This window comes from Streptomyces sp. NPDC006872 (assembly GCF_040635845.1).
GTDB lineage: Bacteria > Actinomycetota > Actinomycetes > Streptomycetales > Streptomycetaceae > Streptomyces.
Genome location: NZ_JBEYIL010000013.1, coordinates 238,335 through 289,267 on the forward strand (window position 1 = coordinate 238,335; position 50,933 = coordinate 289,267).

The 50,933-nt window shown below is 72.3% G+C and carries 46 protein-coding genes (1 of these 46 only partly in view); 31 read left to right on the top strand and 15 right to left on the bottom strand.

Going from position 1 to position 50,933, the window contains the following annotated elements:
* Positions 1-692: the 3' end of a DEAD/DEAH box helicase gene (locus ABZ725_RS34395; RefSeq protein WP_358806382.1), read on the top strand. The gene continues 2,161 nt to the left of window position 1, outside the view; 692 of the gene's 2,853 nt are visible here — the last part of the coding sequence; its start codon lies off the left edge, out of view; its stop codon occupies positions 690-692.
* A 6-nt stretch (positions 693-698) separates the two neighbouring features.
* Here the strand turns inward: ABZ725_RS34395 and atzF are convergent, their stop codons facing one another.
* From atzF to ABZ725_RS34415, 4 genes are read right to left on the bottom strand one after another with little or no spacing between them, the layout of a single operon-like run.
* Entirely contained in the window at positions 699-2,348 is a 1,650-nt protein-coding gene (gene atzF, locus ABZ725_RS34400; protein ID WP_358806383.1) for an allophanate hydrolase, read from the bottom strand.
* A 22-nt stretch (positions 2,349-2,370) separates the two neighbouring features.
* Positions 2,371-5,895: a 5-oxoprolinase/urea amidolyase family protein gene (locus ABZ725_RS34405; RefSeq protein ID WP_358806384.1), complete on the bottom strand. Its 3,525-nt coding sequence runs from the start codon at positions 5,893-5,895 to the stop codon at positions 2,371-2,373.
* Positions 5,892-6,506: an urea amidolyase associated protein UAAP2 gene (locus ABZ725_RS34410; protein WP_351908109.1), complete on the bottom strand. Its 615-nt coding sequence runs from the start codon at positions 6,504-6,506 to the stop codon at positions 5,892-5,894. Before ABZ725_RS34410 ends, ABZ725_RS34405 begins: the two co-directional genes overlap by 4 nt.
* Complete coding sequence (locus ABZ725_RS34415; protein WP_358806385.1) at positions 6,503-7,330, bottom strand: urea amidolyase associated protein UAAP1; 828 nt, start codon at positions 7,328-7,330, stop codon at positions 6,503-6,505. The genes ABZ725_RS34410 and ABZ725_RS34415 overlap by 4 nt, the downstream gene beginning before the upstream one ends.
* Positions 7,331-7,488: 158 nt before the next feature.
* On the opposite strand from ABZ725_RS34415, the gene ABZ725_RS34420 reads away from it, so the two are divergent.
* From ABZ725_RS34420 to ABZ725_RS34445, 6 genes are all read left to right on the top strand, one after another.
* A complete protein-coding gene (locus tag ABZ725_RS34420) occupies positions 7,489-8,115 on the top strand; it encodes a helix-turn-helix domain-containing protein (protein ID WP_358806386.1) in 627 nt (208 codons plus the stop codon).
* A 279-nt stretch (positions 8,116-8,394) separates the two neighbouring features.
* Positions 8,395-10,020, top strand: a complete 1,626-nt coding sequence (locus ABZ725_RS34425) for an ATP-binding protein (protein ID WP_358806387.1) — start codon at positions 8,395-8,397, stop codon at positions 10,018-10,020.
* On the top strand, positions 10,017-10,424 hold the full coding sequence (locus ABZ725_RS34430) for a roadblock/LC7 domain-containing protein (protein ID WP_351908101.1): 408 nt from the start codon (positions 10,017-10,019) through the stop codon (positions 10,422-10,424). The genes ABZ725_RS34425 and ABZ725_RS34430 overlap by 4 nt, the downstream gene beginning before the upstream one ends.
* On the top strand, positions 10,421-10,825 hold the full coding sequence (locus tag ABZ725_RS34435) for a DUF742 domain-containing protein (RefSeq protein ID WP_351908099.1): 405 nt from the start codon (positions 10,421-10,423) through the stop codon (positions 10,823-10,825). The genes ABZ725_RS34430 and ABZ725_RS34435 overlap by 4 nt, the downstream gene beginning before the upstream one ends.
* Positions 10,806-11,426 (top strand): ATP/GTP-binding protein, encoded by a 621-nt coding sequence (locus ABZ725_RS34440; protein ID WP_351908097.1) that lies wholly within the window; start codon positions 10,806-10,808, stop codon positions 11,424-11,426. Before ABZ725_RS34435 ends, ABZ725_RS34440 begins: the two co-directional genes overlap by 20 nt.
* Before the next feature lie 66 nt (positions 11,427-11,492).
* Positions 11,493-12,971, top strand: a complete 1,479-nt coding sequence (locus ABZ725_RS34445; RefSeq protein ID WP_358806388.1) for a cytochrome P450 — start codon at positions 11,493-11,495, stop codon at positions 12,969-12,971.
* Here the strand turns inward: ABZ725_RS34445 and ABZ725_RS34450 are convergent.
* Entirely contained in the window at positions 12,965-13,957 is a 993-nt protein-coding gene (locus ABZ725_RS34450; protein WP_358806389.1) for an RluA family pseudouridine synthase, read from the bottom strand. The two genes, ABZ725_RS34445 and ABZ725_RS34450, sit on opposite strands and share 7 nt — an antisense overlap.
* A gap of 152 nt (positions 13,958-14,109) precedes the next feature.
* On the opposite strand from ABZ725_RS34450, the gene ABZ725_RS34455 reads away from it, so the two are divergent.
* Complete coding sequence (locus tag ABZ725_RS34455; RefSeq protein ID WP_351908091.1) at positions 14,110-14,691, top strand: GNAT family N-acetyltransferase; 582 nt, start codon at positions 14,110-14,112, stop codon at positions 14,689-14,691.
* A gap of 99 nt (positions 14,692-14,790) precedes the next feature.
* Here the strand turns inward: ABZ725_RS34455 and ABZ725_RS34460 are convergent, their stop codons facing one another.
* The gene (locus ABZ725_RS34460; protein WP_358806390.1) at positions 14,791-16,323 is read right to left on the bottom strand and encodes an amino acid permease; all 1,533 of its coding nucleotides are present in this window, start codon (positions 16,321-16,323) and stop codon (positions 14,791-14,793) included.
* Positions 16,324-16,539: 216 nt separating this feature from the next.
* Between ABZ725_RS34460 and ABZ725_RS34465 the strand changes: the two genes are divergently transcribed.
* The 3 genes from ABZ725_RS34465 (at position 16,540) to ABZ725_RS34475 (ending at position 19,129) form a co-directional block, all read left to right on the top strand.
* Entirely contained in the window at positions 16,540-17,163 is a 624-nt protein-coding gene (locus tag ABZ725_RS34465; protein ID WP_358806391.1) for a PadR family transcriptional regulator, read from the top strand.
* Between the two features lie 170 nt (positions 17,164-17,333).
* Positions 17,334-18,356 carry an ATP-binding cassette domain-containing protein gene (locus ABZ725_RS34470; protein ID WP_358806392.1) on the top strand — a complete coding sequence of 341 codons (1,023 nt, stop codon included), beginning with the start codon at positions 17,334-17,336 and terminating at the stop codon, positions 18,354-18,356.
* On the top strand, positions 18,353-19,129 hold the full coding sequence (locus tag ABZ725_RS34475) for an ABC transporter permease (RefSeq protein ID WP_358806393.1): 777 nt from the start codon (positions 18,353-18,355) through the stop codon (positions 19,127-19,129). The genes ABZ725_RS34470 and ABZ725_RS34475 overlap by 4 nt, the downstream gene beginning before the upstream one ends.
* Positions 19,130-19,198: 69 nt before the next feature.
* Here ABZ725_RS34475 and ABZ725_RS34480 read toward each other — a convergent pair whose 3' ends face one another.
* On the bottom strand, positions 19,199-20,044 hold the full coding sequence (locus tag ABZ725_RS34480; protein ID WP_358806394.1) for a siderophore-interacting protein: 846 nt from the start codon (positions 20,042-20,044) through the stop codon (positions 19,199-19,201).
* Between the two features lie 148 nt (positions 20,045-20,192).
* The gene (locus tag ABZ725_RS34485) at positions 20,193-21,134 is read right to left on the bottom strand and encodes a 5'-3' exonuclease (protein ID WP_358806395.1); all 942 of its coding nucleotides are present in this window, start codon (positions 21,132-21,134) and stop codon (positions 20,193-20,195) included.
* Positions 21,135-21,354: 220 nt separating this feature from the next.
* Here ABZ725_RS34485 and ABZ725_RS34490 point away from each other — a divergent pair, with 220 nt between their 5' ends.
* The 4 genes from ABZ725_RS34490 (at position 21,355) to ABZ725_RS34505 (ending at position 26,032) form a co-directional block, all read left to right on the top strand.
* Entirely contained in the window at positions 21,355-22,443 is a 1,089-nt protein-coding gene (locus ABZ725_RS34490; RefSeq protein ID WP_358806396.1) for a betaine/proline/choline family ABC transporter ATP-binding protein, read from the top strand.
* Complete coding sequence (locus tag ABZ725_RS34495; RefSeq protein ID WP_358806397.1) at positions 22,436-24,253, top strand: ABC transporter permease/substrate binding protein; 1,818 nt, start codon at positions 22,436-22,438, stop codon at positions 24,251-24,253. The genes ABZ725_RS34490 and ABZ725_RS34495 overlap by 8 nt, the downstream gene beginning before the upstream one ends.
* A 439-nt stretch (positions 24,254-24,692) precedes the next feature.
* The gene (locus ABZ725_RS34500; protein ID WP_358806398.1) at positions 24,693-25,295 is read left to right on the top strand and encodes an XRE family transcriptional regulator; all 603 of its coding nucleotides are present in this window, start codon (positions 24,693-24,695) and stop codon (positions 25,293-25,295) included.
* A complete protein-coding gene (locus ABZ725_RS34505) occupies positions 25,295-26,032 on the top strand; it encodes a helical backbone metal receptor (RefSeq protein ID WP_351908071.1) in 738 nt (245 codons plus the stop codon). The genes ABZ725_RS34500 and ABZ725_RS34505 overlap by 1 nt, the downstream gene beginning before the upstream one ends.
* Here the strand turns inward: ABZ725_RS34505 and ABZ725_RS34510 are convergent.
* Positions 25,932-27,059, bottom strand: a complete 1,128-nt coding sequence (locus tag ABZ725_RS34510; protein WP_358806399.1) for a TDT family transporter — start codon at positions 27,057-27,059, stop codon at positions 25,932-25,934. The two genes, ABZ725_RS34505 and ABZ725_RS34510, sit on opposite strands and share 101 nt — an antisense overlap.
* Positions 27,060-27,129: 70 nt before the next feature.
* Here ABZ725_RS34510 and ABZ725_RS34515 point away from each other — a divergent pair, with 70 nt between their 5' ends.
* Complete coding sequence (locus ABZ725_RS34515) at positions 27,130-28,113, top strand: LysR family transcriptional regulator (protein WP_358806400.1); 984 nt, start codon at positions 27,130-27,132, stop codon at positions 28,111-28,113.
* A gap of 25 nt (positions 28,114-28,138) precedes the next feature.
* Here the strand turns inward: ABZ725_RS34515 and ABZ725_RS34520 are convergent, their stop codons facing one another.
* On the bottom strand, positions 28,139-28,897 hold the full coding sequence (locus tag ABZ725_RS34520; RefSeq protein WP_358806401.1) for a gamma-glutamyl-gamma-aminobutyrate hydrolase family protein: 759 nt from the start codon (positions 28,895-28,897) through the stop codon (positions 28,139-28,141).
* A gap of 84 nt (positions 28,898-28,981) precedes the next feature.
* Complete coding sequence (locus ABZ725_RS34525) at positions 28,982-29,728, bottom strand: FCD domain-containing protein (RefSeq protein ID WP_351908063.1); 747 nt, start codon at positions 29,726-29,728, stop codon at positions 28,982-28,984.
* Positions 29,729-29,822: 94 nt separating this feature from the next.
* Between ABZ725_RS34525 and ABZ725_RS34530 the strand changes: the two genes are divergently transcribed.
* From ABZ725_RS34530 to ABZ725_RS34540, 3 genes are read left to right on the top strand one after another with little or no spacing between them, the layout of a single operon-like run.
* On the top strand, positions 29,823-31,193 hold the full coding sequence (locus tag ABZ725_RS34530; RefSeq protein ID WP_358806402.1) for a glutamine synthetase family protein: 1,371 nt from the start codon (positions 29,823-29,825) through the stop codon (positions 31,191-31,193).
* An 11-nt stretch (positions 31,194-31,204) separates the two neighbouring features.
* Positions 31,205-32,578: an aldehyde dehydrogenase family protein gene (locus ABZ725_RS34535; RefSeq protein WP_358806403.1), complete on the top strand. Its 1,374-nt coding sequence runs from the start codon at positions 31,205-31,207 to the stop codon at positions 32,576-32,578.
* Positions 32,575-33,366, top strand: coding sequence for a 3-oxoacyl-ACP reductase (locus ABZ725_RS34540; RefSeq protein ID WP_351908058.1), 792 nt, complete (start codon positions 32,575-32,577; stop codon positions 33,364-33,366). The genes ABZ725_RS34535 and ABZ725_RS34540 overlap by 4 nt, the downstream gene beginning before the upstream one ends.
* A gap of 6 nt (positions 33,367-33,372) precedes the next feature.
* Here the strand turns inward: ABZ725_RS34540 and ABZ725_RS34545 are convergent, their stop codons facing one another.
* Positions 33,373-34,575, bottom strand: coding sequence for an amino acid deaminase/aldolase (locus tag ABZ725_RS34545; protein ID WP_358806404.1), 1,203 nt, complete (start codon positions 34,573-34,575; stop codon positions 33,373-33,375).
* Positions 34,576-35,688: 1,113 nt separating this feature from the next.
* Here ABZ725_RS34545 and ABZ725_RS34550 point away from each other — a divergent pair.
* Positions 35,689-36,888 carry a hypothetical protein gene (locus ABZ725_RS34550; RefSeq protein ID WP_358806405.1) on the top strand — a complete coding sequence of 400 codons (1,200 nt, stop codon included), beginning with the start codon at positions 35,689-35,691 and terminating at the stop codon, positions 36,886-36,888.
* Positions 36,885-38,087, top strand: a complete 1,203-nt coding sequence (mycP, locus tag ABZ725_RS34555) for a type VII secretion-associated serine protease mycosin (RefSeq protein WP_358806406.1) — start codon at positions 36,885-36,887, stop codon at positions 38,085-38,087. Before ABZ725_RS34550 ends, mycP begins: the two co-directional genes overlap by 4 nt.
* A 16-nt stretch (positions 38,088-38,103) precedes the next feature.
* Here the strand turns inward: mycP and ABZ725_RS34560 are convergent, their stop codons facing one another.
* Complete coding sequence (locus ABZ725_RS34560; RefSeq protein WP_358806407.1) at positions 38,104-39,099, bottom strand: serine hydrolase; 996 nt, start codon at positions 39,097-39,099, stop codon at positions 38,104-38,106.
* A 150-nt stretch (positions 39,100-39,249) separates the two neighbouring features.
* Here ABZ725_RS34560 and ABZ725_RS34565 point away from each other — a divergent pair, with 150 nt between their 5' ends.
* Entirely contained in the window at positions 39,250-39,981 is a 732-nt protein-coding gene (locus ABZ725_RS34565; protein WP_358806408.1) for an SseB family protein, read from the top strand.
* 11 nt (positions 39,982-39,992) lie between these two features.
* Here ABZ725_RS34565 and ABZ725_RS34570 read toward each other — a convergent pair whose 3' ends face one another.
* Positions 39,993-40,349 (bottom strand): DUF1844 domain-containing protein, encoded by a 357-nt coding sequence (locus ABZ725_RS34570; RefSeq protein ID WP_351908046.1) that lies wholly within the window; start codon positions 40,347-40,349, stop codon positions 39,993-39,995.
* 394 nt (positions 40,350-40,743) lie between these two features.
* On the opposite strand from ABZ725_RS34570, the gene infC reads away from it, so the two are divergent.
* The 9 genes from infC (at position 40,744) to ABZ725_RS34615 (ending at position 50,590) form a co-directional block, all read left to right on the top strand.
* Entirely contained in the window at positions 40,744-41,436 is a 693-nt protein-coding gene (gene infC / locus ABZ725_RS34575; protein WP_351908216.1) for a translation initiation factor IF-3, read from the top strand.
* A gap of 108 nt (positions 41,437-41,544) precedes the next feature.
* A complete protein-coding gene (rpmI, locus tag ABZ725_RS34580) occupies positions 41,545-41,739 on the top strand; it encodes a 50S ribosomal protein L35 (RefSeq protein WP_003977225.1) in 195 nt (64 codons plus the stop codon).
* 111 nt (positions 41,740-41,850) lie between these two features.
* The gene (gene rplT, locus ABZ725_RS34585) at positions 41,851-42,234 is read left to right on the top strand and encodes a 50S ribosomal protein L20 (RefSeq protein WP_020132316.1); all 384 of its coding nucleotides are present in this window, start codon (positions 41,851-41,853) and stop codon (positions 42,232-42,234) included.
* A 181-nt stretch (positions 42,235-42,415) separates the two neighbouring features.
* Positions 42,416-43,264, top strand: coding sequence for an RNA methyltransferase (locus tag ABZ725_RS34590; RefSeq protein ID WP_358806409.1), 849 nt, complete (start codon positions 42,416-42,418; stop codon positions 43,262-43,264).
* A 55-nt stretch (positions 43,265-43,319) separates the two neighbouring features.
* On the top strand, positions 43,320-44,435 hold the full coding sequence (locus ABZ725_RS34595; RefSeq protein ID WP_358806410.1) for an ATP-binding protein: 1,116 nt from the start codon (positions 43,320-43,322) through the stop codon (positions 44,433-44,435).
* Positions 44,436-44,574: 139 nt separating this feature from the next.
* Positions 44,575-45,696, top strand: a complete 1,122-nt coding sequence (gene pheS / locus ABZ725_RS34600; RefSeq protein WP_358806411.1) for a phenylalanine--tRNA ligase subunit alpha — start codon at positions 44,575-44,577, stop codon at positions 45,694-45,696.
* Positions 45,696-48,209: a phenylalanine--tRNA ligase subunit beta gene (gene pheT / locus ABZ725_RS34605; protein ID WP_358806412.1), complete on the top strand. Its 2,514-nt coding sequence runs from the start codon at positions 45,696-45,698 to the stop codon at positions 48,207-48,209. The genes pheS and pheT overlap by 1 nt, the downstream gene beginning before the upstream one ends.
* 446 nt (positions 48,210-48,655) lie before the next feature.
* Positions 48,656-49,996: a transcriptional regulator gene (locus ABZ725_RS34610; RefSeq protein WP_358806413.1), complete on the top strand. Its 1,341-nt coding sequence runs from the start codon at positions 48,656-48,658 to the stop codon at positions 49,994-49,996.
* Positions 49,997-50,059: 63 nt separating this feature from the next.
* The gene (locus ABZ725_RS34615; RefSeq protein WP_358806414.1) at positions 50,060-50,590 is read left to right on the top strand and encodes an NUDIX hydrolase; all 531 of its coding nucleotides are present in this window, start codon (positions 50,060-50,062) and stop codon (positions 50,588-50,590) included.
* Between the two features lie 154 nt (positions 50,591-50,744).
* Here the strand turns inward: ABZ725_RS34615 and ABZ725_RS34620 are convergent.
* Positions 50,745-50,933: 3-hydroxyacyl-CoA dehydrogenase family protein (locus tag ABZ725_RS34620; RefSeq protein WP_358806415.1), on the bottom strand; the 189-nt coding region annotated here is incomplete at its 5' end.

Below are 50,933 nucleotides of genomic sequence, written 5' to 3' on the forward strand. Positions count from 1 at the left end.
CCGACCGCGAGGACCACGCCCGCTGGGCCGAGCGCTACCACCGGCTGCTGCGCGACACCTCGCAGCTGGAGCGACGCATCGAGGGGCGGACGAACACGATCGCCCGTACCTTCGACCGGATCGTCGCGCTGCTGACCGAGCTGGACTATCTGCGCGGCAACGAGGTCACCGAGCACGGCAAACGGCTCGCCCGTCTCTACGGCGAGCTCGACCTGCTCGCGAGCGAATGCCTGCGCGCCGGCGTGTGGGAGGGGCTCGCGCCCGCCGAACTCGCCGCCTGCGTCTCGGCGTTGGTATACGAAGCGCGGGCCAGCGACGACGCGATGGCGCCGAAGCTGCCCTCCGGCAAGGCGAAGGCCGCGCTCGGCGAGATGGTCCGGATCTGGGGGCGCCTGGACGCCCTGGAGGAGGACTTCCGGATCAGCCAGACCGAGGGCGTGGGGCAGCGCGAGCCCGATCTCGGCTTCGCCTGGTCCGCGTACATGTGGGCCTCGGGGAAGGGGCTGGACGAGGTGCTCCGGGAGGCGGAGATGCCCGCGGGGGACTTCGTCCGGTGGTGCAAGCAGGTCATTGACGTGCTGGGGCAGATTTCTGCGGCTTCCGCCGCGGAGGGGTCGACTGTGGCCAAGGCTGCTCGCAAGGCTGTCGATCAGTTGCTGCGGGGGGTTGTCGCCTACTCGTCGGTGGGGTGAGTCCCCCTACGACCTGTCCAGGTATGAGCGCCAGCCTCCGTACCGGGTGATGTCCTCGGCGTCCGCCAGTGCGCCTGGTTCGCACAGGAAGCCGGGGACGGCGGTGCCGTCCTTCAGCTGGACGCTGCCCAGCGTCATCGGGCGGGGGAGCGCTGTCAGCAGACGGCCCAGGCCCTCGGCCGGGAGGCGCCAGATCTCCGTCTCGATTTCTGCGCCTCCTTCTCCCACGTGCACCAGGCCCGGCTTCGGCGGGGTCGTGCGCAGGGCGTGCAGACGGTAGACCGGGGCCGTTGTGGTCGTGCGGTCCAAGGTCGCGCCCAGGGACAGGAGCTGGGGGTTGAGGGGTCGGCCGGTCAGATGGGCGCCCACCACGGCCAGGCGGGCCTGCGGTTGCAGCAGCGGCGCGATCTTCGCCAGCCGTTCGTCGGTGTGGGCCGGGCCGATCAGCATCACGCCGAAGGGCAGGCCGTTCACCTCGCCGGCCGGGACGGCGACCGCCGCCAGGTCGAAGAGGTTCGTTGAGTTGGTGAAGCGGCCCAGGCGGGCGTTGGCGCCCAGCGGATCGGCGGCGACCTCGGCGAGGGTGGGATGACCGGGGGCGGTGGGCAGGAGCAGGGCGTCCGCGTCGGCCAGCTCGGACAGTGCGCGGGTGCGCAGGGCCGCCAGACGCTCGGTGTCCGTGTAGAGGCGGTGGGCCGGGAGGTCGCGGGCTCGGGTGATGATCCCGGCGACGGTCGGGTCCAGGCCTTCGCCGCCCTCCGCCAGCAACTTGTCGACAAAGCTCCCCACCGCCGTGTAGCGCTCGGCCACGAACGCGCCTTCGTAGAGCATCGACGCGGCCTCGGTGAAGGGCGTCAGATCGAGGGTGCGGATCTCGGCCCCTGCCGACGCCAGCTGCTGCACCGCCGCCTCGTACGCCTCGGGCCAGCCCTCGTCCAGCTCGCCGAGCTGGTCGAGGGGCGCGACGGCGATGCGCCACGGGCCGGGGGCCCGGCCGGGCACGGACGGCGCGGTCGTGCCGCTCGTCATATGGGCCATGGCCTGTTCCGCCTCGGGCAGGGTACGGGCGAAGACCGTCACACAGTCCAGCGACGCGCAGGCCGGGACGACTCCCTCGGTGGGGACCAGGCCGCGGGTGGGCTTGAGGCCGACGATGCCGTTGAAGGCGGCCGGGACCCGACCCGAGCCCGCCGTGTCCGTGCCGAGGGCGAGGTCGACGATACCCAGGGCCACCGCGACGGCCGAGCCGGAGCTGGAGCCGCCGCTGATCCGCGCCGGATCGTGGGCGCCCCGGACCGCGCCGTGCGGGGAGCGGGTGCCCACCAGGCCGGTCGCGAACTGGTCCAGGTTCGTCGTGCCCAGGAGCAGGGCGCCCGCCGCGCGCAGCCCGGCGACCACCGGGGCGTCGGTCTCGGGGTGGTAGGCGTATGCCGGGCAGCCCGCCGTGGTGGGCAGGCCCGCCACGTCGATGTTGCCCTTGGCGGCGAACAGCCGGCCGGCCAGGGGGAGGTACTCGCCCCGGGCGACGCGTGCGTCGAGCGACCGGGCCTCCGCCTCGACGTCGTCCCGCGGCCGCAGGTCGATCCAGATCTCCGGGCGGTCGACCGCTTCGATGCGGGCGTAGGCGGCGCGGACTCGGGAGAGAGTGCTGGACATCGCGTTGTTCCTCGTTCCTCGTTCAGACCGTGGCCGGGGCCAGGACGAGCAGGGCCGTCCCCGCCTCCACCTGGTCACCGGGGCGGGCCAGGACCTGCGCCACCACGCCGTCGACCGGCGCGTGCACCCTGGACTCCATCTTCATCGCCTCCAGCGCGAGCAGCGGCTGGCCCGCCGTCACCTCGTCGCCGGGGGACACGTTCAACTGCCATACGGACGCGGCGAACTCGGCCTCGACCAGACGGCCGCCGGCCGGTACGGCCACCTCGGCCGGGGGAGCCGAGGGAGCTGCCGTGTCCTGCGCCCGGGCGAACTCGCCCGCCGCCTCCCACGCGTCCCGCTCCGTCGCGAACGCGGCGCGCTGCCGGGACCTGAACTCCGCGATGGAGCCCGCGTGTTCGGCCAGGAAGGCCTGGTACTCGGCGAACGAGAAGGCGCCCTCCTCGATGCGCGGCACGAAGCGGCCCGAGGTGATGTCGGCCCGCAGCTCGAGGAGTTCGTCCGCGTCGACCGGATACCAGCGGATCCGGTCGAAGAACCGCAGCAGCCAGGGCGAGCCCGCCTCGAACGCGCCGCGCTGCTGCCACGGCGACCACACCTGGGTCGTACGGCCCACGAACTGGTAGCCGCCGGGGCCCTCCATGCCGTAGATGCAGAGGTAGGCGCCGCCGATGCCCACCGAGTTCTCGGCCGTCCAGGTGCGCGCGGGGTTGTACTTCGTCGTCACGAGGCGGTGGCGCGGGTCGAGGGGGGTGGCGACCGGGGCGCCCAGGTAGACGTCCCCGAGGCCCAGGACCAGGTACTCCGCGTCGAAGACCGTGTCGTAGACGTCCGCGACCGACTCCAGGCCGTTCACCCGGCGGATGAACTCGATGTTCCACGGGCACCAGGGGGCGTCGTCGCGGACGCCCGCCATATAGCGGGCGATGGCCTCCCGGGTCGCCGGATCGTCCCAGGAGAGCGGGAGGTGCACGGTGCGGGAGGGGACGACCAGCTGGTCCGTGGGCGGCAGGGACGCCGTCATCTCCCGCACGGCCGCGAGGAGTTCGCGTTGGGGGAGGCGGCCGGGATCGGTCTGGATCTGGAGCGAGCGGATGCCCGGGGTGAGGTCGGTGACGCCTGCCAGGTCCGCCGCGGTCACCGCCTCCATCAGGGCGTGGACGCGCATCCGCAGGGCGAGGTCCAGCTGCATCGGGCCGAACTCGACCAGCAGGTTGTCGTCGCCGCTGCGGCGGAACGTGATGTCACCGTCCCGGGCCAGCACACCCCCGTCGACGATCTCCGCGCGCGCCGCGCCGTCCACGTCCACGGGCCGGAAGCGGACCGTGTCGCCCGGGCGCAGTTGGCCCAGCTTCCAGCGTTCGGAGCTGAGCACCGTCGCCGGGCACACGAACCCGCCGAGCGAGGGCCCGTCCGGGCCGAGCAGCACCGGCATGTCGCCGGTGTAGTCGACGGCCCCGACGGAGTACGGGGTGTCGTGGATGTTGGACGGGTGCAGGCCCGCCTCGCCGCCGTCGGTGCGCGCCCAGCGCGGCTTGGGTCCGATCAGCCGCACCCCGGTGCGGGCCGAGTTGAAGTGGACCTTCCAGTCGGCGGCGTAGAAGTCGCGGATGTCGTCCTCGGTGAAGAACTCCGGTGCGGCGTGCGGGCCTTCGACGGCGCCGACGTGCCAGACGGAGGTGAAGGCCGGCCGCTCCGCGACGCCCGCGACCGTCGCGGGTGCGGAGCCCCCGGCGACCGTGCCGCCGTGCAGGACGTCCCCGGTCCGCAGCGTCCGGCCGCCGTGTCCGCCGAACCGGCCCAACGTGAACGTGCTCGCGCTGCCCAGGAACGCGGGGACGTCGAGGCCGCCCGCGAACAGGACGTAGGTGCGCAGGCCGTGCTCGCCGGGCGCGCCGACCTCCAGCACGCAGCCCGCGGGGACGGTCACCGGCTCCCACTGCGCGACCGCCGTGCCGTCCACGGTGACCGGTGCCGGCGCGCCCGTCACGCACACCGTCGTGGCGTGGGTGAACCGCAGGGTGGGGCCCTGGAGGGTGCACTCCAGGCCCGGCGTGCCCTCGGGGTTGCCGAGCGCGCGGTTGCCGAGGCGGAAGGAGCGGTCGTCCATGGGGCCGGACGGCGGGACGCCCACCTGCCAGTGGCCGGTGCGGCCGGGCCAGTCCTGCACGGTGGTGAGGGTGCCGCCGGAGACGACCTCGATGCGCGGGGTCGGATCGTGCACCTCGGCGAGGGTCGCCGTCGAGTGCGAGGCCGTCATGAAACGCGGGTCCGTCAGCGCGGCCCGGACCAGGCCCAGGTTCGTCTCGATGCCGTCGACGCGGGTGCGGGCCAGGGCCTCGTCGAGACGGCGCAGCGCATGCTCCCGGTCCGGGCCGTAGGCGATCACCTTCGCGAGCATCGGGTCGTACGACGTAGTGACCTCGGTGCCGGTCTCCACCCAGCCGTCGACGCGCACCCCGGCCGGGAACTCGACCCGCGTCAACAGGCCCGCGCTGGGCCGGTGTTCGCGGTTCGGGTCCTCCGCGTACAGGCGGGCCTCGACGGCATGCCCGCGGGGCGGGCCGGGAGCGACGACGACGTCCCGCTCGCCGCGCGCCAGGCGCAGCATCCAGGCGACCAGGTCGACGCCGTAGATCTCCTCGGTGACCGGGTGCTCCACCTGGAGCCGGGTGTTGACCTCCAGGAAGTAGGCCTCTTCACGGGCCGCGTCGTAGACGAACTCGACGGTGCCGGCGGAGCGGTAGCCGACCGAGGCGCACAAGTCCCGGGCGGAGGCGGTGAGTTGCCGCCGGACGTGGTCGGGGAGCCCCGGTGCCGGGGCCTCCTCCAGGACCTTCTGGTTGCGGCGCTGCAGGGAGCAGTCGCGGTCGCCGAAGGTGACGACCTTGCCCTCGCCGTCGCCGAAGACCTGCACCTCGACATGGCGGGCGTGCTCGACGAGCCGTTCCAGGAAGACGCCGGCGGAGGAGAAGGAGGCGGCGGCGACCCGCTGGACGCGCTCCCAGGCGTCGGCGAGTTCCTCGGGGGAGCGACAGGCGGACATGCCGATCCCGCCGCCGCCCCCGGTGGCCTTGAGCATGACCGGATAGCCGATGCCCCGGGCCTTCTCCTGTGCCTCGGCCAGGGACGCCAGCAGCCCCGTGCCCGGCGCCAGCGGCACCCCGGCCGCCTCCGCGGCCGCCCGGGCCGTGTGCTTGGCGCCGAACAGCTCCAGCTGGCCGGGCGTCGGTCCGACGAACACGATCCCGGCGTCGGCGCAGCGGCGCGCGAAGTCCGCGTCCTCCGAGAGGAAGCCGTAGCCCGGGTGGATCGCGCCCGCGCCGCTCTCCACCGCCGCCTTCAGGACCAGGTCGGCGTCGAGGTAGGACTCCTTCGCGGGCGCCGGGCCGAGCCGTACCGCCTCGTCGGCGAGCCGCACGTGGGGCGCCGAGCGGTCGGGGTCGGAGTACACCGCGACCGTGCGCAGACCGAGTTCGCGGGCGGTGCGGACGATGCGGACGGCTATCTCGCCCCGGTTGGCGATCAGCAGCTTGTCGAAGCTCATGCGGGGTCCTCGTCGCCGACGGGAGCGGTGATCGTCATCTCCACGGCCGTGGGCTCGAAGCCGTTGCACGGGTTGTTGATCTGGGGGCAGTTGGAGACCAGGACGAGGACGTCCCGCTCGGCGCGCAGGGTGAGCGAGAGGCCCGGTGCGGAGAGGCCGTCGACGATGCCGAGGGTGCCGTCCTTCTCGACGGGGACGTTCATGTACCAGTTGATGTTGGAGACGAGGTCCCGTTTGCCGAGGCCGTGCTTCGCGCCCTCGGCGAGGAAGTTGTCCACGCACGCGTGCTGGGCATAGGTGTGGTGGCCGTAGCGCAGCGTGTTGGACTCCTTGGAGCAGGCGCCGCCGACGGTGTCGTGGCGGCCCACGGCGTCGGCGGTCACCGTCATCAGCGGGGTGTGCTCGTTGGACATCAGCACACTGCCGGTGGTGAGGAAGACGCCGCCCTGGGCGTGGATCGTGTCGGGGGCGCTGTAGCGCACGGACGTGTCGTGGGCGTCGTACACGAGGAAGTCGACGGCCTGGTTGCCGTGCAGGTCGGTGATGGTCAGCGTCTCGCCGGTGCGCAGGACGGACGACCAGGACGCCCGGGCGGGAACGACGGTCTTCATGCGAGCCCCCTCGCGGTGAGGAATTCGGCGGTGTTGAGGAAGGCGCGGCGGCCCTCGGGGGTGGCGTCCCACAGGGGGTCGCCGGGCTGGGTCGGCGCGGCCCGCCAGGCGAGGACCTCCAGCGGAGTGCTGACGTAGTCCGGGCGGGGGTCGGCCGGGTGCGGCACGTTGGCGATCAGCACGGTCAGGTCCTGTTCGGCGCGCAGGGTGACACTGGCGCCGGGCCCCGCCGAGCCGGTGAAGTCGAGGGAGCCGTCCTCGCGGACCTCGACCCCCTGGAAGAAGGACAGGGAGGGCGGCAGGTCCCGGGGTTCCAGGCCGTTCTTGGCGGCGGCCAGCTTGAACAGCTCCCGGCCGGCCGGGGAGGGGGACTGCGGGGCGCCGTCGCCGTAGCGCTCGGTGTTGCGCACCAGGGTGGAGGTGCCGCACAGGGCGTCGTGCCGGCCGGCGGTGTCGGTGACGACCGAGGCGAGGACGCGGCCCTGATCGGACAGGAGCAGCACGCCCTCGCCGAGGTAGGCGTTCCACTGGACCTTGACCGTGTCCGCGACGTTCAGCCGCTCCCAGGGGCGGCCCTCCACGTACAGGAGCAGGTGGGCACAGGCGTCGCCCTGCAGGTCGGTCAGACGCAGCTCGGTGCCGCGGGCGAGGACCCGATGGGTGTAGTTGCCGCCCGCGACCGTCTCGGCCCACACCAGCAGACCCGCCTCGCAGGGCGGGTCCTGCCAGTCCCGGGCCGGGACGACCGGCATGGTCTCGGCGCGGGCGCCTGCCTGGGCCCGGGCGTGGGCGCGTGCTCCGTGGGTGGTCGCTGTCGCCGCCATGTGCGGACCTCCGCAGCTCGGTCTAATTTCTGTCGCCCGACAGAAATTAGGTCCGGGTCGGGTCGTCGCCGTTGCTCTCGGGTTGCGGGCCGGTTACCGACTCCTCACCGGGATCGCCCGAAGATCGCCTTCCGGCGTCGTGTGCGAGGATCGAACGCATGGGGACGAGCAGCGGACGTCGAGTGGGCCGGCCCCGGGCCGCGCAGCGCCCGGACAGCGGGCTCGCACCGCGCGCCGAACTGCTCGTGGCCGCCGCGGAGTTGTTCACCACCCGCGGCTACGCCGCCACCACGACCCGGGCCGTCGCCGAGCGGGCCGGCATGCGCCAGGCCTCCATGTACCACTACGTCTCCGGCAAGGAGGAGCTGCTCGCCGAGCTGCTGGAGTCGACGGTCACGCCCTCGCTGGCCTACGCCCGTGAGCTGCTCGCGGACGACGCGCGTCGGGCCGAGAACCGGCTGTGGGAGCTGTGCCGCACCGACGTGGAGCTGCTGTGCGGCGGCTCGCACAACCTCGGCGGCCTCTATCTGCTGCCCGAGGTGCGCACCGAGCGGTTCGCCGGCTTCCATGCCGTGCGCGCCGAACTCAAGGACGCCTACCGTCAGTTGATCGCCGCGACGGCGGCGGGCGGCGGGCTCGCCAAGGGTGAGCTCGATCTGCGCACCGATCTGGTCTTCGGGCTCATCGAGGGCGTCATCCTCGTCCACCGCTCGGACCCCGACCGCTCCGTCTCGGAGTTCGCCCGCGCCACCGCCGACGCGGCGCTGCGCATCGCGGGGAACTGAACACCCTTCGCGACCGCCCGGGCGAGGTCGCCTCACTCTTCCCGGTGAAGTAATTCGTACGCCTGTGCATCGTCACGTCTTGCGTTCGATCGAATGCGAAGCGTGTAAACGATTGAGGTTACTCCACGTACGGGACCGGTTTCAGGGGGTTGCTGAATATGACACGGCGTTGATCCTGTCGGACTAAGCTCGCCCGCGGCGCACCGAGTTGAGGCGAATTCGTGCGCTTGTTCCCAAATGTTCCGAAGATGCCGACAGATCCCTACAGAGGGTGCCCACATGGTGAGTGTTCAGTCCCCACCCGGTCGCCGAGAAGTCTCCTACGCGCGGCTGCTGTTGCTGCCCGCGATACTGACGGCCGCGGCGACCGGAGCCGCCGTCGCCCTCGTGGCGACGCAGGCACGGCTCGCCGTCGGCGTCTGCGGAGCCGTCGCCACCCTCCTGGTGATCGCGGCGGGAGCCGATTCGGTACGCCGCAGCAGGCGGCACCAGCAACTGCACGCGGAGAAAGACCAGTACATCGTCTATCTGGAATCGCGCGTCGCCGACCACGAGGAGGAGAACCGTCGCCTCGCCGAGCGACACGTGCCCGACGCCGTGGCGTGGCTGCGCGCCGGAAATTCCCCCAGGGAGGTGATCCGCGACCTCTGCGAGAGTGATCCTTCGTTCCGCGAACTCGACCCGGCACAGCACGCCGTGGTCCGGAAGATCCTGGACATCGTCGACCACGAGGAGTCCCTGCGCGACTCCGCCCAGCGCTCCTTCGTCAGCGTCGCCCGCCGTATCCAGGCCATCGTCCACCAGCAGGCCCACGAACTGCGGGAGATGGAGGAGGACCACGGCCACAACCCCGAGGTCTTCGACGACCTGCTGCGCGTCGACCACGGCACCTCGATGATCGGCCGGCTCGCCGACTCCATCGGTGTGCTCGGCGGCGGCCGGCCCGGCCGCAACTGGCCCCGGCCGGTCCCGCTGTACAGCGTGATGCGCGGCGCCATGTCCCGGATCCTGGAGTACCGGCGCATCCAGCTGGACTCCATCGCCAAGGTCAACATCCGCGGCCTCTCCGTCGAGCCGCTGCTCCACGCGATCGCCGAACTCCTCGACAACGCCACCCGCTACTCGCCCCCGACGAGCAAGGTGCACGTCAACGCCGTCGAGGTGCAGACCGGCATCGCCATCGAGATCGAGGACGCCGGAGTCAGCCTCAGCGAGGAGACCCGCGCCAAGGCCGAGCTCATGCTGGAGCAGGCCAAGGCCGGCGTCGACATCCAGGACGTCGGGATCACCCCCCGCCTCGGCCTCGCGGTCGTCGGCCGGCTGTGCACCTCGTTCAACCTGGAGGTCTCGCTGCGCAAGTCGGCGTACGGCGGCGTCCGGGCCGTCCTCGTCGTGCCCAGCGAGATGCAGACCACCGACCCCGCCCCCGGCTTCGCGCACGGCATCGGCGCCACCGCCGTGCCGCAGATCGACCTGAGCGAGATCGGCGAGGGCCCCAAGCGTCCGCCCAAGAAGCGCCGTCCCACCAGGCCGCGCATCCCGGCCGGGGTCTCCCTGACCGACGACGAGGTGCCCGAGGTCACCGAGTGGACCGAGCAGGGTCTGCCGCAGCGCCGCAGCAAGCAGACGATCTCCATCGTCCAGCGCTACGCGGAGGCGTACGCCGCCCAGGACGCCGCGGCCAGGGGCGAGCCGGACCCCTTCGCACGGCCCGAGCCGGAGCCCGCGCCCAAGAAGAAGAAGGCCGAGCCCGGCGTGGGTTTCGAGGCGTTCTGGGAGGGCCTGAAGAAGGGCATCCCCGAGGGCACGCACCCGACCGATTTCACCCGCAACCCCACCGCCTATCTGTACCTGCTCGAAGACAAGGCCGTACCCGAGGCCGACGATGAAGGGGACCTCACGTGATCCAGCAGCGCCAAAACTTCGACTGGCTGCTCAAGGAGCTCTACGACGGCGTTCCGGGCATCGAGATGATCGTCGTGCTGTCGGCAGACGGTCTGCGCATCGCCCGCTACGCCGGTGACCCCGACGCCGCGGACCGGGTCGCCGCCGCCTGCGCGGGCATGCAGAGCCTCGCGGGCGCGGTCGCCGAGGAGATCCCCTCCGTCGAGGGCGAGATGAACCTCCTCATGATCGAGATGGACGGCGGCTACTTCTACCTGATGGCCGCCGGCGCCAACGCCTACCTCGCGGTCCTGTCCGACGTGCGCTGCGAGGCCGGCCGGATGAGCGGCATGATGCGCGACCTCGTGGTCCGCATCGGCGCCCACCTGACCAGCCCGCCCCGCCGCAATGGGCAGAGCGTATGACGCCTCCGCAACGCCGACGGCGACAACCCCTGCCCGAGCCGCCCCCACCGTTTTCGCAGCCCCCCAAGGAGGGGGAGGACAAGAACCTGGAGCGGCTCTACACCATCACGGGCGCGGACGGTGAGCGCGCGCCCGTCGACCTCGTCACGTTAATCGTGGCGCGCGCCGACCCGCCCTCGTCAGCCACCCCGGAACAGCGGGCGGTGCTGCGCCTGTGCGCCGCACCGCTGTCGGTGGCCGAGGTGTCGGCCTACCTCCGGCTGCCGTTCAGTGTGGTGACCGTGCTGCTCACCGAGATGCTGGCGGCCGAACTCGTGCAGGCGCGCGCCCCCATCGTCCGGCAGCAGGTCCCCGACCGTTCCCTTCTCGAAGCGGTGATGCATGGACTTCAACGGCTCTGACACGATTCCCGGCCCACGGGCCGAGGACCATCTGCCGCACACCACCACGGCCGCGGCGAAGATCGTCATCGTGGGCGGCTTCGGCGTAGGCAAGACCACCATGGTCGGTTCCGTCAGCGAGATCAGGCCGCTGACCACCGAGGAGACCATGACCCAGGCGGGCATCGGGGTCGACGACAACTACGGCTCCGAGACCAAGACCGCCACCACCGTGGCCATGGACTTCGGCCGGATCCGCATCACCGAGCAGGTCGTGCTCTATCTGTTCGGCACGCCCGGCCAGGAACGCTTCTGGTTCCTGTGGAACGGGCTGTTCGAAGGCGCGCTGGGCGCGGTCGTCCTGGTCGACACCCGCCGCCTGGAGGTCAGCTTCGAGGTCATGGGCCGGCTGGAGGAGGGCGGTGTGCCCTTCGTCGTCGCCGTCAACACCTTCCCCGACGGGCCCCGCTACCCCATCGAGGACCTGCGCGCCGCGCTCGACCTGCCCCCCGAGATCCCGATCGTGGAGTGCGACGTCCGCCGCCGCGCCTCCAGCCGGGACGTCCTGATGACCCTCATGCGCTTCCTGCACGAACTGGCCCTGAGCCGCAGCCTCATCTGACACCCGCACCACCACTCCCCCCCCCACCACCCAACACCGCACACAGCGAAGTTTCGGAGCGACCCTGTGACTCCCGAACACCCCACCCCGACCGGCCGGCACGACCTCGCCCTGGACCCGCCGCCCGGCTGCCCCGCCCACGGCCGCGGCACCGGAGGACTGACCCGGCTCTACGGCCCCGGCGCGGAGAACCTCGGCGAACTGTACGAGCAACTCCGCGAGGAGTACGGCCCCGTGGCGCCGGTGCTGATCCACGACGACCTGCCGATGTGGATGGTCCTCGGGCACGCCGAGAACCTGCACATGGTGCGGACGCCCTCGCAGTTCTGCAAGGACAGCCGGATCTGGTCGCCGTGGGTGGAGGGCAAGGTCAGGCCCGACCACCCGCTCATGCCGCACATCGCCTTTCAGCCCATGGCCGCCCACGTCGAGGGCGACGAGCATCTGCGGCTGCGGGGCGCGGTCACCGCGGCCATGGCGACCATCGACGACCGCAGCCTGCGCCGCTTCATCAACCGCTCCTCCCAGCGCCTCGTCAACCGCTTCTGCGAGGAGGGCCGCGCCGACCTGGTCGGCCAGTTCGCCGAGCACCTTCCGATGGCCGTGGTGTGCCATGTCATCGGTATGCCCGAGGAGTACGACGACCGGATGGTGCACTGCGCCCGCGACGCGCTCAAGGGCTCCGAGACCGCCATCGCCAACCACGCCTACGTCATCGAGGCGCTGGCCCGGCTCACCGAACGCCGCCGCGCCCAGCCCGAGGACGACTTCACCAGCCACCTCATCAACCACCCCGCGGGGCTCACGGACCAGGAGATCAGGGAACACCTGCGCCTGGTGCTCTTCGCCGCCTACGAGGCCACCTCCAACCTGCTCTCCAACACGCTGCGCACGGTCCTGACCGACCCGCGCTTCCTCGCCCAGCTCAACGGCGGCCAGATGACGGTGCCGGAGGCGGTCGAGCAGTCCCTGTGGGACGAGCCCCCGTTCAGCACCGTCTTCGCCTACTTCGCCAAGCAGGACACCGAGCTGGGCGGTCAGCGCATCCGCCAGGGCGACGGCCTCTTCTTCGCGCCCGCCCCCGGCAACGTCGACCCCCGGGTGCGCCCCGACCTGTCCGCCCACATGATGGGCAACCGCTCGCACCTCGCCTTCAGCGGCGGCCCGCACGAATGCCCCGGCCAGGACATCGGCCGTGCCATCGCCGACGTCGGCGTCGACGCGCTGCTGATGCGACTGCCGGACGTGCAACTCGACTGCGACGAGGACGAGTTGCGCTGGACGGCGTCGATCGCCTCACGGCACCTGGTGGCCCTGCCGGTCCGGTTCGAGCCGAAGCCCCAGCAGGACGTCAGGCACAAGCCCAGCCACTCCCCGATCCCGCCGCAGCGCATGACGCGCCCGGTGAGCACGGCGCCGCGGCCCGCGCCGACGCCGCCGGCCGCCGCCGAGCCGGTGGCCGCGCCGCCCGCCCCGCAGCCGACGCAGCCCGTCCGCAGGCCCAACGTCTGGCGGCGCTTCGTGATCTGGGTGCGCGGCTACTGAGGGACCGCCGGCCGTCCCGGTCGTCCCGGTGTGGCGGGAGTCGCGGCCCAACGGTCGTACGACGCCCAGGCCTCGAGCTCCCGCCCACTGCGCAGCCGGTGCTCCGTCCCCGTGACCGGATCGGTGAACTCCAGCTCCCGCGCCAGCAGTTGCAGCGGGCGCCGGAACTCGCCGACCGGCTCGGGGGCGGCCACCTCGGGGTAGAGCGGATCGCCGAGGATCGGCACGCCGAGCGCGTTCATATGCACCCGCAGCTGATGGGTCTGCCCGGTGGCGGGCAGCAGCCGGTACCGGGCGAGCCCCGGCGCCCGGTGCTCGACCAGTTCGACGCGGCTCACCGCGTTCGGCTCGCCCGCCACCTCGTAGGCGGCCAGCACGCCACGCTCCTTGACGATCCGGCTGCGCACCGTCCGGGGCAGGGCGAGCCCGGGGTCGTGGGGTGCGAGCGCCTCGTACACCTTGTGCACGCGGCGCTCACGGAACAGCGCCTGGTACGCGCCGCGCTCCTCGGGGCGCACGGTGAACAGCACGAGCCCGGCGGTGAGCCGGTCGAGCCGGTGCGCGGCGCCGAGCGCGGGAATGCCCAGCTCCCGCCGCAGCCGGGCCAGCGCGGTCTCGGTGACATGACTGCCGCGCGGGGTGGTGGCCAGGAAGTGCGGCTTGTCCGCGACGACGATGTGCTCGTCGCGGTACACGACCTCCAGCGGGAACGGCACGGGCGCCTCGGGCGGCAGCTCGCGATGGAACCACACGAACATCCCCGGCACATAGGCCGCGTCCGGCGCCACCGCCGCACCGTCGGCGCCCACGACGAGCCCGGCCGCCAGCATCCCGTCCACGATCCCGGCGCGCGCCTCGCCCAGCCGCTCCACCAGGTGCTCCCGCACGGTGGCCCAGGCGCCCTCGCCCGGCAGCCGCACCCGCACGGGGTCGATCCCGTCGCGCTGCGGCAGGGGGGAGGGCGGGGGAGGGGTGCGACGTCTCATCGCGGTCAAGCGTACGGCGGCGACGGAGCGGGGCGGGCGTGCGGCGGCGACGGAGCGGGGCGTACGGACCGCGGAGACGGGGTGGGGCCGGCGTACGGACCACGGCGCGAAACCCGGTTGACTCCTCGCGGCCCGTTGGCAGGATGCCGATCATGCCTTACACCGCAGGCTTCGTCCTGCCCGCCGGAACCCTGTCGAGCGCCCCGCAGCCCGTGCTCCGCACCGGGGACGGACTGGTCCTGCGCCGGTGGCGGGCCGAGGACGCCCCCGCCGTCCACGCCGCCTTCCAGGACCCGCTGATGCACCAGTGGCACATCAGGGCCGCCGATTCCGAGGAGGAGGTGGCCGGCTGGATAGCGGAGTGGCAGCAGGCCTGGGAGGGGGAGCAGAGCGCCCAGTGGGCCGTCGTCGACGCGGACACCGACGTGCTGCTGGGGCGGGTGGCGCTGCGCGGCATCCAACTCGGCGAGGGCCTCGCCGAGGTCGCGTACTGGACGACCGGGGCGGCCCGTGGCCGGGGCGTCGCACCCCGGGCCACGGCCGCCCTGTCGCGCTGGGCCTTCGACGAGATCGGCTTCCACCGCCTGGAGCTGTCGCACGCCACCGCCAACGAGGCCTCCTGCCGGGTCGCCGAGAAGGCCGGCTTCACTCTGGAGGGCACCATGCGCAGTGCGGTCCTCCACCAGGACGGCTGGCACGACATGCACCTGCACGCGCGCGTACAGGGCGACTGAGCGCCTGCCTTCCCTACGCCCTGCCTTCCCCCTACGCCCTGCCTTCCCCCTGCGCCCTGCCTTCCCCACGCGTCCGCCTTCCCTGCGCGCCGGCCTTCCCTACGCGTCCGCCTGCTGTCGGCGGTACGCCCGGAAGGCCACGCCGACCGCGACCGTCGCGCCGAGGAACAGCACGGTGAACCACTGGAAGTACCAGTGCCCGCCCGCCGGGTCGTACACCGCCGCGCGCGGCCAGGCCAGGTTGACCGCCATCAGCAGGCCGTAGAGGAGGGCCAGGGCGTTCACCGGGACGCCCCAGCGGCCCAGGGAGAACAAGGGGGCGCCCGTCTCGTCGGCGCCGGCCGAGGAGAAGCCGCCGCGCAGCCGGCGCACCAGCAGCGGGCCGGTGACCATCGCGTACGCCAGGTACAGCATCACGATGCAGGTCGTGCCGATGGCCAGGAACGCCTCGGGCGAGGCGAAGTTGAGCAGCAGCAGGGCCGCCGCGAGGCCGCCGACCACCAGCGCCGGGGCGCTCGGCATGCCGGTGCGCGGGTGCACGCGCGCGAGGCGGGCGGAGAACGGGAGCTGTCCGTCGCGGGCCATGGAGAACAGCATCCGGCAGGCCGCCGTCTGGATGGCCAGCGTGGCCACCGCGATCGCCACGACCACGTCCGCCAGCAGCGCCTTGCCGACGCCGTCGCCGAGGCTGCTGGTGAGGACGTAGGAGAGTCCGTCGACGCCCAGACGGCCGTCGGTGAGGCTGGGGGCGGCGAGCAGGCCGCCCAGGACGATCAGGCCGCCGAGCAGCCCCGCCGCGCCGAGCGCGGTGAGGATGGTGCGGGGCGCGGTGCGACGCGGGTGGTGCGTCTCCTCGCTCATCTCGCCCGCGCTGTCGAAGCCGATCATCACGTAGGCGGCGGTGAAGGAGCCGACGAGCAGCGCCCCGAACAGACCGTTCTGCGCGGCCCCTTCGGTGTGGAAGGTGATGCTCGGGGTGCGCTCGGAGTGCGTCAGCAGCAGGACGACGATGAGCACCGCGCCGATGATCTCGGCGGTGACGCCGACCCGGTTGATCACGGACATCACGCGGTTGTCGAGGATGTTCACGATCGTCGTCAGCACCAGCAGGACCACGCCGAGCAGGGCCGCGTTGGCCGCGCCGTCGGCCGAGGTGGGGGCCGGGTCGGTGCCGATCAGCTGGAAGCCCGACCAGATCGCCGGCAGCACCATCTGCAGCGCCAGCGCGGCCGCGGCGACCACCACGACCTGCCCGATCACCATGATCCAGCCGGCGAACCAGCCGAAGGACGGCGTCGACAGCCGCGTCGACCACTGGTAGATCGCGCCCGAGATCGGATAGCGGGCGGCCAGCTCCGCGAAGCAGGCGGCCACCAGCAGCTGCCCGACCAGCACCGCCGGCCAGGCCCAGAAGAAGACCGGGCCGCCGAAGGCGTACCCGAAGGCGAAGAACTGGAAGACGGTCGTCAGGACGGAGATGAAGGAGAACCCGGCGGCGAACGAGGCGTACCGGCCCAGGCTGCGGTGGAGTTCCTGGCGGTAGCCGAACTCGGCGAGGGAGCCGTCGCCGTGCCCGGCGTCGGGGGAGTGCGGTGGGTCGGGGCGTACTTCGGAGGATGTCGTTGTCGTCACGGCGGAACCTGCCTTGGCCCAGAGAGAACTTAATTCCTGTCGGGCGACAGAAATTAGGGACGGGCTGTTTCGTGTGCGTCACGCCGCCGTGTCCGGGGCGGGCCCAAGTCCTCACGTCCTCCGGACTCCACTCGATCGCGTTACATCGCGTCTATTGCCAGGGGTGCCGACTCGCGATATGTTCGGCTACGGATATTCGAAAGCGAGGTGGTCGTCGTGGCGAGGAAACGCCGCAAGCTCAGCAACCCGTTGGCGCTCGCCGTGATGACCACGCTCTGGCAGAAGCCGATGCACCCGTACGAGATCGCCCAGACCCTGCGCAGCCAGGGCAAGGACACGAGTACGAAGACGAACTACGGCTCGCTCTACACCGTCGTGCAGAACCTCGAGAAGTACGGCTTCGTCGAGGTGACCGGTGTGGAGCGACAGGGCAACCGCCCCGAGCGCACGGTCTACGGGCTCACCGAGGCCGGGCGCGAGGAGGTGGCCGAGTGGCTGTCCGATCTGCTCGCCATCCCCGCGAAGGAGTACCCGATCTTCGAGACGGCGCTCTCGCTGATGGCGGCGCTGCCTCCGGACGACGTGGTGCGTCTGCTGGAGACCCGGCTGAGTTCCCTGGAGGTCCAGGTGGCCAGCGGCCGGGGCGCGCTCGAGAAGCTCTACGAGACGCTGCCGAGGCTCTTCCTCGTCGAGGTGGAGTACCAGCTGCACATGGTCGAGGCGCAGGCGGAGTGGGTCGGCGGTTTCCTCGAGGAGGTCAGGAGCGGCTCGCTGCCCGGTGTGGACGGGTGGCGGCGGTTCCACGAGACGGGGGAGTTGCCCGAAGAGCTCAGATCATGAAGAAGACCCCGGCGTGACTGTTGGAGCAGTCCCGCCGGGGTCTCGAACCCCGAGCTGAACCCGCCGTGAGGCAGTTCCAGGCGATCGAGGTGCGGCACACCCAGGATAGCCCGGTGCTCCTCCGGCGGATCAGCAGTCCCGTTCCGCTCACACAGGAGAGCAGCATCGTCATGAGTGCGACTCGTGCGCCCGCCGTAGAGGCGCGTCAACTCGTCAAGACCTACGCCGGCGGCGTCACCGCGCTGAACGGCCTCGACATCACCGTGGAGCCCGGCGCCGTGTTCGGGCTGCTGGGCCCCAACGGGGCCGGCAAGTCCACCGCCGTCAAGATCCTCACCACCCTCGCCCGCCCCGACTCCGGCTCGGCCGTCGTCGCCGGTCATGACGTGCTGCGTCACCCGGACCGGGTGCGCCGGGCGATCGGCGTGGTCGCCCAGAACTCCGGCGCCGACCCGGTCGCCACCGGGCGCGACAACCTCCGCCTCCAGGGCAGGCTCTACGGCGTGCAGGGCGCAGCCCTCGACCGCCGGGTCGACGAGCTGCTCGAACGCTTCGCGCTCGCCGAGGCCGCCCGACGCCCGGTCAAGGGCTACTCAGGCGGCATGCGGCGGCGGCTCGACGTCGCGCTCGGCCTGGTGCACCGCCCCGAGGTGCTCTTCCTCGACGAGCCCACCACCGGTCTGGACCCGCAGGCCCGCACCGCGATGTGGGAGGAGATCGGCCGGCTGGCCGGCGAGGAGGGGCTGACCATCCTGCTCACCACGCACTATCTGGAGGAGGCCGACCGACTCGCCGAGCGCGTCGCCATCGTCGACCGCGGCCGGATCGTCGTCACGGGCACCCCCGACTCCCTCAAGGGCGAACTCCGCGGCGACGCGGTGCACATGGAGCTGCGCACCGCGCCCGGCGAGACGACCCGGGCACGGCTGGCGGACGCCCTCGGGGAACTGCCGGGCGTGTACGAGGTGGTGTTCGACGGCCTGCGGGTGAGCGTGCGCGCGCAGGACGGAGCGGCGACGGTGCCCGCGCTGCTCGGCGCGCTGGAGCGGGCCGGGGTCGCCGTCGCCACCGCGACCGTGGCCCGGCCTTCCCTGGACGACGTCTACCTGCGCTACACGGGCCGCCGCTATGCCGAGGCCGAGCGCGAGCCCGCTGCGGCCGACGCCCTCGTGCTCGCCGGGGGTGGGCGATGAGCACCGCGATCGCCCAGACCTGGTACCTGACGCAACGTCAACTGATGGTGTTCGCCCGTCAGCCCGCGTATGCCGTGATCACACTGATCCAGCCGGTGATCTGGCTGTTCCTGTTCGGCGGCCTCTTCAAGGGCGTCGTCGAGCTGGGCGGCTTCGGCACGACCTCCTACCTCGACTACCTGGTGCCGGGCGTGGTCGTGATGAGCGCGCTCGCCTCCAACCTGTGGGCGGGCATGGGCACGCTGGAGGAGATCCAACGCGGCACCCTCGACCGCTTCCTGACCACCCCGGTCAGCCGGGCCGCGCTGATGAACGGCAACGTCGTCCACAACGGCATCGTCACCGCCCTGCAGTCGGCCGTCATCGTGCTGCTCGGGCTGGCGGGCGGCGCGGACTACCCGGGCGGGATCGCGGGCGTCGTCGTCCTGATCGTCGCCTCGGTGCTGCTGGGCACGGTCTTCGGGGCGCTGTCCAACGCCCTGGGCATGCTGGTGCGGGAGCGGGAGTCGATCATCGGCGTCAACACGTTCCTGCTGCTGCCGCTGACCTTCCTGTCCAGCGCGTTCATGGCGCCGGACCGGATGCCCGACTGGATACGGCACGTGGCCCGCTTCAACCCGTTGGACTGGGCGATGACGGCGGGTCGTTCGGCACTGTCCGCCGACCCCGACTGGGGCGCGGTGCTCGTCCGCGGCGGGGCGCTGCTCGCGCTCGCGGTGGCGGCCGTGTGGCTGTCGATCAGAACGTTCCGGTCGTACCAGCGCTCGGTGTAGCCGCGGGTCGGCACCGAGGCGGGAGTCCTCGGGCGGCCCGCCCCACGGGTGCGGGCCGCTGGCGACCTCTCAAGCGGCCGGGGCCGCCCCCTCCTGCTCCGCCTCCACACGCGCGTTCCACTCCCGCTTCGAGGCCTGCCAGCCGTCCTCGTTGTGGCCGAGCCGCCAGTAGCCGGAGATCGACAGGTCGTCGCGGGGGATCTGGAGCTCGACGCGCAGGTATTTGCGCAGCTCCTTCACGCAGGCCGCCTCGCCGTGCACGAACGCGTGCAGGCGGCCCTCGGGGAACTCCAGCGCCCGGACGGCCTCGACGAGGGTCGCGCCGACGGGCCGGTCGCCGCGGTGCAGCCAGACGACCGCCACGTCGGACTCGATCTTCTGCTCCTCCTCGGGCCCGGACACCTCGATGAAGGCGTGGGCGACGGCGCCGGCGGGCAGCGACTCCAGGGCGGCCGCGATGGCCGGCAGGGCGCTCTCGTCGCCGGCCAGCAGATGCCAGTCGGCGCTCGCGTCGGGGGCGTAGGCACCGCCGGGCCCCATGAACCGGACGGTCTCGCCCGGCTGGACGCGGGCCGCCCACGGTCCGGCCAGTCCCTCGTCGCCGTGGACCACGAAGTCCAGGGTCAGCTCGTGGTGTTCGGCGTCCCAGTCGCGCACGGTGTACGTCCGGGTCACGGGCCACTGCTCACGGGGGAACTCGGCGCGGATGCGCTCCAGGTCGAAGGGCTCCGGGTAGCTCACGCCGTCGGGGCCGAAGAGCAGTTTTACGTAGTGGTCGGTGCACGTTCCCACCGTGAACTCCGCCAGGCCCTCGCCGCCGAGCACGACGCGCTGCATGTGCGGGGTGAGCCGTTCGGTGCGGACGACCTGCGCGGAGTGCGGCTTCCGCGGCTGCCGTGCCGGACGTTCTGCCATGGCGGCCTCCCATGTCTATATGGTTAGGTTTACCTAAGTTAGCATCCCTCCCCCGGCGATGCCCCCCGTTCGAGAGGTTGAATCACCCCTCTTTCAGAGGATGACTTCCGCCTGGGGCGAATGTCATTCCCTGATGCAAGAACAATGCTTACGCGGGCCGGGTCGCCAGCGTCGTCAGCAGTCGCTGCAACGACCCGCCGAGTCCCCAGCGCTCCGCCAATGCCTCCAGTGTCTCCCCGTCCCGCGGCGAACGAGGAAGCGCGGTGCTCACCTCCGGCAGCGGCACGTCGTCCGCGACCTTGACCACCTTCGGCGCGACCGCCACATACGGCCGCGCCTCGTCCAGCCGCTTGCGCTGCGACGGCGTCAGCTTCGCCTTCGGGTCGTCCACCGCCGCCATGATCCCGGGCAGATCGCCGAACTCGGCCAGCAGCTTGGCCGCGGTCTTCTCCCCGATGCCCGGCACGCCCGGCAGACCGTCGCTCGGGTCGCCGCGCAGCAGCGCCAGATCCGCGTACCCGCGCCCGTCGACGCCGTACTTCTCCCGCAGCCACGCCTCGTCCGTCAGCTGCAGCGTGCCGACGCCCTTCAGCGGGTACAGCACCCGCACCCCGCGCGCGTCGTCCACCAGCTGGTAGAGGTCGCGGTCGCCGGTGACGATGTCGACCGGCCCCTTCGCCCGCCCGGTGAACGTGCCGATCACGTCGTCCGCCTCGTAGCCGACGACGCCCACGCGCGCGATGCCGAGCACGTCCAGGACCGTTTCGATGATCGGCACCTGCGGCGCGAGAGTGTCCGGCACCTCCTCCTCGTCCGGCCCGGCCGCACGCTCCTCGGCGACCCGGTGCGCCTTGTAGGAGGGGATCAGGTCGACCCGCCACTGCGGGCGCCAGTCGGCGTCCATGCAGGCGACCAGTTCGTCCGGCCGGTGGTCCTTCACCAGCCGGTCGATGAAGTCCAGCAGTCCGCGCACGGCGTTCACCGGGGTGCCGTCCGGCGCCTTCACGGAGTCCGGGACGCCGAAGTAGGCGCGGAAGTAGAGCGAGGCGGTGTCGAGGAGCATCAGTCGTCCGGTCACGCCTCGCATCATGCCGCACCCGGGCCCGTGCGACCGGTGGGAATTCACTCCCGTGGCAGGCGTAAACCATCTGTTGACCTGCTGTGAACTGAACCACTCGCACGTTTGCCCCGGTGGGGCCAGGGCAGGCGCGGCCTCGGAGCGGCCTGAGGTTGCGCCTTCAACTGTTTGCTGTTGCTGAGCGCTCCCTTCTCTGCCCCCGACGTTCTCCGTCCCCGATCGAGAGGTACGCGTGTCTTCCACGCTTGAGGCCGAGCATCTGTACAAGGTGTTCGGCAGACGACCCCAGCAGGCGGTCGAACGACTGCGCGCCGGAGCCGACCGCGAGGAGCTGCGCGCCGACGGCACCACGGCCGCCGTCATCGACGCCTCCTTCACCGTGCGGCCGGGCCAGATCTTCGTCGTCATGGGCCTGTCGGGATCCGGGAAGTCCACCCTGCTGCGCATGCTCAACGGGCTGCTGGAGCCGACCGCCGGACGCGTCCTCTTCGACGGGCAGGACCTCACCGCCCTCGCCGACCGCGACCTGCGCGCCGTCCGGGCGAACAAGATCAGCATGGTCTTCCAGCACTTCGCGCTCTTCCCGCACCGCAGCGTCCTCGACAACGCCGCCTACGGCCTCGCCGTCCAGGGCGTCCCCCGCCGCGAACGCGAGGAGCGCGCCGCCGAGGCGCTGCGGCTGTGCGGTCTGGCCGGCTGGGAGAAGTCCTGGCCGGACGAGCTGTCCGGCGGCATGCAGCAGCGCGTGGGCCTGGCCCGCGCCCTCGCCACCGACGCCGACCTGCTCCTGATGGACGAGTCGTTCAGCGCGCTGGACCCGCTGATCCGCCGAGACATGCAGGACCAGCTCCTGACGCTCCAGCAGACGCTGAAGAAGACCATCGTCTTCATCACCCACGACCTCAACGAGGCCATGCGCCTGGGCGACCGCATCGCCGTCATGCGCGACGGCCGTATCGTCCAGACCGGCACGGCGGAGGACATCCTGCTCCGCCCCGCGAACGACTACGTCGCCTCCTTCATCCAGGACGTCGACCGCTCCCGCGTGCTGACGGCCGCCGCCGTCATGGACACCGACGTGCGCGGCGACGAGGCCGACTGCGACTGCCGGACCGCGACCCCCGACACCCCCTTCACCGCGCTGTGCGCGCTCAGCGCCCGGCTGCCCCACCCGGTCGCCGTCCTCGACGGGCGACGCAAGCTCGTCGGCGTGGTGTCCAGGCAGCGCCTGGTCCGCTGCCTCGGCGACGAGGACGCGGGCGAGGCGATCGCCTGCGACGGCTCGCGGGACGACGGGAGGAAGGTGACCGCCCGTGCCTAGGCTTCATCTCGGCGACTGGGTCGACTCCGGCGTCGACTGGCTCGTCACCCACCTGTCCTGGCTCTTCGACGCGGTCAAGACGGTCGTCGAAGGCATGTACGACGGCATCGACGCCGTCCTCGCCGCCCCCGAGCCGCTGCTCCTCGCCGGCATCCTCGCGGTGCTCGCCTGGTGGCTGCGCGGTCTCGTCGCGGGCGTCCTCGCCTTCGCCGGGTTCGCCCTGATCGACTCCCTCGCCCTGTGGGACGACGCCATGTCGACGCTGTCCCTGGTGCTCGTCGCCACGGCGATCGCGCTGGTGGTCTCCGTCCCGCTGGGCATCTGGTCCGCCCGCTCGAAGGCCGTCAGCGCGACGCTGCGGCCCGTCCTGGACCTGCTCCAGACGATGCCGTCGATGGTCCTGCTGATCCCGGCCATCCTGTTCTTCGGCATGGGCGTCCCCGCGGGCGTCGTCGCCACCCTGATCTTCGCGCTCGCCCCGGGCGTGCGGATGACCGAGCTGGGCATCCGTCAGGTCGACCCCGAACTCGTCGAGGCCGCCGAGGCGTTCGGGACGACACCCCGCGACACCCTGCTGCGCGTGCAGCTGCCGCTCGCGCTGCCGACCATCATGGCGGGCGTCAACCAGGTCATCATGCTGGGCCTGTCGATGGTCGTCATCGCCGGCATGGTCGGCACCGGGGGCCTCGGCGGCGCCGTCAACGAGGCCATCGGACAGCTCGACATCGGCCTCGGCTTCGAGGCGGGCCTCGGCATCGTCGTCCTCGCCGTCTACCTGGACCGGATGACCGGCGCCCTCGGCACCCGGATCTCCCCGCTCGGCCGACGCGCCGCCGCCAAGGCCCGCGGCACGGTGTGGACGTACCGCCCGCGCCCGGTCGTGGCCGTGGTCGGCGTGGTCGTCCTCGCCCTGGTCGCGGGCGGCATGAACGTCTTCGGCGCGGCCTCCTCCTCCACCGCCGCGACCTCCGCCTCGGACGTCGGCAAGGGCCGGGAGATCGAGATCGGCTACATCCCGTGGGACGAGGGCATCGCCTCCACCTACCTGTGGAAGGAACTGCTGGAGGAGCGCGGCTTCAAGGTGAAGACCACCCAGTACGCCGCCGGCCCCCTGTACACCGGCGTCGCCACCGGCCAGATCGACTTCCAGACCGACGCCTGGCTGCCCACCACCCACGCCGAGTACTGGAAGAAGTACGGCGACCGGATGGAGGACCTCGGCTCCTGGTACGGCCCCACCTCCCTGGAGCTCGCCGTCCCCTCGTACGTGAAGGGCGTCGACTCCCTGGCGGACCTGAAGAACCACGCCTCCGAGTTCGACGGCAGGATCACCGGCATCGAGCCCAGCGCCGGAATGATGGGCCTGCTCAAGGACAAGGTCCTCGAGGAGTACGGCCTCGACGGCTCCTACACGGTCGTCGACGGCTCCACCCCGGCGATGCTCGCCGAGCTCAAGAGGGCCTACGCGGCGAAGAAGCCGATCGTCGTCACGCTCTGGTCGCCGCACTGGGCGTACAGCGACTACGACCTGAAGAAGCTGAAGGACCCCCAGGGCGCCTGGGGCAAGGGGGACGGCGTGCACACCCTCGCCCGCAAGGGCTTCGCCGCCGACAACCCCGAGGCCGCCGAGTGGCTGAAGGACTTCAGGATGACCGAGGAGCAGCTCACGGGTCTGGAGGCGCGGATCCAGAAGGCCGGCAAGGGCAAGGAGCAGGACGCGGTCCGGACCTGGCTGAAGGAGAACCCCGCGTTGATCGAGAAGTGGGTACCGGTGGCGGATCCGGGGCAGGAAAGCCGGGCGGTCCGGTGACCTGACAGCACCGCGACCGTCCGACGAGGGGCGGGCACCGACGTACGGCCTCCACGGCCTGCGCCGGGGCCCGCCCCTCGTGCTCCCTGCGCGCCCCCCCGTGCGCCCACGGCAAGGATCCGGCCAACCACAGAGAGCTACGTCCATGCCCGAGCCGAACCCCCGGTAAAGCCGGGGACGAGCGGGAACACTCACGGCCGTTCGCGCATTGAACCGGAAAAGCGGAGGGCGGGCGCGCGCCCGGCCTCTCCGGGCTCTGATCGACTGGCGCGATCTGTGAGGTCCGGTGTCACTCCATGTGTCCTCGATGTCACGGGCACATGAAACGGTTTGCCGAACATGCGTAGGGTGCAGAGAACTCTTGGGACGAGCTTCGGAGGAAGTTCGAAGGCAGCCAAGGCAGTCACGGCAGCGACGAGCGAAGGAGGGAGCCGGAGCGATGGGCGACCACAAAGAACAGCCCCTGCGGGTGGGCGCGGCCGTGCGGCGCCGGCGCCGTTCCCTGGAGCTCACCCTTGCCGTCGTGGCCGAGCGCAGCGGTCTGTCGGTGCCGTTCCTGAGCCAGGTCGAGAACGACCGCGCGCGGCCCAGCACCAGCTCCCTGGAGAAGGTCGCCGACGCCCTGCGCACCACGGCCGTCGAACTCCTCGCCGCCGCCGACCCGGCGTGCAGCGTCGACGTCGTACGGGCCGAGGTCGCCGAACAGGGTCCGGGCACGGGACCGGGGCCGGACCCGGAACCCCGCTCCCGCTCCCTGGTGCGCGGCCACCACCAGATGCACGCCTCCGAGTTCACCGGCGACCACGACGCGGGCCGTGAATTCCAGTACCGCAACGACCAGTTGATGTACGTCGCCGACGGCGCGGTGGAGATCGAGGCGGAGGGCCGCGCCTACCGCCTGGGCCGCGGCGACACCCTGTACCTCACCGGCGGGGTCCGCCACCGCTGGCGGGCGACCGTGCCGGACACCCGGGTGATCGTCGTCGCCGTGGCCGAGCACATCGAGGCGGTACGCGACCGGGACCGGGGCCGGAAGCGGTAGTGCGGGTCGTCTCGCTGGTGCCGTCGCTCACGGAGGCCGTGGCCGCCTCCGTGCCCGCCGCCCTGGTCGGCGCGACCGACTGGTGCACCCACCCGTCGGACCTCGACGTCACCCGGATCGGCGGCACCAAGAACCCCGACGTCGACCGGATCGTCTCCCTCGCCCCCGACCTGGTGATCGCCAACGAGGAGGAGAACCGGGAGCCGGACCTGGCCGCGCTGCGCACGGCCGGCCTCGACGTGCTGGTGACGGAGGTCAGGGACGTCCCGCAGGCCTTCCGGGAGCTGTCCCGGGTGCTCCGGGCGTGCGGGGCGGCCGCCCGGCCGGGCTGGCTGGCGGAGGCGGAGGAGGCGTGGGCCGCACTGCCGCGTCTCACCGGGCACGATCGCCGGACGGCCGTCGTGCCGATCTGGCGCCGCCCGTGGATGGTGCTGGGCCGCGACACCTTCGCCGGGGACGTGCTGGCCCGCCTGGGCGTCGACCACCTGTACGCCGGGCACGCCGAGCGCTATCCGCGGATCCCGCTCGACGAGCTGCGCGCGGCCGCACCGGACCTGGTCGTCCTCCCGGACGAGCCCTACCGCTTCACCGCCGACGACGGCCCGGAGGCCTTCCCGGGCCGGCCGGGCGCGCTGGTCAGCGGACGGCACCTGACGTGGTACGGGCCGTCGCTGGCCGAGGCGCCGAAGGCGTTGGGCGAGGCGCTGGCCGAGGCGCGGCGAGCAGCGCACCGCTGAGCAGCCCGCGCGCGGTGCGCACGGCGACGACCGCCCAGGCGGCCACGAGGACGCCGTACAGCGCGCAGGCGAGCACGTCGTAGACGACCAGCCCGGTGTGCCGGGCCAGCGCCGCCGCTCCGGTCACACAGGTGCCGACCGGGAAGGTGAACGCCCACCAGGTCATCGCGAAGCGCATTCCGTGCCGCCGGGCCCGTACCGCGTGCGCGGTGGCCAGAGCGAGCCAGAGCAGCGCGAACCCCATGACGGGCACCCCGTACAGCACGGCGGGACCGCGGCCGTCCGGCCCGGCCACCACCGCCGGAGCGGCCTGCGCGAAGTTCCCGACGGCGGTGGTGGACTGCCCGAGCGGGCCCAGGACGAGGAAGAGGGTCGGGGTGAGCACGAGGGGCAGCGGCCCGCCGGTCACCAGCCGCCCGAACACCACCGGCAGCATGACGAACGTGGCGAGCAGACTCAGCCCGAACAGCGCGAAGCACGCGAGCAGCAGGGTCTGCCGCGGCTGCCCGGCCGGCAGATACGGCACCAGCGGCGGCCCGAGCGCGGCGGACACCATGGGCGCGACGAGCGGCAGCAGCCACACCGGCGTGGCCTGAGCGGGCTCCACCCGGTGGCGTACGGCCATCAGATACGGGACGGCGACGGCGGCCACGAGCCCGACGACCGTGCCGGCGCCGAACAGCACGGCGTCCAGCGCCACCGCGGCCCGGATGCCGATCCAGTCCCGGCCGACGGCGAGTGCGCCGCCCCCGACGGCGAGCAGCGCCATCGCCAGGCAGCCGTAGAACGGGGCCGTCGCCGGGTCCAGGAGATGGGCGCGGGCCTGGTCGCGATGGTGACGCCAGTGCAGGGCGCGCGCGGCGAGCAGGGCGAGCAGCAGGGCGAGGGAGAGCGCCCAGAAGGCCGCGCAGAGCGGCCGCAGCCCCGGGAGCCGCACCGGGAGGGCGACTCCCGCCGTGCCGACGATCGCAGTGCCCATGACCGTGGCGTACCAGTTCGGTCCGAGGTGACGGACGGCGGTGACCATGACTCCACGGTCGCGTGGGGGCGCGTCGGCGACCAGGGAGGACGTCTCTATGGGGACATAAACTGGGCTTATGGGCAGCGAGGAGAGCGTGACGAGTGCGGCCGGTCCGGCTGGTGCGGCCGGTGCGTCCGGTGCGGAGGAGCAGCGGTCCGGTGGCGGCGGTGGCTCGATCGCGCACCGCGTCCCGGACCTGGGCGCGCTGGAGCTGCTGCTGGCCGTGGCCCGGCTGGGCAGTCTGGGCGCCGCCGCGCGCGAGCTCGGCATCACCCAGCCGGCCGCGAGCAGCCGCGTCCGCTCCATGGAGCGCCAGCTGGGCGTGGCCCTGGTGGACCGGTCGCCGCGCGGCTCCCGGCTCACCGACGCCGGCGCGCTGGTCACGGACTGGGCGCGGCGGATCGTCGAGGCGGCGCAGGCGTTCGACGCGGGTGCGCAGGCGCTGCGCGACCGCCGGGACTCACGGCTGCGGGTGGCGGCGAGCATGACGATCGCCGAGTACCTGCTGCCCGGCTGGCTGCTCGCGCTGCGCGCCGGCCGGCCGGACACGGCGGTGTCGCTGCTGGCCGGCAACTCGGCGGCGGTGGCCGAGCGGCTGCTGACCGGGGAGGCGGACCTCGGCTTCGTGGAGGGGCTCACGGTGCCGCCCGGTCTGGACTCCGCGGTGATCGCCCACGACCATCTCATCGTCGTCGTCGCGCCCGGCCACCCGTGGGCCCGTCGCCGGCGCCCGCTGCCCGCGTCCGAGCTGGCGTCCACGCCGCTGATCCTGCGGGAGGAGGGCTCGGGGACGCGTCAGGTCCTCGACACGGCGCTGGGCGGTCTGGCCCGCCCCCTGATCGAGCTCTCCTCGACGACGGCCGTGAAGGCGGCGGCGGTGAGCGGGGCGGGCCCGGCGGTCCTGAGCGAGTTGGCGGTCGGCGACGAACTGGCGCTGCGCCGCCTGGTCGACATACCGGTCGAGGGGGTCTCCCTGGCCCGCGACCTGCGCGCGGTATGGCCGACGGGCCACCGCCCGACCGGCCCGGCGAGGGAACTGCTGACGCTGACCCGGGGGTAGGACGCGCGGGCTCGCCCGGCGCCGGTCACGGCATTCCGGTGCGGCTCCCGGGGACGGGACGGGCGGGGACGGCGCCCCTCCGCCCAGGCCGCCGCGGGCGGGAAGCAGCCGCGACCAGGGCGCGCATGACCCGGACGTCCTCGCCCATCTCCGGATGCCACTGCACGCCCAGCACCCAGCCCGCGGACGGCAGTTCGACGGCCTCGACGGTGCCGTCCGCCGCGTACGCCGACGGGATCAGGCCCGTGCCGAGGCGGTCCACCGCCTGGTGGTGGTAGGTCGGCACGGCGGTCTCCTCCGCGACGACCTCCGCGTACAGCGTGCCGGGGACCGGCTTGACCGGGTGGCTGCCGAAGACGCCGACGACCTCGGCGTGTCCGTCGATGTGCTGTGTCAGGGTGCCGCCGAGAGCGACGTTCAGCAGCTGCAGGCCCCGGCAGATGCCGAGCAGCGGGACGTCCGCCGCCAGCGCCGCGTCGATCAGGGCCAGCTCCCACGCGTCCCGCTCCGGGGCCGGAGCTCCGGTGCGGGGGTCGGGCTCGGCGCCGTAGCGGACCGGCTCGACGTCGGGGCCGCCCGCGATCACCAGGCCGTCGAGGCGTGCCACGGTCTCCGCCGCGTGCTCGGGCGCGTCCGGCGGGAGCATCGCGGCCAGCCCGCCGGCCCGCTGCACGAGCCGTGGGTACCCGACGGGCAGCAGCGCCGCCTCCAGCTCCCACACGCCCCAGCGCGTCCCGGACTCCAGATAGGTGCTGACGCCGATCAGCGGCCTGCCGCTCGCCATGCGCTCTCCCGTTCCCTCAATGACCGACTCTCAAAAACCGACTCAATGGACTGCTTGCATACCTTTAGCTTCGCATGGCCGACCTCACGTCAGGAAGCCCCTGAGCAGGGCCGCCGTCCCCGCGCAGTGCTCCCGCATCATCTCCCGCGCGCCGTCCGCGTCCCCGTCCAGCACCGCCTCCACCAGCGCGGTGTGCTGCCGCTGCGAGTGCTCGAGGTTGCGGACGAGCAGTGGGATGCAGTCGAGCAGATCGTTCACCGTGGCCCGGACCGCCGCGTACCGCGCGGTCAGCGAGGGGGAGCCGCACAGCTCGGCCAGGGTGAGGTGGAGCATCGTGTCCAGGCGGCGGTAGTCGGCCAGCGGTGCGTCCGCGGTGGCGGCCAGGGCCTCGCGCAGCCGCTCCGCCTGCTCGTCGGTCAGCCCGTGCGTGGCGCACAGCCCGGCCGCACCCACCTCCAGCACCTCGCGGAAGCGCAGCACGTCCTCGATGTCGGTCTTCGCGATCCGCCGCCGCAGCTCGTCCTCGCCGTCGGCGTCCGCGCGCGGCAGCGCGCGCGGCAGCACAAACGTTCCGCCGTACCGGCCCCGGCGGGACTCGACCAGCCCCTGGTCCTGGAGGACCTTCAGCACCTCGCGCAGCGTCACCCGGCTGATCCCGAGCCGCTCCGCCAGGTCCCGCTCGGCCGGCAGCCGTTCGCCCCCCGGCACCAGGCCGAGACGTACCACCTGCAGGATCTGCTCCAGCGCCTCCTCGAAGCCGTTTCCGGCCCGCACCGGCCGCAGCACCGGCGTCAGCCGGTCGTCCGGTCCGCCGTCAGCGTCCACCGACATCTGGCCGTGCCCCCTTCCCAAGCAATGGTTCTCCGCAATACCTTATGGCTCCCGGCCGCCCCAAGCAGCCGAGGAAGCCGAAGGAGGCCGTCCCGTGGCAGACCGCACACCCCCGCTCAGCGTCGAGGAGCTGCACGCCCTCGTCGCAAGCGGTGAGATCGACACTGTCGTCCTGGCCTTCCCCGACATGCAAGGGCGGCTCCAGGGCAAACGGTTCGCCGCCGGATTCTTCCTCGACGACGTCCTGCGGCACGGCACCGAGGGCTGCAACTACCTCCTCGCCGTCGACACGGAGATGAACACCGTCGACGGATACGCCATGTCCTCCTGGGAGACCGGCTACGGCGACTTCGCCATGCGCCCCGACCTGGCCACCCTGCGCCGCGTGCCCTGGAACGCCGGCACCGCCATGCTGATCGCCGACCTCGCCTGGAACGACGGCTCGCCCGTGGTCGCCGCACCGCGCCAGATCCTGCGCCGCCAGCTGGAGCGCCTCGCCGAGCACGGCTTCACCGCCCAGGTCGGCACGGAACTCGAGTTCATCGTCTTCAAGGACACCTACGAGGCCGCCTGGGACGCGAACTACCGCGGACTCACCCCGGCCAACCAGTACAACATCGACTACTCGGTCCTCGGCACCGGCCGCATCGAGCCGCTGCTGCGCCGTATCCGCAACGAGATGGCCGGCGCCGGCCTCACCGTCGAGTCCGCCAAGGGCGAGTGCAACCCCGGCCAGCACGAGATCGCCTTCCGCTACGACGAGGCCCTGGTCACCTGCGACCAGCACGCCGTCTACAAGACCGGCGCCAAGGAGATCGCCGCCCAGGAGGGCGTCTCGCTGACCTTCATGGCGAAGTACAACGAGCGCGAGGGCAACTCCTGCCACATCCACCTCTCGCTCACCGACGCCGACGGCGCCAACGTCATGGCCGGCACCGCCGGGGACCCGGGCGGCATGTCCGACGTGATGCGCCACTTCCTCGCCGGACAGCTGGCCGCACTGCGCGACTTCTCCCTCCTCTACGCCCCCAACATCAACTCCTACAAGCGGTTCCAGCCGGGCTCCTTCGCCCCCACCGCCGTCGCCTGGGGCTACGACAACCGCACCTGCGCGCTGCGGATCGTCGGCCACGGCCGCTCGATGCGCTTCGAGAACCGGCTGCCGGGCGGCGACGTCAACCCGCACCTCGCCGTCGCGGGCCTGGTCGCGGCCGGGCTGTACGGCATCGAGCAGAAGCTGGAGCTGCCCGAGGCATGCGCCGGCAACGCCTACACCGCCGACTACGCGCACGTCCCCACCACCCTGCGCGAGGCCGCCGAGCTGTGGTCCGCCAGCCCGATCGCCCAGGCCGCCTTCGGGGACGAAGTCGTCGCGCACTACGCCAACATGGCCCGCGTGGAGCTGGCGGCCTTCGACGCCGCGGTCACCGACTGGGAGCTGCGCCGCTCCTTCGAACGCCTGTGAAAGGTCCCTCCGTGTCCGACCCGCACGAACTCGTCGTCCTCAACCCCGCCACCGAGGAGGTCGTCGCGACCGTCCCCGCCGCCACCGAGGCCGACGTGGACGCGGCCGTCGCCCGCGCCGCACGGGCACAGAAGCACTGGGCCGCGCTGCCGCCCGCCGACCGCGCCCGGCTGCTGCGCCGCTTCGCCGACGTCGTCGACACGCACGTCGAGGAACTGGCGCTGCTGGAGGTCCGCGAGGCCGGCCACCTCCTCGGCAACGCCCGCTGGGAGGCCGGCAACGCCCGCGATCTGCTGCTCTACGCGGCCGGCGGCGTCGAACGGCTCCTGGGCGGCCAGATCCCCGTCCCCGGCGGCTGGAACGTCACCTTCCACGAGCCGCTCGGCGTGGTCGGCGTGATCGCCCCCTGGAACTTCCCCATGCCCATCGCGGCCTGGGGCTCCTTCCCGGCCCTCGCCGCCGGCAACGCGGTTCTCCTCAAGCCCGCCGAGACCACCCCGCTCACCGCCCTGCGGCTGGCCGAACTCGCCCTGGAGGCCGGCCTGCCCGAACACCTCTTCCAGGTCCTGCCCGGCTACGGCGCGGTCGCCGGACGCGCGCTCGTCGACCACCCGGACGTGGCGAAGATCGTCTTCACCGGCTCCACCGGCACCGGCCGCGAGGTCATGGAACGCTGCGCCCGCCAGGTCAAGCCGGTCACCCTCGAACTCGGCGGCAAGAGCCCGAACGTCGTCTTCGCCGACGCCGACCTGAAGCGGGCCGTCGACCCGTTCTCCTTCCTCGACAACTCCGGCCAGGACTGCTGCGCCCGCACCCGGATCCTCGTCCAGGAGTCGGTGTACGACGAGGTGGCCGACCATCTGGCCCGCGAGCTGTCCGCCGTGGTGGTCGGCGACCCGGCCGACGCGGCGACGACGATGGGCCCGCTGATCTCCCGCCGACAGGTCGAGCGCGTACGGTCGTTCGTGCCGGACGACGCCCCGGCGCTGCGCGGGACGGCCCCCGAGGGTCCCGGCTTCTGGTTCCCGCCGACGGTTTTGACGGGTGAGGCCTCCGACTCCGCCGCCGCCCGCGAGGAGATCTTCGGACCCGTCGCCGTACTGCTCCCCTTCACCGACGAGGCGGACGCGATCCGGCTCGCCAACGACACCCCCTACGGCCTCTCCGGCTCCGTCTGGACCCGGGACATCGGCCGCGCCCTGCGCGTCTCGGGGGCCGTGCGGGCCGGCAACCTGTCCGTGAACTCCCACTCCAGTGTCCGCTACTGGACGCCCTTCGGCGGCTACAAGCAGTCCGGCGTCGGCCGTGAGCTGGGACCGGACGCCCTGACCGCCTTCACCGAAACCAAGAACGTCTTCATCAGCACGGAGGGCCCCGCACAGTGACCGCATCGCCTGAAGAGATCATCTGCCGCCGGCTCGTCGGCCGTACCGCCGTCATCACCGGAGCCGGCAGCGGCATCGGCCTCGCCACCGCGCGCCGGCTCGCCTCCGAGGGCGCGCACGTCGTCTGCGGCGACGTCGACGAGGCCCGCGGCAAGGCGGCCGCCGAAGAGGTCGGCGGGATCTTCGTGAAGGTCGACGTCACCGACCCCGAGCAGGTCGAGGCGCTGTTCAAGACCGCCTACGACACCTACGGCAGCGTCGACATCGCCTTCAACAACGCGGGCATCTCCCCGCCCGACGACGACTCCATCCTGGAGACCGGCCTCGAGGCCTGGAAGCGCGTCCAGGAGGTCAACCTGACCTCCGTCTACCTGTGCTGCAAGGCCGCCATCCCCTACATGCGGCGCCAGGGCAAGGGCTCCATCATCAACACGGCGTCCTTCGTGGCCAGGATGGGCGCGGCCACCTCCCAGATCTCCTACACGGCCTCCAAGGGCGGTGTGCTGGCGATGTCCCGCGAACTGGGCGTGCAGTTCGCCCGGGAGGGCATCCGCGTCAACGCCCTCTGCCCCGGGCCGGTCAACACCCCGCTCCTCCAGGAGCTGTTCGCCACGGACCCGGAGCGGGCCGCCCGCCGCCTGGTCCACATCCCGGTCGGCCGGTTCGCCGAGGCCGAGGAGATCGCCGCCGCCGTGGCCTTCCTGGCCAGCGACGACTCCTCGTTCGTCAACGCCAGTGACTTCCTGGTGGACGGCGGGATCTCGGGCGCGTACGTCACGCCCCTGTAGGCCGTCTCAGAGGAACGTGTGACCCTCGCCCCGGTAGGTCGGGACGGTCGCCGTCACCTCGTCCCCCTCGACGAGGTGCAGCACGTCGAACCGCTCGCACAGCTCACCGGCCTTCGCGTGCCGGAACCACACCTTGTCGCCGATCAGCAGATCGTCGGCGGGGGAGCCGAGCAGCGGCGTCTGCACCTCGCCCGGACCCTCCTGGGGGTCGTAGCGCAACCCCTCCGGCAGATACGGCACCGGCAGCCGGTCGGGTCCGGCCGCGCCGGAGGCCGGGTAGCCGCCGCCGAGGACGGTCACGATCCCGACCCCCGGCCGCCGGACGACGGGGTGGGCGAACAGGGCGGCCGGACGCCCGCTGAAGGACGTGTAGTTGTCGAACAGCCGCGGCACGTACAGCCCCGACCCGGCCGCGATCTCCGTGACCGCGTCCTCCGCGGCGGTGTGCTGCACACTGCCGGTGCCGCCGCCGTTGACGAACTCCAGATCCGGTACGACGGCCCGCACCGCGCGCACCACCGCGGCGCGCCGCTCGGCGAGCTCCCGGCGGGCGGTGGCCTGCATCAGCCGGATCGCCCGGGACCGGAACGGCCGCCCGGCGAGGGAGTCGCCGACCCCGGCGATATGACCCTCGTACGCCATGATCCCCACGAGCCTGAAACCGGGCCGTCGGGCCACCGCCCGCGCCACGTCGGCGACCTGGGCGGGGGAGTGCAGCGGCGAGCGCAGCGCGCCGACCCGCAGCCGGCCGCCGAGCAGCTTCAGCGAGGTGTCCAACTCCAGGCAGACCCGGACGACTTCGCTCCCCTCGCCGCGTGCCGCGTCGATCAGATCGAGCTGGGCCACGTCGTCGACCATGACGGTGACGGCCGCGGCCAGCTTCGGGTCGGCGGCCAGTTCGGCGAAGGCGGTGCGGTCGGCCGACGGGTAGGCGAGGAGGACGTCGTCGAACCCCGACCGCGCCAGCCACAGCGACTCGGCGAGGGTGAACGACATGATCCCCGCGAAGCCGTCCTTCGCCAGGACGCGTTCCAGCAGGGTCCGGCAGCGCACGGACTTGCTGGCGACCCGGATCGGCTTCCCGCCGGCCCGGCGCACCAAATCCTCCGCGTTGGCGTCGAAGGCGTCCAGGTCCACAAGGGCGAGCGGGGCGTCGAGATGGGCGGTGGCCCGGTCGTAACGGGCCCGGTCGGCGGCGCGCGCAGTCATGAACGAAGCCTGCCAGACAGGATTACCGCAGGGTAGGGGGACGTTCCGGGCAGAAGCCCCGGGGGGCACGGACTGGTTCCCGTTCGACCGGCGACAAGCCGTAGAGTGACGCGCACGCACGGAGGAACGGCTCTGACCGGGCACCCGCTTCGGGATGCCGGTCCTCCTGTGCGGGTATGCGTGCCCGGAACGGACTGTCGCGTCCGCACCGGGACCGCCCGGGCACGAGATTTCGACGGCCCGCGTAGGAGAACGACGGCCCGGGGACGAGGAAACGGGGGGTGCATGAGTACGGAAGAACTCCGCGCCTCGGTCCCCCAGCGCCCGGACGTGCCTCCCCGCCCCGGCGTCCCACCCCGCCCGACCACCCCTCCCCGCCCGCCCGAGCCGCCGACGGCGCGCCCGGAACCGACGGACGACGCGGCTGACCCGACGCAGGCGCCGACCGCCTCGGACTCCTCGGACTCCTCGGACACGGTTCCCCCCGTTCCCCCCGCCGCCTCCCGCTTCTTCGGCCTGCGGGCCCAGCACACGGACGACATGACCCCGCCCCCGCCGCCCGCGTCGGCCCGCTTCCCGGACATCCCGCCACGGCCGAGCCGCCCCGCCTCGACCCCGCGACGCGACGACGCTCCGGCGCCCGGGCGAGCCGAAGAGCGCCCGTCCACCGCCGGCGTCCCGCGCCCCACCCCACCCCACGACTTCCGCCGCGCCCCCCGCCCCACCAGGCCGGCCCCCCGCCCCACCGCTTCGGACACCCCGCCTCCCGCGGGTCGAGAGGACGCCCGCCCGCCCCGCTGGGAGGCTTCGCGCGCCTCCGGTCCCGACGGGTCGCGTCCTTCGGGTCCGCCGTCCGAGCCCCGTCCCGCGGCCGGGGGCGCTGCTGGTTCCGCGGGTCGAGAGGGCGCCCGCCCGCCCCGCTGGGAGGCTTCGCGCGCCTCCGGTCCCGACGGGTCCCGTCCTTCGGGCACGCCGTCCGAGCCCCGTCCCACGGCCGGGGGCGCTGCTGGTTCCGCGGGTCGAGAGGACGCCCGCCCGCCCCGCTGGGAGGCTTCGCGCGCCGCCGGTCCCGACGGGTCCCGTCCCTCCGGCCCGCCGTCCGAGGCCCGGCCCGTGGGCTCCGACAGTGCTCCCGCCGCCGATTCCGACAGCGCCTGGACGCCCCTGCCGCGCAGCTGGGTGCCGACGCCGGGGCGGAGTCGACAGGAGACGGAGGCGGACAGCGCCCGGGCCGGATACAGCCGCGGCGACGCGGCGACGGTCTCCGGGACGGACGAGGGACCGGCCTGGACTCCCGCCGCGGCCCTGCTGCGGCCCGACTTCACCGTGCCGCCCGCGCCCCCCATGCCCGCCGCGCCGCCGGTGCCTTCCACGCCGCCCCCGGCGCCCCCCGTACCCGAGGCTCCCAGGCGGCCCGACACCACCCAGGACGCGCTCAGCGGGCCCGATCCGGCCCTCTCCTGGAGCGCTCCCATGACCCCGGGCGGCACCCTGGGCGCCACCCGGCCCGTGGTGACGTTCGCGCAGCCCGAGGGGTACCGCGACACGCCCCGGCGCCGGACCAGAAGGGCACGCACCGCCGCGGCCGCCGTCGGCGTGGTCCTCGGACTGGGCCTCATCGGCGGTGCCGTGACCGGCAGTTGGCTCGTCGGCGACTCCGAGGACGGCGCCGAGCGCAGCGCCTACACCGCAGCCGCCGGCCTGTGGCACAACGTGCCCGTCGACCAGCTCTTCCCGCCCACGGTCGACGGACAGGGCGCCGGCCCCGGCGGCGCCGACCGCACCTGGACGCGGATCGCCGTCGCCCCGGACAGCGGCTGCGCCGGCGCCTTCGACCCGCTGCTGCTCAAGGCCCTCGCCCCGGTCGGCTGCCAGCGGCTCCTGCGCGCCACCTACACCGACGCCACCCAGAGCTATGTGACCACCGTCGGCCTGCTGTTCACCAACGCCGACGCGGCCGCCATGCGCTCGCTCGACGCCCGCTTCTCCAGGGAGGGCCTGGCGAAACGGGCCGACCTGATGCCCCGCCCCTACGCCGCGAAGGACACCGTCGCAGCCGCCTTCGGCGACAAGCAGCGCGCCGCGTGGACGGTCTCCGTCCTCACCGACGCACCCGTCGTCGTCTACGCCGTCTCCGGCTGGGCCGACGGCCGCACCGTCGACGCCCCGCAGCCCGCCCCGGTGGCCACCGCGACCGGCGCCACCACGGCCCCCGCGCAGGCCGGCCTCGGCAACGAGGCGCAGGGCCTCGCCGACCGCATCGAGCGCGGCCTGCGCAAGACCGCCGCCACGCCCTCGGAGCAGCCCTCATGAACACCCGTACGACCCGCGCGACCCGCAGGGCCGGGCTCCTGTGCTGCCTCCTCGCCGCCGCCGTCGCCCTCGCGCCGACGTCCACGGCCTACGCCGACAGCATCCGCGCCCAGCAGTGGGCCCTGGAGGCGCTGCACGCCCAGGAGGCCTGGGAGACCACCAAGGGCAAGGGCATCACCGTCGCCGTCCTGGACACCGGCGTCGAGGCCGACCACCCCGATCTCGTCGGCAACATCCTCACCGGCAAGGACATGGTCGGCTTCGGCGCGAAGCAGGGCGATGACGCCTGGGCCCGCCACGGCACCGCGATGGCCAGCATCATCGCCGGTCACGGGCACGGCTACGACAACGGCGAGGGCGTGCTCGGCATCGCCCCGGAGGCGAAGATCCTCCCCGTCCGCGTGATCCTCGAGGACGGCGACCCGCAGCGCACCAAGGCCCGCAACACCCGTGGCAACGCCCTCGCCGAAGGCATCCGCTGGGCCGCCGACCAGGGCGCCGAGGTCATCAACCTCTCCCTCGGCGACGACTCCGCCTCCGCCCACCCCGAGCCCGCCGAGGACGAGGCCGTCCAGTACGCGCTGAAGAAGGGCTCGGTCGTCGTCGCCTCGGCCGGCAACGGCGGCGAGAAGGGCGACCACATCTCCTACCCGGCGGCCTACCCGGGCGTCATCGCCGCGACCGCCGTCGACCGCTACGGAACCCGCGCCTCGTTCTCCACCCGCCGCTGGTACGCCACGGTCAGCGCGCCCGGCCAGGACGTCGTCATCGCCGACCCGGACCACAAGTACTACCAGGGCTGGGGGACCAGCGCCGCCTCCGCGTACGTCTCGGGGGCGGTGGCGCTCGTCAAGGCCGCCCACCCCGGTCTGACCCCGGCGCAGATAAAGAAGCTCCTGGAGGACACCGCCCGCAACGCCCCCGCCGGCGGCCGCGACGACTCCCGGGGCTACGGCTTCATCGACCCGGCCGCCGCGATCAAGGCCGCCGCCGACCTGAAGCCGGAGGGCCTGCACTCCGTGGCCTACGGCGAGCGGTACTTCGGCGCCGGCCCCGACCAGCCGAAGGCGGAGGACCACACGTCGAGCTGGGCGGGCCTGCTCGCGGGCGGCGCCGGGGGAGTGCTGCTGGTGACGGCGGTCGTCCTGTGGCGCGGCCGCCGGGAGCCCGACCCGCACGAGGCGTTCGAGCCGCTCTAGCGGCCGGCCGCAACGACTACTCGGTGGCGGACGCCGACGCCGAGGCGGTCCCGTCGGTGAACACCGACACCGCCGCCTGCGCCACCGACTCGACCAGCGAGATCCCCGTGGCCTGCGTCGCGTTGCCGTTGGACAGCACGGCCACCAGGTAGTCCCGGCCGTCGACGGTCACCCGCCCGATGCTGTTGACGTCCCACAGCGCGGTCGTGCTGCGCGCCAGCCAGCCGTTCTTCAGCGCCCACGAGGACCCGTCGGCCGCGGCCGAGACACCCCAGTGCTGATCTGCGGCTATCTGCCTCATCAGGCCCTGGAGGTAGCTCTGCGAGGCCTCGCTCAGCTTCGAGTCGTCCCCGAACACCTGCTGGAGCAGCCTGAGCTGGTCGGCGGCCGTGGTCTGGGTCAGCCCCCACAGCATGTCGTCGCCGCCCTCGGTCCCCGTCAGCCCGAACACCTCGTTCGCGGCGTCGAGCCCCTCGGCCTTGCCGATGATCCGCCACAGCTCCGACGCCGAGACGTTGTCGCTGTTCTCGATCATCGCGGTGGCGTACGACTTCTCGGCCGCCGTCAGCCGGCGGTCCGCCTGCTGCGCCTGGAGCAGCAGCGTCGCCAGGATGTCCACCTTGACGATGCTCGCCGTGTCGAAGGCGCGAGCGCCGTAGGTGGCGCTGTCACCGGAGTCCATGTCGAGGACGGCCACGGACACGGCCGCGTCGTCCGGCACGGTCACCGACTTCATCGCCGACGCCAGCAGCGCGTCGTGGTCCGGCTCGGGCACCGCCACGGTCTCCACCGTCATCTCCTCGCTCCCGGACTCCGAGGCCGAGGCCGAGGCCGACGGAGTCGGAGAGGACGACGATACGGCTCCCGCGCGCGCGTGCGCCTGTGCCTTCACATAAACGGTCCCGCCCGCCGTGGCCCCCAGGACGGCGACCGTGGCGAGCGCGGTGTACAGGAGCGGACGGCGCCGGGAGGGGTGAGCGCGGCGGCTGCGACGTGCTCTGGAAGACTCCATGCCCGTGATGGTCGGGGGCCCGACTGTGCACGCCGTTAGACGGACGTTAGAGGTGTGTCAGGGAAGTCTGAGAATCCTGTGAAAGTCGTCACCGTCGCGTTTCGGTCCCCGCACAAGCCCAGCAGCATCCCCCCGATAAGGTCGACGACCGTGGCGAACAAGAACATTCCCGACTCCGGCTTCTCCGACGACGACGGCTCCGCCGATCCCCGGCTGAGCGCGGCGCTCGGCGCCTGGGCACAGGACCGCACCGCCGTGGGCCCGGTCCTCGCGGCGCTCAAGGGCGCCCGGCTGCTCGTCCCGGTGGTGGCCGTGCTCGGCGAGGTCGAGGAGGACGAGAACGGGCTGCGCCGCGAGAAGAGCAGCGACATGGCCGTCCCGACCCTGAAGGCGGGCGGCCGCACCGCCCTGCCGGCCTTCACCTCCACCGACTCGCTGGCCCGCTGGGATCCCGAGGCCCGCCCCGTCGCCGTCCCGTTGCACCAGGCGCTGCAGGCGGCCGCGCACGAGAAGGCCGACACGGTCGTCCTCGACCTGGCGGGGCCGGTGGCCTTCGAGCTGACCGGGCCGGCGCTGCTGGCGCTCGCCGAGGGCCGCACCTCGACCGACCCGCTCGCCGATCCGGCCGTGGTGGCGGCGGTCCGGGCCGCGGTGGCCGCCGAACCGGAGGTCCTCAGCGCCCACCTCGGCCCCGGTCAGGCCGACGGCACCCTCGCCCTCGTCCTCGACCCGGCGGCCGTCCCCGCCGAGGCCGCCCGGTCGGTGGCCCGGCGCCTCGCCGCCGACGAGACACTGAGGGCCCGCCTGGTGCGCGGCCTCGACCTGGCACTGCTGCCGGCCGGGACGACGCCTCCGGGCGAGCCCCTGTACAGGAAGAGCTGAAACGCGCCGGATCAGCCGTAGACCGGGCCCGTGTACTTCTCGCCCGGGCCCTGGCCCGGCTCGTCCGGGACCAGCGACGCCTCGCGGAACGCGAGCTGCAGCGACTTCAGCCCGTCGCGCAGCGGGGCCGCGTGGAAGGAGCTGATCTCGGTCGCGCTCGCGTCCAGCAGCCCGGCGAGGGCCGTCACCAGCTTGCGGGCCTCGTCCAGGTCCTTGTACTTGTCGCCCTCCTCCGTGAGCCCGAGCTTCACCGCGGCGGCGCTCATCAGGTTGACGGCGACCGTCACGATCACCTCGACGGCCGGGACCTCGGCGATGTCGCGGGTCATCTCGTCGAAGTCTGCGTTCTCAGGAGGGGTGTCACTCATGCAGGACACGATAGGCGCAGGGCGGAGCGGCGCCGTATCGAGGCTCGATTGGCCAGTCCTGGCGCGGGCTGCTAATCTCGTGTAACGACCGGTCGGACACGCGTGCCACCCAGCAGGCGGTCCGGCCCACAAAGTGGAGGCTCCGAACTCCCACCCGACCGTCCCCAGGGATGGCGGGTCACCCCGGTCAGGCGGCCACCATCGTTCCGTACGGACGATGGAGTCGCCGGTAGTGCGCCCCGCGGCAATCGCGGCGGTGCTCCGGTAGTGCTTGGAGCCCCGCATGTGATCGTTCGGGGCATTTTTTGTGCTTCGGCGTGGTTATAGGTCTAACGAACACAGACGTTACGCGGCCGTCCGCCAGACCGCCGCGTGGTGCTACCGAGGAGGATCCATCAGCGCCGAGCCCCGCATCAACGACCGGATTCGCGTTCCCGAGGTGCGACTTGTCGGTCCCAGTGGCGAGCAGGTGGGCATCGTCCCCCTGGCCAAGGCACTGGAGCTTGCGCAGGAGTACGACCTGGACCTGGTCGAGGTCGCGGCGAACGCCCGCCCGCCGGTCTGCAAGCTCATGGACTACGGGAAGTTCAAGTACGAGTCGGCCATGAAGGCCCGTGAGGCGCGCAAGAACCAGGCGCACACGGTCATCAAGGAGATGAAGCTCCGGCCGAAGATCGACCCGCACGACTATGACACCAAGAAGGGTCACGTCGTTCGGTTCCTCAAGCAGGGCGACAAGGTCAAGATCACGATCATGTTCCGCGGTCGTGAGCAGTCCCGGCCGGAGCTCGGCTACCGACTGCTGCAGCGACTCGCGTCGGACGTCGAGGACCTCGGCTTCATCGAGTCGAACCCGAAGCAGGACGGCCGGAACATGATCATGGTTCTCGGTCCGCACAAGAAGAAGACCGAGGCCATGGCCGAGGCTCGTCAGGCGCAGGAGGCCCGCAAGGCCGAGGCGAAGGCCAACCCGGGCCGTTCGCAGAACGCCGCGGACGCCGACGCCGTGAACGCCGACACCGACGCCGACGTGGTGAACGCCGAGGCTGACGTCGAGGCCCCTGCCGAGGCTTCCGCCGAGGCGTGATCCGCGGGACGCGAGTCCCAAGGACATAACCGATTGCAAGCGACGTTCCACCGTGCCCGGTTTCACGACCGGGCACCGGAACGCCACCGACGAGGAGAGAACGGCGCTATGCCGAAGAACAAGTCGCACAGCGGTGCCAGCAAGCGCTTCAAGATCACCGGCTCCGGCAAGGTGCTCCGTGAGCGCGCCGGCAAGCGCCACCTGCTCGAGCACAAGTCGTCCCGCGTGACGCGTCGCCTCACCGGCAACGCCGAGATGGCCCCGGGCGACGCCGCGAAGATCAAGAAGCTTCTCGGCAAGTGACGAAGCGGCGCCTGATCCCTTGATCACCGCGCGCCGTACGTCTGGACCGGGACCCAATCGATTCCGGGCCGTGTGACGAACCACCACGGCCCCGCTACAAGGAGTTAAAAAGTGGCACGCGTCAAGCGGGCAGTCAACGCCCACAAGAAGCGCCGGGCGATCCTCGAGGCGGCCTCCGGCTACCGCGGTCAGCGTTCGCGCCTGTACCGCAAGGCCAAGGAGCAGGTCACCCACTCGCTGGTCTACAACTACAACGACCGCAAGAAGCGCAAGGGCGACTTCCGTCGGCTGTGGATCCAGCGCATCAACGCCGCTGCCCGCGCCAACGGCATCACGTACAACCGCTTCATCCAGGGTCTGAACGCCGCGAACATCGAGGTCGACCGCAAGATCCTGGCCGAGCTGGCCGTGAACGACGCCACCGCGTTCGCCGCGCTGGTCGAGGTCGCGCAGAAGGCGCTGCCGGCGGATGTGAACGCGCCCAAGGCCGCGTGACGCTGCGCTGGCTTCAGCCGACGTGACTTGAGGACCCGCAGGCCGTGAAGCCTGCGGGTCCTTTGCTGCTGACGTGACGGGTAGTCGTTCGAGTGCGGGTCGGTGGGGGCTGGTCGCGCAGTTCCCCGCGCCCCCAGGGGGTTGCAGTCCCCCACGAGTAAAAAACGAAGGTGAGTTCCACATGCCCTCCGTCAGTCCCGAGTTGATCTCTCCCCGTTCGCCCCGGGTCTCTGCCGCCCGGCGGCTGGCTCGGCGGAACTTTCGGGGGAAGGAGCGGCTGTTTCTCGCGGAGGGGCCGCAGGCCGTGCGGGAGGCCGCCGGGCATGCGGACACGCTGGTCGAGCTGTTCGCCACCGTCGAGGCCGCCGAGCGCTACGCCGACATCGTCGGCGAGGCCCGCGCCGCCGGCGCCCGGGTGCACCTCGCCGCCGAGCAGATCATCGAGGACATCTCCACCACCGTCACCCCGCAGGGCCTCGTCGGGATCTGCCGGTTCCTGGACACGCCGTTCGAGGAGATCCTCGCCGCCCGGCCCAAGCTCGTCGCCGTGCTCGCCCATGTGCGCGACCCCGGCAACGCCGGCACCGTGCTGCGGTGCGCCGACGCGGCCGGCGCCGAGGCCGTCGTCCTGACCGACGCCTCCGTCGACCTCTACAACCCCAAGGCCGTACGGGCGTCGGTGGGCTCCCTCTTCCACCTCCCGGTCGCCGTCGGGGTCCCCGTCGAGCAGGCCGTGGCCGGGCTGAAGGGCGCCGGGGTGCGGATCCTCGCCGCCGACGGCGCGGGGGACGACGACCTCGACGACGAACTCGACAAGGGCACCATGGGCGGGCCCACCGCATGGGTGTTCGGGAACGAGGCCTGGGGGCTCCCGGAGGAGACCCGCGCGCTCGCCGACGCCGTCGTACGCGTCCCGATCCACGGGAAGGCCGAGAGCCTGAACCTCGCGACCGCCGCAGCCGTATGTCTCTACGCATCGGCCCGTGCACAGCGCGCCTCCGGAGGGTGCCGCTCCGTCACCGAGAGCTAGTAGGGTGACGAGCTCGGGGGGCCTCTTCCGGGAGGATGGGAGGTGGGGTACGGGGATGAGTGTCGGCACGAGCAGCGCACCGCAAGCGGCCCGACCGGTCGGTGACCTCGCCGAACTCGGCATCGACCCGGACGACCTGCCCGACGGGCTCGTCGTCGCCGACGAGCACGGGCATGTGATCTGCTTCAACGCCGCCGCCCAGCGCATCACCGCCGTCCCCGCCGCGGACGCCCTCGGACAGCGCCTCGACAAGGCCCTGCCGTTGGAGGACCTCGAAGGCCGCCGCTGGTGGCAGTGCACCGACCCGTACGGCGGCCTTGCCATCCGCGTCGGCCAGCCCGAGCGCAACCTGCTGCTGCCCGGCGGCCGCGAGGTGCTCGTCACCGTGCGATACGTCCGCACCGAGCCCACCGGCCCCGTCCGCCGCGTCGTCGTCTCGCTGCGCGACACCGAGGCCCGCCGGCGTACCGAGCGCAGCCACGCCGAGCTGATCGCCACCGTCGCCCACGAACTGCGCTCCCCCCTCACCTCCGTCAAGGGCTTCACCGCCACCCTGCTCGCCAAGTGGTCGCGGTTCACCGACGACCAGAAGCGGCTGATGCTGGAGACCGTCGACGCCGACGCGGACCGGGTCACCCGCCTCATCGCCGAGCTGCTCGACATCTCCCGCATCGACTCCGGGCGGCTGGAGGTGCGCCGCCAGCCCGTCGACATAGGCGCGGCCGTGGGACGGCACATCCAGGCCTACGTCGCCGCCGGACAGCCCGCCGACCGGTTCCTGCTGCGCCTCGAACAGCCGCTGCCCATGCTGTGGGCCGACCCCGACAAGGTGGACCAGGTCCTCAGCAACCTGCTCGAAAATGCGGTGCGCCACGGGGAGGGAACCGTCACGATCGACGTAACGCCCGCCGCCTCCCCCCGAGAGGGCGAGGACATCGGCACGTCGGTCACCGTGAGCGACGAGGGCGCCGGCATCCCGGAGGAGTCCATGAACCGCGTCTTCACCCGCTTCTGGCGGGGCAGCAAGCGCGGCGGCACGGGCCTCGGGCTGTACATCGTCAAGGGCATCGTCGAAGCCCACGGCGGCACCATCACGGTCGGCCGCGCCCCCTCGGGCGGCGCCGAGTTCCGATTTACCCTGCCCGTGGGGGCTCCGGCGTATCTCGCCTAGCCGCCCGCGGGCGCATGCGTACACCTCCACCCCGTTAGACTCGGCCTTTGGCACCTTTGTGTCCCATGGACGGCCCTCTGACCTCTGCGTGAGTCGGTGACGGGGACCTTCAGCCAGCCAATCGGAAGCACGGGAAGAGATGTCGGCACCGAATAAGTCGTACGACCCGGTAGAGGTCGAGGCGTTGAAACCGGAAGAGATCGAGCGCATGCGGGACGAGGCGCTCGCCGCCTTCGCCGCCGCGGACTCGCTCGACGCGCTCCAGGAGGCCAAGGTCGCCCACACCGGCGGTGCCTCCCCGCTGGCCCTGGCCAACCGCGAGATCGGCGCCCTGCCCCCGCACGCCAAGGCCGCCGCCGGCAAGCTCGTCGGCCAGGCCCGAGGCGCCGTGAACAAGGCCCTCGCGGGCCGTCAGGAGGAGCTGGAGGCCGAGCGCGACCAGCGCGTGCTGGTCGAGGAGGCGGTGGACGTCACGCTGCCCCACGACCGTGTGCCGACCGGCGCCCGCCACCCGCTCACCACGCTGTCGGAGCGCATCGAGGACGTCTTCGTGGCCATGGGCTACGAGGTCGCCGAGGGCCCGCAGGTCGAGGCCGAGTGGTTCAACTTCGACGCCCTCAACATCGGCCCGGACCATCCGGCCCGCGGTGAGGCCGACACCTTCTTCGTGCAGGGCCCCCAGGGCGGCACCGAGTCCGGCGTCGTGCTGCGCACCCACACCTCGCCGGTCCAGATCCGCTCGCTGCTCGGCCGTGAGCTGCCGGTGTACGTGATCTGCCCCGGCCGCGTGTACCGCACCGACGAGCTGGACGCCACGCACACCCCGGTCTTCCACCAGGTCGAGCTGCTCGCCGTCGACGAGGGCCTGACCATGGCCGACCTCAAGGGCACCCTGGACCACATGGTCCAGTCGCTGTTCGGCGAGGGCATGAAGACGCGGCTGCGGCCGAACTTCTTCCCGTTCACCGAGCCGTCCGCCGAGATGGACATGGTGTGCTACGTCTGCCGCGGCGAGTCCGTCGGCAACCCCGACCGCCCCTGCCGCACCTGCTCCAGCGAGGGCTGGATCGAGCTGGGCGGCTGCGGCATGGTCAACCCCAAGGTGCTGGCCGCCTGCGGCGTCGACCCGGAGAAGTACAGCGGGTTCGCCTTCGGGTTCGGCATCGAGCGGATGCTGATGTTCCGCCACAACGTCGAAGACATGCGAGACATGGTCGAGGGTGACATCCGGTTCACTCGGCCGTTCGGGATGGAGATCTGATGCGGGTCCCGCTTTCCTGGCTGCGGGAGTACGTCGACCTGCCGGCCACCGAGACCGGCCGTGACGTGCAGGCCAAGCTCGTTTCGGCGGGCCTCGAGGTCGAGACGGTCGAGCAGCTCGGCGCCGACCTGAAGGGCCCCCTCGTCGTGGGCCAGGTCCTCACCATCGAGGAGCTGGAGGGCTTCAAGAAGCCGATCCGCTTCTGCACGGTCGACGTCGGCACCGCCAACGGCACCGGTGAGCCGCAGGAGATCGTCTGCGGCGCCCGCAACTTCGCCGTCGGCGACAAGGTCGTCGTGGTGCTCCCGGGCGCGGTCCTCCCCGGCGGCTTCTCGATCGCCGCCCGCAAGACGTACGGCAAGACCTCCCACGGCATGATCTGCTCCGGCGACGAGCTGGGCATGGGCGACGACGGCAGCCACGGCATCATCGTGCTGCCGCCGGAGACCGAGCTCGGCAAGAACGCCATCGAGCTGCTCGAACTGGTCGACGAGGTCCTGGACATCGCCGTCACCGCCAACCGCGGCGACTGCCTCTCCATCCGCGGTGTCGCCCGTGAGGCCGCCATCGGCTACGGTCTGCCGCTGCGCGACCCCGCCCTGATCGACGTACCGGCGCCGAACGCCTTCGGCTACCCGGTGCAGGTCTCCGAGCCCATGGGCTGCGACCGCTTCACCGCCCGCACCGTCACCGGTCTGAGCCCCGAGGCGCGCTCCCCGCTCTGGCTGCAGCGCCGGCTGCAGAAGGTCGGCATGCGCCCGATCTCGCTCGCCGTCGACATCACCAACTACGTGATGATGGAGCTCGGCCAGCCGCTGCACGCCTACGACCGCACGCTGGTCCAGGGCACGATCGGCGTCCGTCGGGCCGCGGAGGGCGAGCAGATCGTCACCCTCGACGGGACGACGCGCACGCTGCACGCCGAGGACCTGGTCATCACCGACGAGCGCGGCCCCATCGGCCTCGCCGGCGTCATGGGCGGCGCCAACACGGAGATCGCCGACCACTCGGACCTGGAGAACGCCTCGACCGACGTGGTCATCGAGGCCGCGCACTTCGACGCGGTGTCGATCGCCCGTACGGCGCGTCGCCACAAGCTGTCCTCCGAGGCCTCCCGGCGCTTCGAGCGCGGCGTCGACCCGCAGGCCGCGGCGGCCGCCGCGCAGCGCACGGTCGACCTGCTGGTGCTGCTCGCGGGCGGCACCGCCGACGCGGGCGTCACGGAGGTCATCGCCCCGTCCGCCCCGCACACGATCAGCGTCCCCGCCGACCACCCGGACAAGGTCGCGGGCGTGGTGTACGGCCGCGAGACCGTCGTCCGCCGACTGCAGGAGATCGGCTGCGACGTCTACGGACAGGACGAACTGCTCGTCACCGTCCCGTCCTGGCGGCCCGACCTCGTCGAGGTCAACGACCTGGCGGAGGAGGTCATCCGGCTGGAGGGCTACGAGAACCTGCCCTCCACGCTGCCCAAGCCGCCCTCCGGCCGCGGTCTCACCCACCGCCAGCGGCTGCACCGCCGCGTCGGCCGCGCCCTGGCCGGCGCCGGCTACGTCGAGGCGCCGAACTACCCGTTCATCGGCGAAGGCGTCTTCGACCAGCTCGGCCTGGCCGCCGACGACCCGGCCCGCCGTGTCGTCAAGCTCACCAACCCGCTGAACGACGAGGAGCCCGCGCTCCGCACGTCGCTGCTGCCGGGCCTGCTGGCCGCCCTGCGGCGCAACGACGGCCGGGGCAGCCATGACCTCGCGCTGTTCGAGACCGGGCTGGTCTTCCACCCGCGCGAGGAGGCCCGTGTCGCCGGTCACCTCCCGGTCGACCGTCGCCCCACCGACGAGGAACTGGCGTCGCTCGACGCCGTGCTGCCCGAACAGCCGCGTCATGTCGCCGCCGTCCTCGCGGGCGCCCGCGAACAGGCCGGCTGGTGGGGCAAGGGCCGTCCGGCGGACTGGGCCGACGCGATCGAGGCGGCGCGCGCGGTCGCGCGGGAAGCCGGGGCCGAGCTGATCGTCCGCAGCGGTCAGTACGGGCCGTGGCACCCGGGCCGCTGCGCCGAGTTCGTGGTGGTCGCCGACGGCGCCGAGCGGGTCGTCGGTCACGCGGGCGAACTGCACCCCCGGGTGCTGAAGGCGCTGAGCCTGCCCGCACGCACCTGCGCGATGGAGCTGAACCTCGACGTCCTGGAGGCGGTCGGCAACGACACCCCGCAGGCGCCGAGCATCTCCACCTTCCCCGTCGCCACGCAGGACGTCGCCCTCGTCGTCGACAGGTTCGTGCCGCACTCCGACGTCGAGTCCGCGCTGCGCGAGGGCGCGGGCGAACTGCTGGAGGGGATCCGGCTGTTCGACGTCTACGAGAACGCGGAGCAGCTGGGCGAGGGGCGGAAGTCGCTCGCCTATGCGCTGCGCTTTCGCGCGAGTGACCGGACGCTGACCGTCGATGAGGCGTCGGCCGCTCGGGACGCCGCGGTTGCCCTCGCGGGCGAGCGGACGGGAGCGGTTCTGCGGGGCTGATGCCGCGCGCCCGGGTGGTTTCACTCGTCCGAGTGGCAAGTCGAGGTGAACCGGTCCTTCCGGGCCATCGCCTCGGCAGAATCGGACCGGCCTTTCGGGGCCGGTCCGATTGCGTTGTCGGGCCTGGATGGGGGGCCGTCTCGCCACTTCTTCTCCCTGATGGGAGCACTGGAGAAGGCCCTGAGGGATCACCCGGTCCAGCCACAGCGGACCCGCAGCCGACCATGCACCTGTAGTTTCCGGCCGAACCCGCGGAGCGCTGCGCCGGGCCGCCGTTTCATGAGGGGGAGCCGGCGGCCCGGCGAACCTCTTGCGAGGCATTCCAGTCAACCGGCCGGAAACGCTCAGCGACAGCGCGTGCACGCTACGAATGCGCGCACTCGGTTCACACCCCGTGTGAAGACACACCCACTACTCTGACGGCACCGAGGCACCGGGGGGCACCCATGCAGCCCAACACTCTGCTCGACGCGATCCTGGACGAGGCGGGCATCTCGCATGCGGGCCTCGCCGCGCACGTCAACCAGGCCGGTCGAGTCCGTGGACTGGCGCTGCGGTACGAGCACACGGCGGTCGCCCGGTGGCTGAAGGGCCAGCGGCCGAGGGGCCAGGTGCCCGACCTGATCTGTGAGGTGCTGGCGGCGCGGCTGCACCGGCCGGTCACCCTCGACGACATCGGCCTGGGCGTCCCGGGCGAGCCGTCCTCCCCGCACGGCACCTCGCTCTCCGGCTTCGTCGAGCGGGCCACCGCCCTGTGGCGCTCCGACGAGCAGCAGCGCCCGCACGTCCTGGGCGCGCCCGCCGTCACCGGCACTCCGGCCGTGATGCCGGTGTGGGAGTGGGAGAACCCGCCGGAGGACGTGGACGTTTCCCGTGGCGGCCGGCATCGCGTCACCTCCGCCGACATCGAGATGCTGCGCGCCGCCCGCGCCCACTACGAGCAGATGTACCGCAAGGCGGGCGGCATCGCGACCCGCAGCCGGGTCGTCGGCTTCCTCAACGCCGAGGCGGCCCCCCTGCTGCGCGGCAGCTACACCGATGAGACGGGCCGTCAACTGCACCGCGCCACCGGTGGGTTGGTGGCGGTCGCCGGGATCTGCGCCTACGACTCCGACGCGCACGGGCTGGCCCAGCGGTACTTCCACCAGGCGCTGCGGCTGGCGAAGGCCAGCGGGGACCGGGGACTTGGCGCGTATGTCATCGCGCTCCTCGTCAACCAGTCTTTGTTCATGCGGGAGTACCGGCAGGCCGTGGCCTTCGCGGAGGCGGCGTTGCGGGCGGCCGGAAAGCACATCACGCCCGCCCTCGCCTCCGACCTCTACGCGATGCAGGCCAAGGCGTACGCGCACCTCGGCGACGGCACGAGCGCCCTGTCGTGCATCCGGCGTGCCGAGACGGCCGCCGAACGCATCCGGCGCGGGCGTGAACCCGATGAGACCGGCTATGTCCAGCCGGGCCTGGTCAACGTCCAGGTGGCGGAGGCGCTGCTCAGCCTCGGCGACCTCGCCGCCGCCGCGGAGCACGCCGTGGCCGCCGTCGACACCCCGGCGCACGACCGGGGGCGGGTGCACCGGCTGGCCATGCTCAGCACGATCGAACTGCGCCAGGGCAACGCCGACAAGGCGGTGGTCACCGCGGTGCGGATGGCCGAACAGGCGCGGGGAATGGAGTCCCAGCGCCTGCGGGACAGACTTCGCGCGGTGCGCGAACACCTGGTGCGCAGCGACTGCTCGGGCACCGCCGAGGCCGCCGAGCTCATCGACGGAGCGCTGCGCGTGCCGCTGTAGAGACCGATGCTGCATAGTTCCTGCTGCGATATTGCCACTTACTCGATGGAAGGTGGCAGAACCGTGCAGTGGACGAAACAGAACGAACAAACTGTGTATGAAAACCGCTGGTTCAGCGTCAACCTGGCAGATGTGGAGCTGCCGGACGGCCGGCACCTGGACCACTTCCTCATACGGCTGCGGCCCGTCGCGGTGGCGACCGTCGTGAACGCGGCCAACGAGGTCCTCCTGCTGTGGCGACACCGTTTCATCACCGACAGCTGGGGGTGGGAACTCGCGGCGGGCGTGGTCGAGGACGGCGAGGACGTCGCCCGAGCGGCCGCCAGGGAACTCGAGGAGGAGACCGGCTGGCGGCCGGGGCCGCTGCACCACCTGATGAGCGTGGAGCCGTCCAACGGGCTCACCGACGCCGTCCACCACATCTACTGGTCGGACCACGGCGAGTACGTGGGACACCCGGTGGACGACTTCGAGTCGGACCGCAGGGAGTGGGTCCCGCTCAAGCTCGTCCCCGACATGGTCGCCCGGGGGGAGGTCCCGGCCGCCAACATGGCGGCCGCGTTGATGCTGCTGCACCACCTCAGGCTCGGCTGAAGGCCTGCCGGATCGTCACACGGCGTGCGAACACGGCGGGCCCGGCGCGTCCGAAGAGCGCCGGGCCCGTGCCGTTCACCGCCGGTGGGCAGCCCGAAGGCGAGGAGCGACCGCCGGTGAGCAGTGCCTGCCGGTGGTCGGTGCCTGCCGGTGATCAGTACGTGTAGAAGCCCGAGCCGGTCTTGCGGCCCAGTCGGCCGGCGTCCACCATGCGCTGCAGCAGCGGGGGAGCGGCGTACAGCGGCTCTTTGTACTCCTCGTACATGCTCTTAGGGGATGGGATTCCGGGGCCGATGGAGCGGGCTCGGCGCTGATCAGGCCTCTTGGTTCTTTCTGGTTCTTT

Bases quoted from the DNA above. Each gene is read 5' to 3' on its own strand.
- atzF (WP_358806383.1), bottom strand. From the start codon at position 2,348: ATGTCCAGCACTCTCTCCCGAGTCCGCGCCGCCTACGCCCGCATCGAA.
- ABZ725_RS34405 (WP_358806384.1), bottom strand. From the start codon at position 5,895: ATGAGCTTCGACAAGCTGCTGATCGCCAACCGGGGCGAGATAGCCGTC.
- ABZ725_RS34410 (WP_351908109.1), bottom strand. From the start codon at position 6,506: ATGAAGACCGTCGTTCCCGCCCGGGCGTCCTGGTCGTCCGTCCTGCGC.
- ABZ725_RS34415 (WP_358806385.1), bottom strand. From the start codon at position 7,330: ATGGCGGCGACAGCGACCACCCACGGAGCACGCGCCCACGCCCGGGCC.
- ABZ725_RS34420 (WP_358806386.1), top strand. From the start codon at position 7,489: ATGGGGACGAGCAGCGGACGTCGAGTGGGCCGGCCCCGGGCCGCGCAG.
- ABZ725_RS34425 (WP_358806387.1), top strand. From the start codon at position 8,395: ATGGTGAGTGTTCAGTCCCCACCCGGTCGCCGAGAAGTCTCCTACGCG.
- ABZ725_RS34435 (WP_351908099.1), top strand. From the start codon at position 10,421: ATGACGCCTCCGCAACGCCGACGGCGACAACCCCTGCCCGAGCCGCCC.
- ABZ725_RS34440 (WP_351908097.1), top strand. From the start codon at position 10,806: ATGGACTTCAACGGCTCTGACACGATTCCCGGCCCACGGGCCGAGGAC.
- ABZ725_RS34450 (WP_358806389.1), bottom strand. From the start codon at position 13,957: ATGAGACGTCGCACCCCTCCCCCGCCCTCCCCCCTGCCGCAGCGCGAC.
- ABZ725_RS34455 (WP_351908091.1), top strand. From the start codon at position 14,110: ATGCCTTACACCGCAGGCTTCGTCCTGCCCGCCGGAACCCTGTCGAGC.
- ABZ725_RS34470 (WP_358806392.1), top strand. From the start codon at position 17,334: ATGAGTGCGACTCGTGCGCCCGCCGTAGAGGCGCGTCAACTCGTCAAG.
- ABZ725_RS34475 (WP_358806393.1), top strand. From the start codon at position 18,353: ATGAGCACCGCGATCGCCCAGACCTGGTACCTGACGCAACGTCAACTG.
- ABZ725_RS34480 (WP_358806394.1), bottom strand. From the start codon at position 20,044: ATGGCAGAACGTCCGGCACGGCAGCCGCGGAAGCCGCACTCCGCGCAG.
- ABZ725_RS34485 (WP_358806395.1), bottom strand. From the start codon at position 21,134: ATGATGCGAGGCGTGACCGGACGACTGATGCTCCTCGACACCGCCTCG.
- ABZ725_RS34500 (WP_358806398.1), top strand. From the start codon at position 24,693: ATGGGCGACCACAAAGAACAGCCCCTGCGGGTGGGCGCGGCCGTGCGG.
- ABZ725_RS34510 (WP_358806399.1), bottom strand. From the start codon at position 27,059: ATGGTCACCGCCGTCCGTCACCTCGGACCGAACTGGTACGCCACGGTC.
- ABZ725_RS34515 (WP_358806400.1), top strand. From the start codon at position 27,130: ATGGGCAGCGAGGAGAGCGTGACGAGTGCGGCCGGTCCGGCTGGTGCG.
- ABZ725_RS34520 (WP_358806401.1), bottom strand. From the start codon at position 28,897: ATGGCGAGCGGCAGGCCGCTGATCGGCGTCAGCACCTATCTGGAGTCC.
- ABZ725_RS34525 (WP_351908063.1), bottom strand. From the start codon at position 29,728: ATGTCGGTGGACGCTGACGGCGGACCGGACGACCGGCTGACGCCGGTG.
- ABZ725_RS34545 (WP_358806404.1), bottom strand. From the start codon at position 34,575: ATGACTGCGCGCGCCGCCGACCGGGCCCGTTACGACCGGGCCACCGCC.
- mycP (WP_358806406.1), top strand. From the start codon at position 36,885: ATGAACACCCGTACGACCCGCGCGACCCGCAGGGCCGGGCTCCTGTGC.
- ABZ725_RS34560 (WP_358806407.1), bottom strand. From the start codon at position 39,099: ATGGAGTCTTCCAGAGCACGTCGCAGCCGCCGCGCTCACCCCTCCCGG.
- ABZ725_RS34570 (WP_351908046.1), bottom strand. From the start codon at position 40,349: ATGAGTGACACCCCTCCTGAGAACGCAGACTTCGACGAGATGACCCGC.
- rpmI (WP_003977225.1), top strand. From the start codon at position 41,545: ATGCCGAAGAACAAGTCGCACAGCGGTGCCAGCAAGCGCTTCAAGATC.
- ABZ725_RS34590 (WP_358806409.1), top strand. From the start codon at position 42,416: ATGCCCTCCGTCAGTCCCGAGTTGATCTCTCCCCGTTCGCCCCGGGTC.
- ABZ725_RS34595 (WP_358806410.1), top strand. From the start codon at position 43,320: ATGAGTGTCGGCACGAGCAGCGCACCGCAAGCGGCCCGACCGGTCGGT.
- pheS (WP_358806411.1), top strand. From the start codon at position 44,575: ATGTCGGCACCGAATAAGTCGTACGACCCGGTAGAGGTCGAGGCGTTG.
- pheT (WP_358806412.1), top strand. From the start codon at position 45,696: ATGCGGGTCCCGCTTTCCTGGCTGCGGGAGTACGTCGACCTGCCGGCC.
- ABZ725_RS34610 (WP_358806413.1), top strand. From the start codon at position 48,656: ATGCAGCCCAACACTCTGCTCGACGCGATCCTGGACGAGGCGGGCATC.